Annotated in this window: 47 protein-coding genes and 1 tRNA gene (1 of these 48 running past the window's edge); 27 read left to right on the top strand and 21 right to left on the bottom strand. The window is 62.1% G+C overall.

Features of this window, described 5'->3' with window-relative positions:
- From pheS to pbpC, 8 genes are all read left to right on the top strand, one after another.
- Window positions 1-103: the end of a phenylalanine--tRNA ligase subunit alpha gene (pheS, locus tag ACOVRJ_RS15365; RefSeq protein ID WP_422044712.1), read on the top strand. 935 nt of this gene lie to the left of the window's left edge; only the last 103 of its 1,038 coding nucleotides appear in the window; the start codon falls outside the window, past its left edge; the stop codon is at window positions 101-103.
- Between the two features lie 50 nt (window positions 104-153).
- Window positions 154-2,580 (top strand): phenylalanine--tRNA ligase subunit beta, encoded by a 2,427-nt coding sequence (gene pheT, locus ACOVRJ_RS15360; RefSeq protein ID WP_422044711.1) that lies wholly within the window; start codon window positions 154-156, stop codon window positions 2,578-2,580.
- A 25-nt stretch (window positions 2,581-2,605) separates the two neighbouring features.
- Window positions 2,606-2,983, top strand: a complete 378-nt coding sequence (locus ACOVRJ_RS15355; RefSeq protein WP_422044710.1) for an integration host factor subunit alpha — start codon at window positions 2,606-2,608, stop codon at window positions 2,981-2,983.
- Between the two features lie 34 nt (window positions 2,984-3,017).
- A complete protein-coding gene (locus ACOVRJ_RS15350) occupies window positions 3,018-3,530 on the top strand; it encodes a MerR family transcriptional regulator (protein ID WP_422044709.1) in 513 nt (170 codons plus the stop codon).
- 34 nt (window positions 3,531-3,564) lie between these two features.
- Window positions 3,565-3,641, top strand: a tRNA-Pro gene (locus ACOVRJ_RS15345).
- 622 nt (window positions 3,642-4,263) lie between these two features.
- Window positions 4,264-4,923: a hypothetical protein gene (locus tag ACOVRJ_RS15340; protein ID WP_422044708.1), complete on the top strand. Its 660-nt coding sequence runs from the start codon at window positions 4,264-4,266 to the stop codon at window positions 4,921-4,923.
- Window positions 4,924-5,058: 135 nt separating this feature from the next.
- Window positions 5,059-11,079 carry an alpha-2-macroglobulin family protein gene (locus ACOVRJ_RS15335; RefSeq protein WP_422044707.1) on the top strand — a complete coding sequence of 2,007 codons (6,021 nt, stop codon included), beginning with the start codon at window positions 5,059-5,061 and terminating at the stop codon, window positions 11,077-11,079.
- The gene (gene pbpC / locus ACOVRJ_RS15330) at window positions 11,076-13,286 is read left to right on the top strand and encodes a penicillin-binding protein 1C (protein ID WP_422044706.1); all 2,211 of its coding nucleotides are present in this window, start codon (window positions 11,076-11,078) and stop codon (window positions 13,284-13,286) included. Before ACOVRJ_RS15335 ends, pbpC begins: the two co-directional genes overlap by 4 nt.
- Here the strand turns inward: pbpC and ydiK are convergent.
- The gene (gene ydiK / locus ACOVRJ_RS15325; RefSeq protein ID WP_422044705.1) at window positions 13,263-14,396 is read right to left on the bottom strand and encodes an AI-2E family transporter YdiK; all 1,134 of its coding nucleotides are present in this window, start codon (window positions 14,394-14,396) and stop codon (window positions 13,263-13,265) included. The two genes, pbpC and ydiK, sit on opposite strands and share 24 nt — an antisense overlap.
- Before the next feature lie 164 nt (window positions 14,397-14,560).
- Window positions 14,561-15,283: a substrate-binding periplasmic protein gene (locus ACOVRJ_RS15320; protein WP_422044704.1), complete on the bottom strand. Its 723-nt coding sequence runs from the start codon at window positions 15,281-15,283 to the stop codon at window positions 14,561-14,563.
- A gap of 170 nt (window positions 15,284-15,453) precedes the next feature.
- Between ACOVRJ_RS15320 and ACOVRJ_RS15315 the strand changes: the two genes are divergently transcribed.
- The 4 genes from ACOVRJ_RS15315 to ACOVRJ_RS15300 are packed head-to-tail and all read left to right on the top strand — an operon-like array spanning window position 15,454 to window position 17,486.
- A complete protein-coding gene (locus tag ACOVRJ_RS15315) occupies window positions 15,454-15,948 on the top strand; it encodes an aminoacyl-tRNA deacylase (RefSeq protein WP_422044703.1) in 495 nt (164 codons plus the stop codon).
- A 6-nt stretch (window positions 15,949-15,954) separates the two neighbouring features.
- A complete protein-coding gene (gene plsY, locus ACOVRJ_RS15310) occupies window positions 15,955-16,698 on the top strand; it encodes a glycerol-3-phosphate 1-O-acyltransferase PlsY (RefSeq protein ID WP_422044702.1) in 744 nt (247 codons plus the stop codon).
- Between the two features lie 4 nt (window positions 16,699-16,702).
- On the top strand, window positions 16,703-17,050 hold the full coding sequence (locus ACOVRJ_RS15305) for a RidA family protein (protein ID WP_422044701.1): 348 nt from the start codon (window positions 16,703-16,705) through the stop codon (window positions 17,048-17,050).
- Between the two features lie 37 nt (window positions 17,051-17,087).
- Window positions 17,088-17,486 (top strand): glutaredoxin family protein, encoded by a 399-nt coding sequence (locus ACOVRJ_RS15300; protein WP_422044700.1) that lies wholly within the window; start codon window positions 17,088-17,090, stop codon window positions 17,484-17,486.
- Window positions 17,487-17,502: 16 nt separating this feature from the next.
- Here ACOVRJ_RS15300 and ACOVRJ_RS15295 read toward each other — a convergent pair whose 3' ends face one another.
- The 7 genes from ACOVRJ_RS15295 to ACOVRJ_RS15265 form a co-directional block, all read right to left on the bottom strand.
- Window positions 17,503-17,850 carry an energy transducer TonB gene (locus ACOVRJ_RS15295; RefSeq protein ID WP_422044699.1) on the bottom strand — a complete coding sequence of 116 codons (348 nt, stop codon included), beginning with the start codon at window positions 17,848-17,850 and terminating at the stop codon, window positions 17,503-17,505.
- 50 nt (window positions 17,851-17,900) lie between these two features.
- Entirely contained in the window at window positions 17,901-19,451 is a 1,551-nt protein-coding gene (locus tag ACOVRJ_RS15290; protein WP_422044698.1) for a methyl-accepting chemotaxis protein, read from the bottom strand.
- A gap of 119 nt (window positions 19,452-19,570) precedes the next feature.
- Complete coding sequence (locus ACOVRJ_RS15285; RefSeq protein ID WP_422044697.1) at window positions 19,571-20,203, bottom strand: L-threonylcarbamoyladenylate synthase; 633 nt, start codon at window positions 20,201-20,203, stop codon at window positions 19,571-19,573.
- Window positions 20,204-20,231: 28 nt separating this feature from the next.
- Entirely contained in the window at window positions 20,232-21,110 is an 879-nt protein-coding gene (locus ACOVRJ_RS15280) for a 3',5'-nucleoside bisphosphate phosphatase (protein WP_422044696.1), read from the bottom strand.
- A gap of 84 nt (window positions 21,111-21,194) precedes the next feature.
- Window positions 21,195-23,114 (bottom strand): methyl-accepting chemotaxis protein, encoded by a 1,920-nt coding sequence (locus ACOVRJ_RS15275; protein WP_422044695.1) that lies wholly within the window; start codon window positions 23,112-23,114, stop codon window positions 21,195-21,197.
- A gap of 570 nt (window positions 23,115-23,684) precedes the next feature.
- On the bottom strand, window positions 23,685-25,433 hold the full coding sequence (gene recJ, locus ACOVRJ_RS15270; RefSeq protein WP_422044694.1) for a single-stranded-DNA-specific exonuclease RecJ: 1,749 nt from the start codon (window positions 25,431-25,433) through the stop codon (window positions 23,685-23,687).
- Entirely contained in the window at window positions 25,430-26,362 is a 933-nt protein-coding gene (locus ACOVRJ_RS15265; protein WP_422044693.1) for a hypothetical protein, read from the bottom strand. The genes recJ and ACOVRJ_RS15265 overlap by 4 nt, the downstream gene beginning before the upstream one ends.
- A gap of 123 nt (window positions 26,363-26,485) precedes the next feature.
- Between ACOVRJ_RS15265 and ACOVRJ_RS15260 the strand changes: the two genes are divergently transcribed.
- From ACOVRJ_RS15260 to ACOVRJ_RS15250, 3 genes are read left to right on the top strand one after another with little or no spacing between them, the layout of a single operon-like run.
- Entirely contained in the window at window positions 26,486-27,421 is a 936-nt protein-coding gene (locus ACOVRJ_RS15260; protein WP_422044692.1) for a UDP-2,3-diacylglucosamine diphosphatase, read from the top strand.
- A gap of 4 nt (window positions 27,422-27,425) precedes the next feature.
- Window positions 27,426-29,477, top strand: a complete 2,052-nt coding sequence (ppk1, locus tag ACOVRJ_RS15255) for a polyphosphate kinase 1 (RefSeq protein WP_422044691.1) — start codon at window positions 27,426-27,428, stop codon at window positions 29,475-29,477.
- 22 nt (window positions 29,478-29,499) lie between these two features.
- Entirely contained in the window at window positions 29,500-29,961 is a 462-nt protein-coding gene (locus tag ACOVRJ_RS15250) for a SixA phosphatase family protein (protein WP_422044690.1), read from the top strand.
- A 60-nt stretch (window positions 29,962-30,021) separates the two neighbouring features.
- Here ACOVRJ_RS15250 and ppx read toward each other — a convergent pair whose 3' ends face one another.
- Window positions 30,022-31,572, bottom strand: a complete 1,551-nt coding sequence (gene ppx, locus ACOVRJ_RS15245; RefSeq protein WP_422044689.1) for an exopolyphosphatase — start codon at window positions 31,570-31,572, stop codon at window positions 30,022-30,024.
- Between the two features lie 293 nt (window positions 31,573-31,865).
- Between ppx and ACOVRJ_RS15240 the strand changes: the two genes are divergently transcribed.
- Window positions 31,866-32,645 (top strand): ZIP family metal transporter, encoded by a 780-nt coding sequence (locus ACOVRJ_RS15240; protein WP_422044688.1) that lies wholly within the window; start codon window positions 31,866-31,868, stop codon window positions 32,643-32,645.
- 75 nt (window positions 32,646-32,720) lie between these two features.
- Here ACOVRJ_RS15240 and ACOVRJ_RS15235 read toward each other — a convergent pair whose 3' ends face one another.
- From ACOVRJ_RS15235 to ACOVRJ_RS15220, 4 genes are all read right to left on the bottom strand, one after another.
- Window positions 32,721-33,155: a universal stress protein gene (locus ACOVRJ_RS15235; protein ID WP_422044687.1), complete on the bottom strand. Its 435-nt coding sequence runs from the start codon at window positions 33,153-33,155 to the stop codon at window positions 32,721-32,723.
- Window positions 33,156-33,272: 117 nt separating this feature from the next.
- Entirely contained in the window at window positions 33,273-34,130 is an 858-nt protein-coding gene (locus tag ACOVRJ_RS15230; protein ID WP_422044686.1) for a sulfurtransferase, read from the bottom strand.
- The gene (locus ACOVRJ_RS15225) at window positions 34,127-35,035 is read right to left on the bottom strand and encodes a DMT family transporter (protein ID WP_422044685.1); all 909 of its coding nucleotides are present in this window, start codon (window positions 35,033-35,035) and stop codon (window positions 34,127-34,129) included. Before ACOVRJ_RS15225 ends, ACOVRJ_RS15230 begins: the two co-directional genes overlap by 4 nt.
- Before the next feature lie 101 nt (window positions 35,036-35,136).
- Window positions 35,137-36,264, bottom strand: coding sequence for an aromatic ring-hydroxylating oxygenase subunit alpha (locus ACOVRJ_RS15220; RefSeq protein WP_422044684.1), 1,128 nt, complete (start codon window positions 36,262-36,264; stop codon window positions 35,137-35,139).
- Between the two features lie 303 nt (window positions 36,265-36,567).
- Between ACOVRJ_RS15220 and ACOVRJ_RS15215 the strand changes: the two genes are divergently transcribed.
- The 4 genes from ACOVRJ_RS15215 to folE2 all read left to right on the top strand — a co-directional run bounded on the left by ACOVRJ_RS15215 (window position 36,568) and on the right by folE2 (window position 40,567).
- Complete coding sequence (locus ACOVRJ_RS15215; RefSeq protein WP_422044683.1) at window positions 36,568-36,819, top strand: exodeoxyribonuclease VII small subunit; 252 nt, start codon at window positions 36,568-36,570, stop codon at window positions 36,817-36,819.
- Entirely contained in the window at window positions 36,804-37,709 is a 906-nt protein-coding gene (locus ACOVRJ_RS15210; protein WP_422044682.1) for a polyprenyl synthetase family protein, read from the top strand. The genes ACOVRJ_RS15215 and ACOVRJ_RS15210 overlap by 16 nt, the downstream gene beginning before the upstream one ends.
- Before the next feature lie 13 nt (window positions 37,710-37,722).
- Complete coding sequence (gene dxs, locus ACOVRJ_RS15205) at window positions 37,723-39,657, top strand: 1-deoxy-D-xylulose-5-phosphate synthase (protein ID WP_422044681.1); 1,935 nt, start codon at window positions 37,723-37,725, stop codon at window positions 39,655-39,657.
- A gap of 115 nt (window positions 39,658-39,772) precedes the next feature.
- On the top strand, window positions 39,773-40,567 hold the full coding sequence (gene folE2 / locus ACOVRJ_RS15200; protein ID WP_422044680.1) for a GTP cyclohydrolase FolE2: 795 nt from the start codon (window positions 39,773-39,775) through the stop codon (window positions 40,565-40,567).
- A gap of 5 nt (window positions 40,568-40,572) precedes the next feature.
- Here folE2 and ACOVRJ_RS15195 read toward each other — a convergent pair whose 3' ends face one another.
- The gene (locus ACOVRJ_RS15195) at window positions 40,573-41,499 is read right to left on the bottom strand and encodes a LysR family transcriptional regulator (RefSeq protein ID WP_422044679.1); all 927 of its coding nucleotides are present in this window, start codon (window positions 41,497-41,499) and stop codon (window positions 40,573-40,575) included.
- A gap of 135 nt (window positions 41,500-41,634) precedes the next feature.
- On the opposite strand from ACOVRJ_RS15195, the gene lysA reads away from it, so the two are divergent.
- The 3 genes from lysA (at window position 41,635) to ahpF (ending at window position 45,404) form a co-directional block, all read left to right on the top strand.
- Window positions 41,635-42,891: a diaminopimelate decarboxylase gene (gene lysA / locus ACOVRJ_RS15190; protein ID WP_422044678.1), complete on the top strand. Its 1,257-nt coding sequence runs from the start codon at window positions 41,635-41,637 to the stop codon at window positions 42,889-42,891.
- Between the two features lie 193 nt (window positions 42,892-43,084).
- Window positions 43,085-43,648: an alkyl hydroperoxide reductase subunit C gene (gene ahpC, locus ACOVRJ_RS15185; protein ID WP_263537565.1), complete on the top strand. Its 564-nt coding sequence runs from the start codon at window positions 43,085-43,087 to the stop codon at window positions 43,646-43,648.
- 190 nt (window positions 43,649-43,838) lie between these two features.
- Window positions 43,839-45,404: an alkyl hydroperoxide reductase subunit F gene (gene ahpF, locus ACOVRJ_RS15180; protein ID WP_422044677.1), complete on the top strand. Its 1,566-nt coding sequence runs from the start codon at window positions 43,839-43,841 to the stop codon at window positions 45,402-45,404.
- Window positions 45,405-45,419: 15 nt separating this feature from the next.
- Here the strand turns inward: ahpF and rarD are convergent, their stop codons facing one another.
- Together rarD and ACOVRJ_RS15170 are read right to left on the bottom strand one after the other, a co-directional pair.
- Window positions 45,420-46,304, bottom strand: a complete 885-nt coding sequence (gene rarD / locus ACOVRJ_RS15175; protein ID WP_422044715.1) for an EamA family transporter RarD — start codon at window positions 46,302-46,304, stop codon at window positions 45,420-45,422.
- A 90-nt stretch (window positions 46,305-46,394) separates the two neighbouring features.
- Window positions 46,395-47,114 carry a pseudouridine synthase gene (locus tag ACOVRJ_RS15170; protein WP_422044676.1) on the bottom strand — a complete coding sequence of 240 codons (720 nt, stop codon included), beginning with the start codon at window positions 47,112-47,114 and terminating at the stop codon, window positions 46,395-46,397.
- A 216-nt stretch (window positions 47,115-47,330) separates the two neighbouring features.
- Here ACOVRJ_RS15170 and ACOVRJ_RS15165 point away from each other — a divergent pair, with 216 nt between their 5' ends.
- Window positions 47,331-47,738, top strand: a complete 408-nt coding sequence (locus ACOVRJ_RS15165; RefSeq protein WP_422044675.1) for a hypothetical protein — start codon at window positions 47,331-47,333, stop codon at window positions 47,736-47,738.
- 15 nt (window positions 47,739-47,753) lie between these two features.
- Here ACOVRJ_RS15165 and ACOVRJ_RS15160 read toward each other — a convergent pair whose 3' ends face one another.
- Window positions 47,754-48,155, bottom strand: a complete 402-nt coding sequence (locus ACOVRJ_RS15160; protein WP_422044674.1) for a YchJ family protein — start codon at window positions 48,153-48,155, stop codon at window positions 47,754-47,756.
- 57 nt (window positions 48,156-48,212) lie between these two features.
- Here ACOVRJ_RS15160 and ACOVRJ_RS15155 point away from each other — a divergent pair, with 57 nt between their 5' ends.
- Window positions 48,213-50,627: a UvrD-helicase domain-containing protein gene (locus tag ACOVRJ_RS15155; RefSeq protein WP_422044673.1), complete on the top strand. Its 2,415-nt coding sequence runs from the start codon at window positions 48,213-48,215 to the stop codon at window positions 50,625-50,627.
- A 137-nt stretch (window positions 50,628-50,764) separates the two neighbouring features.
- A complete protein-coding gene (locus tag ACOVRJ_RS15150) occupies window positions 50,765-53,008 on the top strand; it encodes a PhoX family protein (protein ID WP_422044672.1) in 2,244 nt (747 codons plus the stop codon).
- Window positions 53,009-53,225: 217 nt separating this feature from the next.
- On the opposite strand, the gene ACOVRJ_RS15145 is transcribed toward ACOVRJ_RS15150, so the two are convergent.
- The 3 genes from ACOVRJ_RS15145 to ACOVRJ_RS15135 form a co-directional block, all read right to left on the bottom strand.
- Complete coding sequence (locus tag ACOVRJ_RS15145) at window positions 53,226-54,068, bottom strand: BPSS1780 family membrane protein (protein ID WP_422044671.1); 843 nt, start codon at window positions 54,066-54,068, stop codon at window positions 53,226-53,228.
- A gap of 47 nt (window positions 54,069-54,115) precedes the next feature.
- Entirely contained in the window at window positions 54,116-55,087 is a 972-nt protein-coding gene (locus ACOVRJ_RS15140) for a homoserine kinase (protein WP_422044670.1), read from the bottom strand.
- Window positions 55,088-55,156: 69 nt separating this feature from the next.
- On the bottom strand, window positions 55,157-55,507 hold the full coding sequence (locus tag ACOVRJ_RS15135) for a hypothetical protein (RefSeq protein WP_422044669.1): 351 nt from the start codon (window positions 55,505-55,507) through the stop codon (window positions 55,157-55,159).
- Between the two features lie 41 nt (window positions 55,508-55,548).
- Between ACOVRJ_RS15135 and polA the strand changes: the two genes are divergently transcribed.
- On the top strand, window positions 55,549-57,671 hold a 2,123-nt coding region (gene polA, locus ACOVRJ_RS15130), incomplete at its 3' end, for a DNA polymerase I (RefSeq protein WP_422044668.1).

Genomic DNA, 57,671 nt, shown 5'->3' with positions numbered 1-57,671 from the left:
CTTTGGCTCCGGCATCGACCGCCTGGCCATGCTGCGCTATGGCGTCAACGATCTGCGCCTGTTCTTTGACGGCGATCTGCGCTTCTTGAGTCAGTTCAAGTAAGCCTCGAGATCCATCCTCAAGAACACGCCTAAGAGAAGAAGAGTCACACCATGCAATTCCCTGAATCCTGGCTGCGGAGCTTTTGCAATCCCTCGCTGAATACGCAAGAGCTGGCCGAGCTGTTGACCATGTCGGGCCTGGAGGTCGAAGAACTGCGCCCGGTGGCGCCGCCTTTCCATGGCATCGTCGTCGCGGAAATCCTCGAAGCCGAGCAACACCCTAACGCCGACAAGCTGCGCATCTGCAAGGTCAATGCGGGCGCGGCTTTCAACAATGGCGAGCCGCTGCAAATCGTCTGCGGCGCGCCGAATGCGCGTGCCGGCATCAAGGTGCCGCTGGCGACCGTGGGCGCCGAATTGCCGCCCGGCGAAGACGGCAAGCCTTTCAAGATCGGCGTGGGCAAGCTGCGCGGCGTGGAGAGCTTCGGCATGCTGTGCTCGGCGCGCGAGCTCAAGCTCAGCGAAGAGCACGGCGGCCTGTTGGAACTGGCGGCAGACGCTGCCGTGGGCCAAAGCATTCGCGAACATCTGAATCTGGATGATCAGCTGTTTACCCTCAAACTGACGCCCAACCTGGCCCATTGCCTGAGCGTTTACGGCATCGCGCGTGAAGTCTCCGCACTGACCGGCGCGCCTTTGCTGGCGCCCACCATCACGCCGGTGGCACCCAAGCACGACGCCAAGCTGCCGGTGCGCATTGAAGCCGCAGACCTGTGTGGCCGCTTCTCGGGTCGCGTGGTGCGCGGCGTCAACACCCAGGCCAAGACTCCCGCTTGGATGGTCGATCGCTTGGCCCGCTGTGGTCAGCGCTCGGTGGCTCCGCTGGTCGACATTTCCAACTATGTGATGTTCGAGCTGGGTCGCCCGTCTCATATCTTCGACCTCGACAAGATCGACCGTGAATTGGTGATCCGTTGGGCGAAGAAGGGCGAAACGCTGAAGCTGCTGAACGGCAATACGGTCGAGTTGGACGAGACCGTGGGTGTGGTGGCCGATGCTTCGGCGCCTGAGTCGCTGGCCGGCATCATGGGCGGAGATTCGACCGCCGTGTCGGACGACACCAAGAACGTCTATGTTGAAGCCGCCTTCTGGTGGCCCAAGGCCGTGGCCGGCCGCTCGCGCCGCTTCAATTTCTCGACCGATGCCGGTCATCGCTTTGAGCGCGGCGTCGATGCCGTCGGCACGGTCGAACACATCGAGCGCATCACGCAGCTGATCTTGGAGGTCTGCGGTGGCGAAGCCGGCCCGATGGACGACCAGATCACTCAGTTGCCTGAGCGTAAGCCGGTGGCGCTGCGCGTGGCCCGCGCCGCCAAGATCATTGGCATGACGGTGACGCAAGAAGACTGCGCTCGCGTGTTCAGCCGCTTGGGCTTGCAATTCACTGAAGCCCCCGGCGTGCTGACGGTGACGCCGCCAAGCTGGCGCTTCGACATTCAGATCGAAGAAGACCTGATCGAAGAAATCATCCGCGTGATGGGCTACCCCAGCCTGCCCAATACGCCGCCTTTGGCGCCGGTGGTGGCCAAGGTGGCGTCCGAGTCGCGCCGCGCCATTCATGCCTTGCGTCATGCCGTGGCAGCCAGGGACTATTTCGAGACCATCAACTTCAGCTTTGTCGAAGCACGTTGGGAAGCCGAACTGGCGGGCAATACCAACCCGATCCAGTTGCTGAACCCGATTGCCGCGCCTTTGGCGGTGATGCGCTCCAGCCTGATTGGCAGCTTGATTCAAGCGCTGCGCTACAACCTCAGTCGCAAGGCCTCGCGGGTGCGCTTGTTCGAGATCGGTCGCGTCTTCTTGCGTGACGCCTCGGTGCAAGAGAGCGACAGCAGCATTGCCGGCGTGGCCCAGCCGATGCGCTTGGCTGGCTTGGCCTTTGGCCCGGCGGATCAGCAGCAATGGAGTCAGCGTGATCGCCTGGTCGATTACTTCGACGTCAAGGGTGATCTTGAGGCCTTGTTCGCACCGCGTCAGCTGAGCTTCAAGGCGGCCTCGCATCCGGCGCTGCACCCGGGCCGTAGCGCCCGCGTGGAGCTTGATGGCCAAGACATCGGTGTGATTGGCGAGTTGCACCCGAAGTGGCGCCAAGGCTATGACTTGCCCAGCGCACCGGTCTTGTTCGAACTGGATCTGCCCGCCGTGCTGGCGCGTCAGTTGCCGGTAGCCCAGTCCATTCCACGTCAACAATCGGTGCTGCGTGATTTGGCTCTGATCGTTGGCGAGCAAGTCACCCATGACGCGCTGATGCAGGCGATTGCTTCGGGGCACGATGGTCTGGTCCGCTCGGCTCGCCTCTTCGACGTCTTCAAGCCGACGCAGGCCGGTGGCGAGTTGAAAGAGGGGGAGCGCAGCATGGCGGTTCGTCTGGAGTTGCTGGACGACGAAGCCACGCTGACCGATGAGCGCATCGAGCAAACCATCGCCAAGGTGCTGGCCGCCTTGTCCGCAAGCTTGGGTGCGCGCCTGCGTGCTTGAGGCTCAGGCCACAGGAGGTGTTGTGATGAGCAACGAAGAAGAGGGCAAACGCCCGACCCCAGGTGCCGTGGTGTTGCTGCCCAGTATTGAAACGCCAACCCTGACCAAAGCCGATTTGGCTGAGCTCTTGTTTGATGAGCTTGGTTTGAACAAGCGTGAGTCCAAGGACATGGTCGAGGCGTTTTTCGACATCATTCACGACACCTTGGTGCGTGGCGATGACGTCAAACTGTCGGGTTACGGTAACTTCAATATTCGACGCAAGGCTTCGCGGCCGGGGCGCAATCCGCGCACTGGCGAGTCGATCCCGATCAAGGCCCGCGACGTGGTGACTTTTCACGCCAGCCACAAACTGAAAAGTTTGGTGCAGGGCGATGTTTGCGCCGAAGAAGACTTCGAGTAGAGTCTGACCTCCCCATCCGAACCTCTTGATTTCAATGGAAATCGCGCTGCCCGCCATCCCTGCCAAACGCTACTTCACCATCGGTGAGGTGAGTGATTTGTGCGGCGTGAAGCCCTATGTCTTGCGCTATTGGGAGCAGGAATTTACCCAGCTCAAGCCCATGAAGCGACGCGGCAATCGTCGCTATTACCAGCACCATGAGGTGCTGTTGATTCGCCGTATTCGAGGCTTGCTGTACGACCAAGGCTTCACCATCAGCGGCGCGCGCAATCAGTTGCTGGATGGAGGCATCCATGTGCCTCGTGATGAGGGCTCCGAAAGCTCTGCGCTACATGAAGAAGCGGGTCTCCAGGATGAGAACGATGCTGACGGCGCATCTGTTGCAGCAATGAAAGCAGCCGTTGAATCCAAGGGGCTTGTTGGCATTGGGCGCGAGCCTCTGACGGGCTCGGAGCCTATCAGCGTCGATCTTCTTCGTCTCGAGACGCTGACCATCGACCAAGTTCGAACCGAGTTGATGTCGATTCGAGAAGCTCTTCTTGCTTGAGTAGCAAAAACTAGGTTATACTTTCAGGCTCAGTCGGGGCGTAGCGCAGCCAGGTAGCGCACTTGCATGGGGTGCAAGGGGTCGTGAGTTCGAATCCCACCGTCCCGACCATTGAATCGAAGGCTCAGTTCAGCAATGAACTGAGCCTTTCGGCTTTCTGGTCTTGACAACAGTGTAGGGGCCGCTTGGCTTGTATGCCGGGGCGAGTCTGGGCGGGGTGCACTCCACTTCTCTTTTTCTGTGCGGCGAGCTCGCTTGAGCTGCATTGAGTTGCCGTCATCGGGCGGCGTTCAAGAGGCAGCATGGAGATTGAGGCGGCAAGAACGGCTGCTTTCAATTCTCACCCTGCAGCCTGCGTGGCTGATCTAGGGTGATGTTCATAACGGCCTAGATTTGCGGTGCTTTGTGCCTCTGAGAGTCTTTAGGGTGCCGATCCGCCCATTGACCGCTGGGTCGCCGAGTTTCTGCCCCTGTTTGCGCTCGAATCGGCGCCGGTGTCAACGCTCAGGCGCTGCCCGCGTTGTTGGCATTCATGCCTCCATTTCTCCTCGCTTGAATAGCTATGAGTACTCGCTTCAATGATGTCCTTTCGCAGTTAGCTGTTGGTGTGTTGCTGCTGCTGGCCTTGGGCGTAGGGAGCTCTGCGAAGGCGAATTCATGCAATCCAAGTCCAATCGTTAAGGGCGAAAGCTCTGCGGCCCCTGTCCTCAAGGTGGAGCGTCAGCAGGGGTGGTTGCCCAGCAGGGATCTGCGCTTCGGTGAATTCTGGACCGAGCAGTACAAAGTGGGGGTGACGCAGAACTCCACGACGCGCTCGGGGAGCAATGTTCGTGCCGAAGGGCGCTCGGCGCTGCGTTTTGAGCAGCATGGCCCCGACGGTCTCAAGGCTTCGGTGACGGCCGCCAGTGAGCTGCGCTATCAGGAGAAAAAACCCACGATTGAGTTGGGTGGTGACCTCGGCAGCGTATTGAACTGGATACGCACTGAAGTGATCGATGATGTCAATGCCTTCAATGGACAGGTCACTATCGAAGGTGGGCAAGAGCCGCGGGCTTGGAGCTTCAGCTTGACGCAGCCTGACCAGACCTCGAGAAACAAGCCTGAAGTCGGTCTTTTGAACGGGCCTGCAGGCCAGGCTTGGCATGTCCTCGCTTTACATGCCCCTTTGGATCGACCCATTGACCCTCGCATGCCGACGATGGCAATGCCTAGAGCGCACCTGGGTGTGGAGGTGAAGGATGAGCAAGGCCCTGTTGCGGCTTTGCTGAAGTGCAGACTCCGTGAGGAGGTTTGGATCCATGAGCGGGTGGATGCCGAACAGCGCTTGGTCCTGGCGAGCCTGTTCAGCGCCATGTTGGGGCGGCAGCCGCTGGGGATGCCGGGCAATTTGTGATGCGGGACTGCCCAGCATTGACGGAGAGCGCCAGCCTCAGGCCGTTTTGGTTTGTGGCGATTCCCCATGCTTGATGGCGCGACTGCGCCTTAGACTCTGCCTCGCACACGCCATACAAAGTGCCTGGGAGGGCAGATGAGCATAGAAAAGCGCAGTCGAAGTCACTACTTGCCGGGGCTCGCGCAGCTCAGCCGGTGGTTGCTGGGTATCGGGCACTGCGCGGGGCTCTTGCTCGCGATGCCGAGCGCGCAGGCGACAACCCTGGTGCTCAGCCCAAGCGGCGCGGTGGCCGAGGTGCGGCAGATTCTGCTCAAGTTTTCAGAGCCCGTTGTCCCTGCAGGCAAGGGGCAATTGCCTGCGCCGGCTGACCTGAGCTGCGAGGGTGTGCCAAGGCCTGCTGGCACGGGCTATTGGCACAACGAACGTGAATGGCGCTTCGATTTGCAGGAGCCCTTGGGGGCCGGCTTGAAATGCAAAGTACAGCTCAAGGACGACTTCCAGCCCATCGGAACGGCCATCACGGGCGCACGGCAGTTTGCCTTCTCGACCGGCGCCGCCATCGTGGTCAATGCTTCGCCATGGCCGGGCAGCGCTATCGAGGAGGATCAACACTTCTTGCTGCGGCTGAATGGCGTGGTCGATGCCGCATCGCTGGTGCGGCAGGCTTGGTGTGAGGTTGAAGGCTTGGGTGAGCGCCTGCCGGTCCAGGTGGTCAATGGCCCGATGCGCGAAGCAGTGTTGAAGTCTCAGCAGGTGCGAAAAGGGCAGGAGCGGGCCTGGTTGCTGCACTGTCAGCGTCCGCTGCCCCCGGGTGCCAAGGTTCAACTGCGGTGGTTGCCTGCGGGTGCTGCCGAGCGTGCGGCCCAAGGTTTTGAGTATCAAGTGCGCCAACCGTTTACGGCCGAGTTCAGCTGTGAACGAGAGCGGGCCAATGCCCCTTGCTTGCCCATCCGGCCCTTGCGCTTGGTGTTCAGCGAGCCGGTACCGAGGGAGGAGGCGCTGAAGATTCGCCTCAAGCCGCAGCAAGGCGCGGCTTTGGCGCCCAAGCTATCTCCAGATGACAAGCAAACTGAGTTGAATGAGGTGCGCTTTCCGGTGCCCTTGGCTGAGAACGCGCAGTTCACACTCGAGTTGCCGCAAGGCCTGAAGGACCGCAGCGCTCGTTTGCTCAGCAATGCCGCCAGCTTCCCGCTCAAGGTGAGCACCGGCGCGGCACCGCCCTTGGCTAAGTTTGCGGCTGCGCCTTTTGGGGTCATTGAGCGGGAGCGTTCAGGCCCTGCAATGCTGCCGATCACGATGCGTCATGTGCAGTCCGATTGGTCTGCGCCGCAGCAGGGTCTGGCAAAGCCCTCGCCGGGTGATATCCGCATCAAACGCTTGCAAAGTGATGCGGAAGTCTTTGCTTGGTACGTCAAGCTGCGCAAATTCCACGAGAGCCAGCTCAGCGCCCGCGAGGCGGGATTGGCGCCATCGCTGTGGGAGGAAACCGTCAAGCTCGAGAATGGGCGCGGCAAGCTGATTGAGCGGCGGCAGCCACGTTATGTTCACAGCCGTGAAGTCGGTTTGCTAAGGGCTGATGCATCCGCGCAAGTGCTGGCCTTGCCGGCCGCGCCAGAGGGCAAATTGGGCGAGGCGCGGCCTTTCGAGGTGATCGGCCTGCCCTTGGCCGAGCCCGGCTATCACGTCGTGGAACTCAGCTCTCGCCGCTTGGGCGCTTCGCTGCTGGACAAGCCGGAGCCCATGTTTGTTCGCACCGGTGTGTTGGTGACGAACCTGGGCGTTCATTTCAAATGGGGGCGCGAGAACAGCCTGATCTGGGTCACGACCTTGGACCGTGCGCAGCCGGTGGCGCAGGCCGATGTGACGGTGAATGACTGCCATGGCAAGCCGATTTGGCGCGGCCGCACCGATGCCCAGGGCTTGGCTCAGGTGAATCAGGCCTTGAGCCTGCCCAACTGGAACGACAAAAATCGTTGCGAGTTTGAGCAAGGCTTCTTCGTCACGGCTCGCAAGACCGAAGCGCAGGCGGGCGGGCAGTTGCAGCAGGACATGAGTTTTGTGTTCAGCAACTGGAATCGCGGCATCGAGAGCTGGCGTTTTGCGGTGCCGCCATCTCGCGGCGCCGAGGCCGATGCGCGCGCACACACCGTGCTGGACCGCAGCTTGCTACGTGCCGGTGAGACCGTGTCGATGAAGCATTTTTTCCGCTTCGAGAACAGCCAAGGATTGAGCCTGGCGCGACCGGATCAAATGCCCACACGTGTCAGGCTCACGCATGAGGGCAGTGGCCAGCAAATCGATTTGCCGCTGACTTGGGCCTCGCCGCGCAGCAGCACTTCGCAATGGCAGATTCCCGCCAATGCCAAGCTGGGCAGCTACCGCATCACCTTGGAGAAGGAGATCAGCAAGGGCGAACTCAATGACGGGCGCCAGGGCAGTTGGCCCAGCGGCGAGTTCAGGGTCGAGGAGTTTCGCGTACCGCTGATCGATGCGCGACTGAGCGGCCCCAAGCTCATTCCGCCGGCGCCGAGTGAACTGCGCTTGTCGGCTCAGATGAACTACCTGTCCGGCGGTGGCGTCGGGCAGGCTCCGCTGAAGCTCAGTGCGGTCCTGCGGCCGCGCTCCGTGGGCTTTGCTGGCTACGAGGCCTTTGTTTTCGAGCCCCCTCGCGCCGCGGACGCAGCGGCCTTGATGAGCAACGAAGACGCCGAGGACCGGGAAAGCGATGGTGCTACGGCCACAGGCTCCCGCCTGGTGGTGGACAAGCAAGCGGGCATGACCGACCGCAACGGCGCCGCCGAGTTATTGATCAAATCGCTGCCCAAGGTGGATCGCCCTAGCGAGCTGATGGCCGAGCTCAGCTACAGCGACCCGAATGGGGAAATCAAAACCGTGGCGCGCACGCTGCCGCTGTGGCCATCCAAGCTGGTCCTGGGTTTGCGCAGCCAGGGCTGGGCCAGCAATGTGGGCAAGGCCAGTTTCAGCGTGGTGGCCTTGGACACCGCCGGCAAGCCGCAAGCCGGCCAAAACATCGAGGTCCGCGCGCGCCTGCGTCAGACCATCAGCAGCCGCAAACGCATGGTGGGTGGCTTTTACGCCTATGACAATCGACAAGAGTTGAAAGACTTGGGATCGGCATGCAGCGGCAAGACCGACGCGCAAGGCCTCTTGGCTTGCGAGGCCAAGCTCGATGTTTCGGGGGAGGTGGAGCTGATCGCCAGCGCCAAAGATGCTGACGGCCGCATCAGCCTTGCGGCCAGCACCGTCTGGATGACTCGTCAGGGTGAACTCTGGTTCCCTCAGGACAATGATGATCGCATCGATGTGCTCGCTGAGAAAAGGCGTTATGAGCCTGGCGAAACCGCCCGCTTGCAGGTGCGCATGCCTTACCGGGAAGCCACCGCGCTGCTGACCATTGAGCGCGAAGGGGTGATCGATAGCCGCATCGTCAAGCTGCGCGGCTCGGATCCGACGATAGAACTGAAGATTGAAAAGAGCTGGGCGCCCAATGTCTATGTTTCCGTGCTGGCCTTGCGTGGGCGGATTCTTGAGGTGCCCTGGTACAGCTTTTTCCAATGGGGCTGGCGTCAGCCGGTCGGCTGGTGGCATGCCTGGCGCGATGCGGCGAAAAGCTATCAGCCGCCGACGGCGCTGATCGATCTGGCCAAGCCGTCTTACAAGCTCGGCATGGCGGAGTTGCAAGTGGGCCTGGCGGCGCATCAGCTGCAAGTGGAGGTGACGACCGACAAGGCGCAATACGGGGTGCGCCAAACCGTGCAGACCCGCATCAAGGTGACGCAGGAGGGCCGCCCCTTGGCCGATGCTGAGCTGGCCTTTGCCGCGGTGGATGAAGGCCTGCTGGCGCTGCGCAGCAATTCATCTTGGGAGATCCTGCCGGCCTTGATTCAAAAGCGCGCCTGGGGTGTTGAAACTGCGACCGCGCAAAGCGAGATCATTGGTCGGCGGCATTACGGACGCAAGGCCGTGGCAGCGGGTGGCGGGGGCGGACGTGCGCCCACGCGCGAGCTGTTCGACACCTTGCTGCTGTGGCGACCGAACGTCAAGCTCGACGCCAAGGGCGAAGCGCTGATTGAGGTGCCCTTGAATGACGCCTTGACGAGCTTTCGCTTGGTCGCGGTGGCGGATGCCGGCGCGCAGCGTTTTGGCACCGGTCAAGCGACGGTGCGGGTGACACAGGATCTGCAAGTCTTGTCAGGCCTGCCCCCGCTGGTGCGCGAGGGCGATCAGTTTCAGGCCGTGCTAACCCTGCGCAACAGCAGCAGCCGCGCCATGAAGCTGCGCGTGACGCTGCAAGGGCAAGCCCAAGACAGTCAGGGGATTGTGCCACCCTTGGCGCCGCAAGATCTGAGCCTGGCTGCTGGCGCTGCCGCGGAGGCGCGCTGGATGGTGACCGTGCCCGAAGGTATTGCGTCCTTGGCTTGGGAGGCTCAGGCTCAGGAGTTGAGTGGTGGAGCCGGGGCGGGCGGGGGCGCTGCTGGGGCCAGCGATCGCCTGCGCGTGCACCAACAAGTGCGTCCCGCGGTGGCCTTGCAGGTGCAACAGGCCAGCCTCCGCCAACTGGAGGGCAGCTTGAGCCTGGCGATGGCGCCGCCCTCCGAGGCCTTGCCCGCCCAAGGTCCCAAGCGCGGCGGCGTGAATGTGGTGCTGCAGGCCAAGCTCGGCGGTGAACTGCCGGGACCGCGGCGATTCTTTGAGACCTATCCCTACACCTGTCTGGAGCAACTGAGTTCCAAGGCCTTGGGTTTGCGTGACGCAGCCCAGTGGCAGTCGGTGATGGCGCGTCTGCCGGGCTATCTCGATGCCGATGGGCTGGCGAGCTACTTCCCACCCCAGGCCGATGCAGGCGCCCGAGGCAGTGATCGCTTGACGGCTTATCTTTTGGCGGCTGCTCATGAGGCTGGGCGCGAAGTACCCGAGGCGCAGCGGCGCTTGATGCTGGACGGTTTGCTCGCCTTTGCTGAAGGCCGCATCCAACGCAACAGCTGGTCTCCTCGCTCGGCCCAACTGGATCTGGCGGTGCGCCGGGTGGCGGCCTTGGAGGCCTTGTCGCGTTATGGCCGGGCGACGCTGGCGGGCTTGAGCGCTGTCGACACGACGGGGCAGTCCAACTGGCCCACCGCAGCCTTGATCGATTGGTTGAATGTGCATCGCCGCATGGCGCAGGCGCCTGATCGGGTTCGCCGCATGGCCGAGACTCAGGCCTTGTTGCGAAGCCGTTTGACCTACACAGGCACAAGGCTGGGCTTCAGTACCGAGCAGGAGGATGACGCCTGGTGGTGGCTGATGGACAGCGCCGACGCCAACGCCTCGCGCTTGATTCTGGCCGTGTTGGATGATCCGGCATGGGCCGCTGAAATGCCGCGCTTGGTTCAAGGCAGCTTGGCCAGGCAACGTCAGGGCGCCTGGCGCAGCACCACCGCCAATCTGTGGGGTGTGCTGGCGCTGGACAAATTCTCGGCCCGCTTTGAGTCCGGTCCCAAACTCAGTGGCAAGACCCTGGCCAGTCTGGGTGCTCAGAGCCAGAGTCTGGACTGGGCCAGCAAGCCGGAAGGGGGCGCCTTCTTGCTGCCATGGGGCGCGGCGCCGGCAACGCTGAAGCTGCAGCAGGAGGGCGGCGGGGTTTCGACACAAGCGACGGCCAAGCCCTGGGTGACCCTGCAGTCCTTGGCCGCGGTGCCCTTGAAGTCGGCAGTGAGCAGCGGCTATCGCATCACCAGGACGGTGCAGGCCGTGGAGCAGAAAGTGGCTGGCCGCTGGACTCGTGGCGACGTGATGCGGGTGCGACTCGAACTGGATGCGCAAAGCGATATGACCTGGGTGGTTTTGTCCGATCCGGTGCCGGCCGGGGCCGCCATCTTGGGATCCGGCCTGGGGGGGCAATCCAGCTTGATGGATCAAACCATGGCCGGCGAGCGCGGCGAGGACGCGCGCAGTCGCCCTAGCTATGAAGAGCGATCTTTCGAGGCGTGGCGAGGCTACTTTGAGTTCTTGCCGCGCGGCAAGCATGTTGTCGAGTACAGCTTGCGGCTGAACAACGCCGGTCGCTTCATCTTGCCCGGCAGTCGCGCGGAGGCGATGTATGCACCCGATGTGGCCGGTGAGTTGCCGCAGACCGTGTTGGAGGTGCTGCCTTGAGATGCAAGGCCCGGCAAGGCCCGGCTTGGTTGTGGCTCGTGGCTTGCACCGTGGGGCTGGCTTGGGCCGCCCCGGCGCAGGCCCAGCTGCCCAGCTTTGCCGAACTGCGGGCTTCTCACCGGGTGTCGGATTTCACCTTGCTGGACCGACGCGGCGAGCCCTTGCAAACGTTGCGACTCGATTACAGCCGCCGGGCTTTGCCCTGGCTGAGCCTGGAGCAGGTGTCCCCCAGGCTGCTGCATGCGCTGTTGCTGGGGGAGGATCGGCGTTTTTACGAGCACAGCGGTGTGGACTGGAGTGCGGCCGCCAGCAGTGCTTGGGCGAATCTCTGGAACCAGCGCACCCGTGGGGCCTCGACCATCACCATGCAGTTGGCCGGCTTGATCGATGCCGACTTGCTGAGGCCTGCCGGTGGCCGCTCCTTCGGCCAAAAGATCGGCCAGGCGGCCACGGCCCTGCGGCTGGAGCGCAGTTGGAGCAAGGCGCAGATTCTGGAGGCTTATCTGAATTTGGTGCCACTGCGTGGGGAGCTGGTTGGACTGCATGCGCTGTCGCAAACGATGTATGGCAAGCATCCCGATGCCTTGAGTGCCGAGGAGGCGGCCCTGGCCGCGGCCATGGTGAGAGCACCCAATGCACCGGCCGCGCAACTCGGCCAACGCGCCTGTGTCTTGCTGCAGCAAATGCAGGCGGCCCCATCGGCGCCCGCCTTGAGTCCGCCACGCTGTGAGGTCCTGGTGGGACAGGCGCAGGCGCTGTTGATGCAAGGCCCCGGTCGCGCCCTGGGCGAGAGTTGGGCGCCGCATTTTGCGCGCCAGTTCTTGCGTCCAGATGGCCCTGCGCGCCAGCGCAGCAGTCTGGATGCAGGTTTGCAGCGCGTTGCTGTGGGCTTGCTCAAAAGCCAACTGGCGGAGCTGTCGGGTCGAAACGTTGAAGACGGTGCGGTGCTGGTGCTGGACAACGCCACTGGCGCGGTGTTGGCCTGGGTGGGCTCCAGTGGGCCGTTTTCCGCAGCGGCCGAGGTGGACGGCGTGCTGGCGCGGCGCCAGCCGGGCTCCACGCTCAAGCCCTTCATCTACGCCCAAGCGATCGAGAAACGGCTGATCACCGCAGCCAGCCTTCTGGATGACGCGCCCACTCAGATCAGCACGCCGGCCGGCCTGTACCTGCCCCAAAACTATGACAAGGAATTCAAGGGTTATGTTTCGGCCCGCAGCGCCCTGGGCAATAGCTTGAATGTGCCGGCGGTTCGCCTGACCGCCATGTTGGGAGCCGACCAGGTCTTTGAACGCTTCAATGCCTTGGGACTGGCCTTGCCTCAGACCAGCGGCTTTTATGGCCTGTCTTTGGCCTTGGGAAGCTCGGACCTGAGTCTTTTGGCTCTGAGTAATGCTTACCGGACTCTGGCCAATGGCGGGGTCTATCGGGCGCTGGATATCAAGGCCATCTCGCCTCGACCTCCTGAGGCGGGGCGCCGTGTGCTGGACGCCCGTGCGGCCTTCATCGTTGGCGATATCTTGGCCGACAACAGCGCGCGTGCCCGCAGCTTTGGTTTGGACAGCGTCTTGGCCACTCGCGGTTTTGCGGCGGTCAAAACCGGCACCAGCAAGGACATGCGCGACAACTGGTGTATGGGCTACAGCCAACGCTATACCGTCGGTGTGTGGGTCGGCAACGCCAGTGGCGAGGCGATGCACGGCGTCAGCGGTGTCAGCGGGGCCGCGCCCATCTGGGCGGGTGTGATGCGCTATCTGCATCAGGATCGGCCCTCACTGCCGCCGCAGGCAGCACCCGGCCTGTTGGCGCAAGCGGTGGTGTTCCCTGATCAACGTGAGCCAAGCCGGCAAGAATGGTTCATTCAAGGCACGGAGCAAAGTCGCTTGATGGCCACGGCGCAGATGCGCGAGCAATCACTGCAAGGCATCAGCAGCCCACGGGATGGCAGCATTTTTGCACTCGACCCTGATATTCCGCCGCAGTCGCAGCGGATTCGTTTCGAGGGGGAGGCGGGTCGCTGGGTGCTGAACGGCAAGTCCTTGGGGCGCGGCCCGCGGCTCAACTGGGCTCCCTGGCCCGGCCGCCACCATTTGAGCTTGCTCGATGACCGGGGTCAGATCAGGCAGAGCGTCAGCTTTGAGGTGCGTGGGGCAACGCTCAAACCGGCCGCGGGGACCAAGCCCGGCTCAGCGCGCGCGGCTGCTTCCTGATTCGTCGTCGCTGCTTTGCGGCTCGGTGGGCGAGGCGGGGCTCAGCACAGGGGGCAGGGAATCGCCGATCCAGGCCATCAACAAGGTGTAGGTGACGGCCAGAATCACCGGGCCGATAAAGAGCCCCACCAGACCAAAGGCCAGCAAACCACCGATCACACCGGCAAAGATCAGCAGCAAGGGCAGATCGGCGCCTTTCTTGATCAGCCATGGCCGCAAGAAGTTGTCCATCGTGCCCACCACCAGGGTCCAGAGCAAGAGCACGGTGCCCCAGGTGTTTTCACCGCTCCAGTACAGCCACACCACGGCCGGAGCGAGCACCGGCAGGGCGCCAATCTGGGCCAGGCAGAGCATCAGCATCACCGCAGTCAGCAGGCCCGCAAAGGGCACGCCGCTGATCCATAGCCCCAGGCCGCCCAGCACCGATTGCACCAAGGCGGTGATGACGATCCCCAGGGCCACGCCGCGAATGGCTTGCCCGGCCAGTGTGATGACCTGATCCCCTTGTTCCCCCGCCAGACGGCGGCCGAAGCCTCGCACCATGCGCGCAGCAGCCTCTCCGCTGCTGTAGAGAATGGCTGACAGGGCCACGGTCAAAAGAAACTGCAAGCCCACCATGCCCAAGTTGCCGGCCTGTGCTGCGGTCCACTTCAAGGTCTCGCCCAAATAGGGCTTGATCATGCCGAGCAATGGGGTCAGGCCTTGCGTGGCGATGCGATGCCAGTTGTTGGACAAGGTTTCGCCAATCAGTGGAATGCCTGCCAGCCAGGTCGGTGGTTCGGGCAGGTGGGCGTCGGGCAAGCTTGACACCCACTGGACCACACGGTCGGCGTTGGACACGACCGTGGTCAGGGCAATCGACAAGGGGACAAACAAGACCAGCAGCAGGGCAAGGACCATCACCGCCACCGCCAGATTGCGCCGACCCCAAAGGCGCTCTTGCAGGCTCTTCATCAAAGGCCATGTGGCTACCACCACCATGGTGGCCCAGATCAAGGCGCCGATGAAGGGGCGCAAGACCCAGAGTGAGGTCAGGAGCAACAAGGCAATGCTCAGCACCGCGAGCAGGGTTCGGGTCAGTTCGGGCTTTGCGGTCAGAGGGCTGGTCATGAGCGGAGTCGTTTCTTGCAAAGGGTGCGGGCGAATTGGAACGCTTGCGTTCAGACACCGGCGGGAGGCTGAGCCAGTGCTCGGCCCAGTGATTTTGAGGCCAAAACCCGCGAGCCAAGTGGGGCTGGGCGATACGCTTTGCTGGCGTCAGTTGAGAGTCAACGTTACTCGCGCAGGTACTTGTCGTAGATGGCTTGGAAGCGGCCGTTGGCCTTCAGGTGTTTGAGCCCGAGGTTGAAGTCATCTCGGACCTGGGGGTCTCGAAAAATGGGGCGGTAGTCTTGCGGGTTCACCTCGGCGAAGCGGTGTTCCTCGATCGACTCCAGAGGGAAGCCGGAGCGTTTCAGTTGCAAGCTGAAGTACTTGAAGATGTTGCGGTCACTCAGTACCACGTCGTAGCGCTTTCGCATCAGGGTCTTGACCTGGGCCGACTGATCATTCAATTCGGCATAGCCCCCGGTCTTTTTCAAAGCTTGCAACCATTCTGGGTAGCGGTTTGCGGCCCCGCGAAAGGACACCACGGTCAAGCCCTGCAAATCAGCGGGCTTCTCAATGCGCAGCTTGCGCGATCGCAAGGTGATGAAGACGTTGTCGTAGAACACCGCGGGGTCACCGTAGTGGCCGCCAGAGGGTCGCAGATCCTCGCCCAGATCGGTCATGGCCGCATCAACCGACTTGTCCTTGAAGGCCAAGGGAATACGCGCAAAAGGGAGGTAAACAGGCTTGAGCGTGTGACCCTTGAATGCGAGCGCCTCGCCAATCACATCAAGTTCGATGCCTGAGTTGGATTCGGGGATGCAAAAGGGGGGAATCTTTTCGCCGAAGGCCATCAGCACCTCGACCGCTCGGGCTTGTGCGGGCAGCAAGAGTGCCAGCACGCTGACCATGAGAACTCCTGCAAGAGCAGGCCGCCGGTTGCCTGAAGGCCAGTTTCTGGGGACAAATTTCAGCAGCATCGGGTGAGCCTTGCTTGGTACGCGTGCACAAAGAGTCCTGCAGTTGATTGTGCATCAGCCTGTTGACGTCATTGACCTTGGCGGTGATGGAAAATCAAGCCATGGCGAAGAAAAACAACCATGTCAGCGAAACCTTGGCGACTCAGTTCCTGAGGCAGCATCGGATCGACTTTACCGAGCATGTTTACGATTATGTCGAGCATGGTGGAACCGCCGAGTCTTCCCGTCAGTTGGGCGTGCCCGAGCATGAGGTGGTCAAGACCCTGGTGATGCAAGATGAGCGGGCACAGCCGCTGATCGTCTTGATGCACGGTGACCGTCAGGTGAGTTTGAAGGAGTTGGCCCGGCAGATCCCTTGCAAGAAAGTAGAGCCTTGCAAGCCCGACGTGGCGCAGCGCCACAGCGGCTATCTCGTGGGTGGGACTTCGCCCTTTGGCACCCGTAAGGCGATGCCGGTGTTTGTGGAGGCCAGCATTCTGGAGTTACCGCGAATTTGCATCAACGGTGGACGGCGCGGTTTTCTGGTCGGCATCGACCCGCGGACACTGCCTGACTTGTTGCAGGTCCGGGCGGTGCACTGTGCCAGTGCAGAATAGCGCCCTATGCAAGCAATTCTTCAAGACAATCTCTTTCCTTTGTTGGCTGGCTTGGTCGGCTATCTGATCGGTTCGCTCTCATTTGCCGTCATCATCAGCCGGCTGATGGGGCTTTCCGATCCGCGCAGCTACGGCTCCGGCAATCCAGGCGCGACCAATGTGCTGCGCTCGGGCAATAAGGCTGCAGCCATCTTGACCCTGTTGTTCGATGCGTTGAAGGCTTATGTGCCCGTACTGCTGGTCCTGCACTGGGGTGAGCGCTACGGTCTGGGTGAGGGCAGTGCCGCGCTAGTCGGCCTGGGGGCCTTTCTGGGGCATTTGTGGCCGGTGTTCTTCCGTTTCGAGGGGGGCAAGGGAGTGGCCACAGCCGCCGGCGTGATCTTGGCGCTGAATCCCTGGTTGGGCTTGGCCGTCCTGGCGACCTGGCTGCTGGTTGCCTACACCACGCGCTACTCGTCACTGGCGGCCCTGGTTGCGGCAGGAGTCGCCCCGATTTATCAGATGATGGGCTGGGGCGCGGGGCCGGTGGCCGGCGTGCTGGTGCTGATGGGCTTGCTGCTGGTCTGGCGCCACAGCGCCAATATCAAGAAGTTACTCAATGGCACCGAGAGTCGGCTGGGTCAAAAATCCGCCGGCGCTGTGCCTCCTGCGGACAGCAGCAAAAAGCATCCGCATGGTCTTGGCCCTCATCCGCATGGGCATTCGCACAAACATCCGAAAAGCAGTTCCAAGCACAAAGAAAGCAATTGATTTCATGACGATCGAACGATTTGATGTAGGCGCCCGTATGTCCGAGATGGCGATCCACAACGATGTGGTCTATCTGGCGGGTCAGGTGCCCGAAGACGCCAGCCAGGACATCACCGGCCAGACGGCGCAGGTCTTGGCGGCTATCGACGCCTTGCTGGTGCGTGCCGGCAGCGACAAGAGCAAGATTTTGCGCGCGCAAATCTTCATCGCTGATCTGGCGGACTTCCCGGGCATGAATGCAGCCTGGGATGCCTGGGTGGTTCCGGGTCATACCCCACCACGTGCAACGGTGGAGGCCAAGTTGGCTCGCCCGGAGTGGAAGGTGGAAATTGTTGTGACCGCAGCACTCTGAGTCGGCAGAACTGCAGCAGTTTGCGCCACGCTTGATCATGGCTCCCCAAGCCCCAACAGAGACTGCTCACCCCAAGGCCAAGGCGCGTTCGACCTTTTGGCCAGTGATTTTGATCGTGTTGGTGGTCGGCGGCCTGGTTCAGGTCGCTCAACACTTTCAGGGTGAGAAGCAGGGGCGGGCCTTACGCGAGTTGGCCCGGCCCGGGGACATCGTGATGCTCTCCAGCACGACCTGCTACTTTTGCACCCAAGCGAGGAACTGGCTCGATGAGCAGCGCGTTCCCTACCGCGAATGCTTCATCGAAACCGATGCGGATTGTGCAGCCCAATACAGGGCGCAAATGGCGCCCGGGACACCGACCTTTGTGCTGCTTGGGCAGCATCGGGTGGTCGGTTTTGACAAAGACCGGATCAGCCAATTGCTGACCCGTCCCTAGACCCAAGCGAGGGACTTCAGTCCTCGCTGTTGAAGACCAGCTTCAACTCGTGGGTTTGCTTGGCGCCGGTGCCTTCAAAGCGCCATTCCATCAAGGCCTCGATCACCGCCTTGTCAAACACTTTGGCAGGCGTGGACTCCACGATGTTCACTTCAGTGACTTTGCCATCGCCGCCAATATTGATCTGAGCCTTGACTGAGCCGGTCTTGATGCCCTTCTTGACCGCGGAAACGGGGAACTCCGGCGGCACCTTCTTCAAGACTTTGGGTGAAGCATGAGCGCTGGTGGCGATCAGCAATGCGCCCAGCAGGCCCAAGCCCATACGGGACCAGCGGGACAGAAGGGAAGAGTTTGTCTTGCTCATTTTTTTCCTTGCTCTGAGAGGTGGGAATGCGCTTGGGTTGGGAATAGAAATCAACGGGTCCGGAAGAAGCCGACCGCCTGCAGCAGTCGCGCGGAACTGCCGGTCAAGGCTTCGGTTGACTTGGTCAGCGCGCTGACCAAACTGGCGTTTTGCTGAGTGCTGCGATCCAACTCGTTCATCGAGTGATTGACCACGCCCACGCCCGTGGCTTGCTCTTGGGCCGAGTTGGAGATCTCCTCGATCAACTGGCCCATGTCATTGACTTCGTTGACCACGCTGCTGATGGTCACACCCGCGTTGTTGACCAGATCGGTGCCGTTTTCCACCTTGACGGTGGACTCCTGAATCAGCACCTTGATTTCCTTGGCGGCAGAAGCGGCACGCGAGGCCAGGGCCCGCACTTCTGAGGCCACCACGGCGAAGCCGCGGCCATGTTCCCCGGCGCGGGCGGCTTCAACGGCTGCGTTCAGGGCCAGGATATTTGTTTGGAACGCGATGCCGTCGATGACGCCGATGATGTCGCCAATCTTGCGCGAGCTGGCACTGATTTCCTGCATGGTGGCCACCACTTGCGAAACCACTTTGCCGCCGGCCGAGGCCGAGTTGCGAGCCTTGCTGGCGATGCCTGCCGCCTTGCGGGTCAATTCGCTGGCGCCACTCAGGTTGGCTGCAATCTCTTCAACCGATGCGGCCGTGGTTTGCAGACTGGAGGCAGAGCGGGCTGTACGGTCCGATAGGTCGACATTGCCGCCGACGATTTGGTTGGTGCTCTCGGCCACATCGTTGGCGGCTGCGCCCACACTGCTGACCACGCCGGACAGCGCCTCTTGCATGGCACGCATGGTTTCTAGCATCTGACCCAGTTCGTCGCCGCCGGCGCTCGGAATATCGTGTGTCAAGTCGCCGTTGCGAATCGCTTCGGCTGCGGTTTGCGCCTGTTTGACCGGGTTGATGATGGAACGCACGATGGCCAAACCACCCACGCTGCCGATCAGCACCGCCGCGATGAGCAAAACGACGGTGACCAGCACCGAGTTGCGGGCCAGTTCGCCGCCGGCAACGGCCAAGTCGTGGGCACTCTCAAACTGCAAGTCGACCAGGCCCTTGAGGCCGTCCTGATAGGCCTGCTGAGCCGGGCGCACATCGGTGATCAGGCTTTCTCGGGCTTCGTCCGGGCTGCCGTCGACTTGAATCTTTCGGAACTTGGCCACCGAGGCAAAGAACTTGGCTTGCGAGTCCTTCAGTTGGCTGAGCAACTCCGCCTCGCGCCCGGCGGCAGGCTTTTTGTCCAGCAGGGCAGCGAGTTGCTTCTCGCTTTCCTGCACGGCGCCGTCCAAGGCTGCCTTTTGGCGCTTGATGGAGCCCGCCGTGTCCAGCAGCAGCAGGTCGCGGGACGCTCGGGCGACCACATTCACCTGCCCTTCCAGCGAGTTGGCGGCGGCAATCTTGACCAGGCTCTGATTGGCCGTCTGATCCAGGTCAGTGGCCAGTCGGCTGGCACTGTAGGCGCCGTAACTGCCAATGATGATGAGGAGGACGATCAACAGTCCATAGCTCAGCGCCAGACGCTGGCTGATCCGCAACTTGCTGAGGAAGCTCATAAGGGTGATTCCATCCAATCAAAGACAAACGTTCCAATCAAAGACATTGCCGAGCCTCTATGAGGTGACCGTCATCCTCCGTTTCGGCAACTCCTGCCTTAACTTGAGGGCCTGAATCTTCAATCCATGGATAGACCCAAATCAACGGGGTTGCCGCGGCCTTTTCTCACGATTTGGGCCTCGTCCTGGCTCAAATCAATCACGGTGGTCGGTTCTCGGCTGCATGCGCCTGCATCGACGATGACTTGCAATTGACGATCAAAACGCGCCTCAATCTCGCGGGCGTCGTTCAGAGGTTCACTCTCACCGGGCGGAATCAAGGTGGTGGCGAGCAAGGGTTGGCCCAGCAAGTCCAGCAACTCTTGGGTGACCTTGTGCTCTGGGACCCGCAAGCCGATGGTGCGACGCGAGGGGTGTGACAGTCGGCGCGGCACCTCTTTGGTTGCCTCCAGAATGAAGGTGAAGGGGCCGGGTGTTGCCAGCTTGAGCAGGCGGTATTGGCGGTTGTCGACCCGGGCGTAGCTGGCCAGCTCGCTGAGGTCGCGGCACAGCAGGGTCAGGTGATGCTTGTCATCAACACCGCGGATGCGCCGGAGCGCCTCTGCGGCGGCCTTGTCATCCAAATGGCAAACCAGGGCGTAGCTGGAGTCGGTTGGAATGGCCGCGATACCGCCGCCATGGATGATCTGGGCCGCCTGCTTCAGGAAGCGTTGCTGTGGGTTCTCGGGGTGGACTTCGAAGTATTGAGCCATAGGCCCATTGTGTACCGCTTGCGGCGGATCAATGCAAGCAACTGGGCCAGATGATGCGGTCTTCTAAGGCCATCCAGATTGGCTGCAAGCGGCCAGAGAGGTCGGCTAGCCGGCCCAGATCGGTGCGGCTTTCTTCCGGTGAATGGAAATCCGAGCCGCGCGAGGCGAGCAGGTCAAATTCGATCGCCGTTTCGGTGTACTTGGCCGCCTCGGTGTCACTGTGGCTGCCCGTCACCACCTCAATGCCGCGGCCGCCGTGGCCCATGAATTCGGTGATCAGGGCGTACTCTTCGGTGGGGTTGAAGCCATACCGGGCCGGATGAGCGATCACGGCCAAACCGCCGGCCCCGTGAATCCAACGCAAGGCGTCACTCAGGCGAGCCCATTTGTGCTCGACATAGCCGGGCTTGCCCTCGGTCAGAAAACGTCGAAACACTTCGGGAACATCCTGGCAGTGTCCTGCTTCGACAAGAAAGCGGGCGAAATGGGTGCGAGAGATCAGCTCTGGATTGCCGACAAACTTCAGCGCCCCTTCGTAGGCTCCTTTGATGCCGACCTGGGCCAGGCCGTCCGCCATTTCTCGGGCGCGCTGCTCTCGCCCGCCGCGAGTGGCTCGCAGTCCTTCCACCAAGGCGGTGTTGTGGTGATCAAAACCCAGGCCCACGATATGCACCACACGCCCCGCAAAACTGACCGAGACTTCCACGCCGGTGAGGTAGGGCAATTCCAAGGCACGCGCGGCGTGAATGGCGCGCTGCTGGCCGCCGACTTCGTCGTGATCGGTCAAAGCCCAGAGTTGCACGCCATTGGTCTTGGCGCGCGTCGCGAGCGCCTCGGGTGTCAAAGTGCCATCCGAAACTCGGGAGTGGCAGTGCAGATCAGCGTTGGTCAGTATGGAGGTGTTCACGCGGCAAGTTTAGCGGGCGGCGCCTTCCATCGTGCGGGTGATGACCAAAGCCAGGGCCTTCACCCCGCGGAATCACGAGTCGGCTTAGAGCTTGAAGCTCTGCACCGCGAGCTCCATGCTGTTGGCTCTTCCGCGCAGCGATTCGGTCGCGGCTGTGGACTGCTCGACCAGGGCGGCATTGTGCTGTGTCATCTCGTCAATGCTGCGTACGGCTTGCCCCAACTGAGTCGCTTGGCCCGCTTGCACGAGCGTTTGCTGATTCATGTTTTGCATCATCTCGCTGAGTTCCTGCACGCGCCCCAGAATTTGTTGCATGGCCGAACCCGCATTGCTGGCCAAGGCGCTGCCGTTTTCGACGCGTTCGACCGAGCTTTGAATCAGCCCTTTGATTTCACGCGCCGCTTCCGCACTGCGGCCCGCCAGCGAACGCACCTCGCTGGCGACCACCGCAAATCCGCGCCCTTGCTCACCCGCACGAGCGGCCTCCACGGCTGCGTTCAGCGCCAAGATATTGGTTTGGAAGGCAATGCCGTCAATCAAGCTGGTGATGTCTGCAATGCGACGCGAGGATTCATGGATCGTGCCCATGGTCTGCACCACTTGCGCGACGACCGCGCTGCCTTCGCTGGCCACTTGGCTGGTGTTGCGGGCCAAGTCATTGGCACGTTTCGCGGCGGAGCTGCTGTGCTGCACCGTTTCTTCAAGTGAATCAACGCTGGATGAGGTCTGTTGCAACTGGGCCGCAGCGGTTTCGGTGCGCGTGGCCAGATCATGGTTGCCATCGGCGATTTCCTGGGCTGCCAAGCGGATATGACTTGCGCTCTCGTGAATCTGCTCGATCAACTGTCGCAAACGCAATTGCATATGGGCCATGGCTCGCAGCAGCCGCCCCATTTCATCCTCCTGTGCGTCCGGGATCTCTTGACTCAGGTCGCCGGCGGCAATGCGTTCCGTGATGGCAATCATCTGATTGACCGGGGTCAGCAGTTGTTGAACCGAGCGCATCAGCATCCAGCCCAGCCAAGCCAAAACAAGTGGCAAGGCCAGTAGCAACAGGTTGCGCTTCAGGGTGGCTTGGCTGCTCCGTTCGCTCAACTCGGCCTTCAGCGTGAGCAAGGTCTGCTTGGATAAATCAGCTTGCAACTTGGCCGCGCCGGCGAAGCCGGCCGCCAGTTGCTCCAGCGGGTAGTTCACGTCGCGAGCGGCCGCTTGCATGGTGTCTTCAACCAGTTTGCGCTGGGACAGGGCCTGCGGCAGCAAAGCGCCCAGGGCCTGCCCGACAGCGCCGCCCGCACGCTGCGCCGCCTGCATCTCTGCTTGCATGGCGTTCGCATGCTCGCGATAGCGTGTCAAGGCTGCGGAGACGCTGGCCAGATCATCGACGGCTGCGGCCTTGGCGATGGCCTGAAGCTCCGAGAGAGCATCTTCAACTTGAGGCGCCGCCTTCAAACCGGCCAAGATGGCGTGGTGGCTGGCGGGGTCGGGGTCAAGCAGCAGGCCCGTTTCAGCATTGAAGTCCGAACTGGCGGCAAACACCTGGCTGGCCAATGACTGCTGGGCCGACATCAATTTGGGCAAATCCAGGCGATTCCCGGCCATCTCGCCGACCATGGCCTCAAACTGCTTGTGCAAGGCCGACACGGCTTCCCGATGGCGAGCGTCTTGCGCGTTCGTTGTTTGTGCCGCTTCTTCGAGCGCGCCAAGCAGGCCCTGCACGGCAGTACTCACCGTCTGGCGGGTGGCCGCGAGTTCAGCGGCGGCTTCGGGGCGGGTTGAAAGCGATTCGGCACCTTGTTGCCGGTGCAGCTGTAAAGCCCGAGAGACCTCGCGCCAGGCTTCATTGACCGGCAGCCCACTGGCTTCGCGCTCAATGCGGGTCAATTCCCCCCCATAACCTTGCAGCAAAACCGTGCTGGGCACCACGCCCAGCAGCATTGCGATCAAGCCGATGCCGCCCAGTCGTGCCTTCAGGCTCAAGGGGCGAGAGAAAGAAAAAATGTTCATGGAAGAAGGGGAGGCAGAAGACGCCACGCCAGCGCCAGGCTTAGAGCGAAACCCAGGAACAGAATTGGCAACTTCGCAGGCAGGAGGCCAAAGCTGGCTGCCAGGGGCGCCCGCATACGGACCCGTGAGAGGGTTGTTGTGCGGTGAGTCCCACTCGCTCTATCTTGTCGTTTCGACCGAGCTTTAGCAAGGATCTCGAATGCACAAGCGGTTTGCCTGAAGCAGGCTGATGTGTATTGAATTGAAATAGCCGTGATTGAAGGGGATGGCGATGACAGCCCTGTGACTGAGACAGCCTCACGACGACAGTTCGATGGCGAATGCAGCAATAGCTGCGTATTTCTGCACGAAACTGGCTTGATATGCGGGATGGGCACTTTTGCCCAGAGCCGGGTATTCGGCGGGCTGTGATCCTAATGGCTCAAGGGTTTTTGAGGTACTCAAGCCACGCGATGGGAGTATTCCCGCTTGCCGCCATGAGATCGGCGGCGCTCTCCGCTGGATGATGACTTTGGTGCGCCCCTGCGCGTCTTGCTTTCGCAACTGCTCAATCGGGGCTTGGGGCCTATATCAAGCGGGGCTGCAGGCCTCAACAATCATCTGGATGCGTTCTTGGCCTTGATAGGCGTCCAGGCTCAGGCGGTAGGCCAGTCGGACAGGGGAGGGTAAGGCATCGATGTGGCCAAACCAGATGGCGTCGCGCAAGAGCCCGCCGGGGCCGCCTTGGCGGACCCGCAGCTTCAGGTGCTTTTCGCCGACCAGGCGCTGCGAAATGATCTCCACCGTGTCGCAAAACAAGGGCGCTTCGAAGGCTTGTCCCCAGACCTGGGATTCCAGCTCTCGCACCGTGCTGGGTGTGAAATGCTCGGCGGCCAGCGGTCCGTCGGTCCGCAGGGTGCGGGTCAAGGCGGCTGCATCCAGCCATTCACGTGCTACGGCTTGCAGCGCTAGATCAAAGGTCTCGAAGCCATCGTCCGCCAGCGTGCAGCCGGCCGCCATGGCGTGGCCGCCGAACTTCTTCAAGACCTGGGGGTGGCGTTTGCTGATCAAGTCGAGCGCATCACGCAGATGAAAACCCGGGATCGAACGGCCCGAGCCCTTGAGTTGCCCATCAGCGCCGCGCGCGAACACAAAGCTTGGGCGGTGAACGCGGTCTTTCAGCCGTGAGGCGATGATGCCGACCACGCCTTCGTGAAATTCGGGTTCAAAGAGTGCCAAGGCGGGCGGCGGCTCGCCCTGCAAGCGCGGGTCTTGCATCAGGGCGTCGAGCTTTTGCTCGGCCTGCTCGCGCATCTCGGATTCGATTTCTCGGCGCTCTCGATTGATCGCATCGAGTTGTCGCGCCAATTCGAGTGCGCGCCCGGGGTCTTCGCAGCGTAAGCATTCGATTCCCATGGTCATGTCCGATAAGCGGCCGGCCGCGTTGATTCGCGGTCCCAATGCGAAGCCCAGATCAAAGGCGTTGGCGCGGCTCATGTCCCGTCCGGCGGCGGTGAACAGGGCCGCAATGCCCGGCTGCGCCCGGCCTGCCCGCATGCGCTTCAGACCCTGGGCGACCAAGCGCCGGTTGTTGGCGTCGAGCTTGACCACATCGGCGACCGTGCCCAGCGCGACCAGATCGAGCAGCCCGTCCAACTTGGGTTGGCTGGCCGCGTCGAATCGGCCGCGACGGCGCAATTCGCTGCGCAGCGCCAACAGCACATAAAAGGCCACGCCCACGCCTGCCAGATTCTTGCTTTCAAAGCCGCAGCCCGGCTGGCTGGGGTTGACCAAGGCATCGGCCTCGGGCAGCTGAATCTGCTCATCGATCAACGCCGGCAGGTGATGGTCGGTGACCAGCACTTGCAGTCCGAGGCTGCGGGCATGGGCCACACCCGTCAGGCTGGCGATGCCGTTGTCCACCGTCATCAGAACTTGCGGGCGCAGCGGCAAGGCCAAGTCCACAATGGCTGGCGTCAATCCATAGCCGTGGATGGCGCGGTCGGGCACCACGTAGCAGAGTTGCTCGGCCTGAAAGCCGAGCAGGGCCAAGCCTCGCAGCGCGACCGCGCAGGCGGTGGCGCCGTCGCAGTCATAGTCGGCGACGATGCAGACCCGCGCTTGACTCGCGAGGCTGTCGGCCAGCAAGTGGGCGGCCGCGTCGATGCCCAACAGACCTTCGGGCGGCAGCAGTCGTGCCAAACCGTCGTCCAATTCCTCGGCGCTGCGCACGCCACGCGCGGCAAAGAGTTGGGCCAGCAAAGGTGAAACACCGGCCTGCTGCAGCGCCCAAGCCGCCCGCGGCGGGACTTCGCGGGTCAAGAGGGTGGGCGTGTTCATAGTGCCCCCAGCAAGGCGGCGGTGTTGGCGCGGGGCGTCAGCCAGCGTTGCCACAGGCGCTGCCAACCGGTGTTGGGGTGGGCGTGCCAACGTTGCGCCAGGCGCTCGCCGCACAGGGTCAGGCCGTGTGGTGCGGCGGGTTCGCTCTTCACTTGGGCCAGCATTTGCGCCACCGGGCCGGCGTCCAGGTCGACCCAAGCGCGACTCCAGCTTTCCCAGTCTCCGGCCAGCAAGGGTTCGCGCAGTCGCTCATCGATCTGCAACTCATGGGGCAAGGCCTTCGCACTGGTGTCGATCCCGCAGCCGCTGATCCAGACCGAATTCAAAGCCAATGCGCCACGCGCTTCGCGCTCGTTGTTGAGCGGATGGCTGTGTAACAGCATTTGGATTTCGTTCTGCAAGCTGCGCAGGCGACGCGACGTGGGCATCCAACTGTCCACATGCCGGTGCACCACGCGGTCCAGACTGGCGCTGGAAAGGCCTGCCATGCTGGGGTGAGCGATCAGCCAGGCATCGGCCGCCAGCCAGCGTGATTGCCAGCCTTCGTCGCTCGGCCAGAGTTCGGCCAGGCTGGCGAAGAACTCCTGCGACTCGGCCTCGGTCAAGGACAGGTTTTCCGGCGGCAGGGCCGTGATCTGGTCACTGCCCACCGCCAGATGGATGGGGCTCAGCCGTGCCCAGGCCAAGCCCCCATGGTTCTTCAAGGCCCAGGCCGCTGTTGGGAGGCAGCCCTCATCGGCGCGGCAGGCGCGCAGATCGGCCAAGGCCCACTCCATCGGGGTATTGAAGCTGAACTCATCGCTGCCGAGCGGTGCGCCTTCGGGCTTGAGTCGGGCCAGCAACTCGGCGAGATGCGGCAGGTTCAGCTCCGCCAGGGTGTGAGTGGCGGCGTCGCCGGTGGCGCTGGCATAGGGAATCATCAGGTGCATAGGGGGGATTATCGAGTCCCGCCCTAGTCCCGTCCGAATCCCGCCCGAGTGGAGGCGTCGACGTCACATAAGCTTCACAAAGCTGCCACGCCGCCGACACGGCCTGCGATCACAGTGAGCGCCATGCAGCACGACCACGCCCTGGCGCGAGCCGCCGCCGCCCTTGCCGAAGAAACCCACCCGCCCGAAGCGCTGGCTTCCGAGCCTGCGGAGGGGGGGAGTCAACGCTTCCGTACGGTTTGGATCTCCGATGTCCACCTGGGTACCCCGGGCTGTCAGGCCGAAGCCTTGCTGGAGTTCTTGCGCGAAGTGGAATGCGAGCAACTCTTCCTGGTGGGCGACATCATCGACGGCTGGCAATTGCGCCGAAACTGGTACTGGCCGCAGGCCCACAACGATGTGGTGCAAAAGCTCTTGCGCAAGGCGCGCAAGGGTTGCCGGGTGATCTTCATTCCCGGCAACCACGACGAATTTGCGCGCAAGTACTTGCATAACAACTTTGGCGGCATTGAGGTCGCGCAAGAGTGGATCCACGAAACCGCGGATGGCCGAAAACTATGGATCACCCATGGGGATTTGTTCGATGGCGTCATCCAGTGCGCCAAATGGCTGGCCCATGTGGGCGACACGGCTTATGAGCTAACCCTTAAGCTCAACAGCTACTTGAACCGCCTGCGCGCGCGCATGGGCCTGCCTTACTGGAGCTTGTCCAAGTATTTGAAGCTGAAGGTCAAGCGTGCGGTCAGCTTTATCTCCGACTTCGAGGTGGCGGTAGCCAAAGAGGCTCGCAAGCGCGGGGTGGACGGCGTGGTGTGCGGCCACATCCACCATGCCGAACTGCGCGATATCGACGGGATTCTCTATGCCAACGACGGCGACTGGGTGGAAAGCCTGACCGCCTTGGTGGAACACGCCGATGGCCGCTTGGAAATTCTTGATTGGAGTGCGCGGGATCGCCGTCTTGGCGCTGCCGATGGTGCTGCGCTTGATCTGATGCCATTGCCCGTTAGTGACGTGGGGTCGAGTGCTGCAATCGGGGCGGCCGCTAGCCTAAAATAGGGAAATGACCCTAGAAAGCACCCCTGTCACCTTGCTCAATCGCGAGCAAGCCATTCTTGAATTCAATCGACGGGTGTTGGCGCAAGCGCAGCGCCTCGATGTGCCACTGCTGGAGAGGCTGCGCTACATCTGCATCGTTTCGTCTAATTTGGATGAGTTTTTTGAGGTGCGTTTTGCCGACATGCTGGACGCGGCCCGCGACCCCGACAGTGCGGTCAACAGCCGCGACGTTGAGCGGGTCGGGCGTTTGGCCCATGCCTTGATCGACGAGCAGTACGCGATCTTCAATGAGCAGCTGGCGCCCAAGATGCGGGCCGAACGGATCGTCATCCTCAATCATGCCGACCGCAACGAGGCGCAGCGCGCCTGGGTTGCCAAGTTCTTCGAGCGTGAGGTGCGGCCCTTGTTGGTGCCCGTGGGGCTGGATCCGGCTCACCCTTTCCCTCAGGTGGCCAACAAATCCCTGCACTTCATTGCGCGCTTGTCGGGCAAAGATGCGTTTGGGCGCGACAACCGAATTGCCATCGTCAAGGTGCCACGGGTCTTGCCGCGGGTCATCAAGTTGCCGGCGGCCATCAGCGAAGGGCAACAGGCCTTTGTGCTCTTGACCAGCGTGGTTCGGGCGCATTTGGAGGACATGTTCTCCGGCCGCAAGGTGGAGGCCTTCTCGCAGTTCCGGGTCACGCGCGATTCCGATCTGGAAGTGGATGAGGAAGAAATCGCCAATCTGCGTCACGCGCTGCGCTCCGGTCTCACCACGCGCCATTTTGGTGTGGCGGTTCGGCTGGAGGTGGTGAACAGCTGCCCGGCCGAGTTGTCCAACTTCTTGCTGGAACAGTTCGGTTTGCCTGCGGCTGCCCTGTACCGGGTCAATGGCCCGGTCAATCTGGTGCGTTTGAATGAGCTGATTGATCAGACCGATGCGCCGGCGCTGCGGTTTGAGCCTCACGAGCCGTCGTGGCCGCAGCGACGCTTGCCGCGCCAGAAGTCCATCTTTGATCGGCTGCGCAAGGGCGATGTGCTTTTGCATCATCCCTTTGAGAGCTTTGATCCGGTCGTGCAGTTTTTGCGCGAGGCGGTCGAAGATCCCGAGGTGATGGCGATCAAGCAAACCATCTACCGCACCGGCAGCAAGTCGGTGCTGATGGACCTGCTGATTGAAGCGGCGCGACGTGGCAAAGAAGTGATGGCCGTTGTCGAGCTGAAGGCGCGTTTTGACGAAGAAGCCAATATCAACTGGGCCGAGCGCTTGGAGGCGGTGGGCGCGCAGGTGGTGTACGGCATCGTTGGCTTCAAGACCCATGCCAAGCTCTTGCTGGTGACACGCCGCGAGGGCAGCCGGTTCCGGCGTTATGCCCACCTTTCAACCGGCAACTACAACCCCAGGACGGCCCGTTTCTATACCGATCTGGGTTATCTGACGGCCGATCCGGAGTTGACCTCGGACGCCGATTCGGTGTTCCGTCAACTGGCTTCGCTGGGCAAGATCAAGATGCCGCGTCAGCTGTTGCTGGCGCCGTTCAATCTGCACAGTCGCATGATGGAGCATCTGGCGCAGGTCGCAGAGGCGGCGCAGGCGGGGCGTCCGGCGCGGGTGGTGGTCAAGATCAATGCCCTGACTGATGCCGAATTGATCGAGGGTTTGCTGAAGGCAGGGCAGGCGGGGGTCAAGATCGATTTGATCGTGCGCGGTGCCTGCATGTTGCCGCCGGGCCTGCCCGGCATTAGCGACAACATCTTGGTTCGCTCGGTGGTGGGTCGCTTCTTGGAGCACACCCGCATCTGCTACTTCCGCTGGGGGCCGGGGGAGGACGATGAGGCGCTGTACCTGTCCAGCGCGGACTGGATGAGCCGCAATATGTTCCGCCGCATCGAGGTCGCTTGGCCGGTGCGCGATGCCAAGCTGCGTCAGCGCGTCATTGACGAGGGCTTGCAGCCCTATCTGTACGACAGCCTGGATGCTTGGCAGCTCGGCCCGGATGGGCACTCGGTGCGAGTCTCAGACAAGGGCTTGAGCGCGCAGCAGGCGCTGATGCGTCGCTACGCTTCCGATTGAGCCAAGACGGGACGAGATGACGATGGATCTGATCTTGTGGCGCCATGCCGAAGCCGAGTTGCTGAAAGAGGGCTCGACCGATTTGCAGCGCGCGCTGACCCCCAAAGGTGAGCGTCAGGCGCTGCGCATGGCGGACTGGTTGAACCATCGCCTGGCGGCGTCGACCCGCGTGCTGGTGAGCCCGGCCTTGCGCACCCGCAGTACGGCCGAGGCCTTGGGTCGGGAGGTGCGCATCGTGCCTTCAATCGCGCCGGATGCCAGCGTCGACGATTTGCTGGCTGCGGCCCGTTGGCCTCATGCATCCGAACCGGTCTTGCTGATCGGGCACCAGCCCACGCTGGGCCTGTTGGCGGCACGCTTGATGACCGGCCAAGACTTGCCCTGGTCGGTCAAGAAAGCAGCCGTGTGGTGGCTGCGTTCGCGGGTGCGCGACGGGCATTCCGAGGTGGTCTTGCAGGCCATGCAGTCGGCCGATTTCTTGTAAGCCACGGGGCGGAGCGGAGCGCTGCGCCGCCCTTTTCGCCCTTGCCGCCCTTGCCGGCGTTCAGGCCAGAATCAGTTCCAGCACGCCGCTGCGCGACCAGGCCTCGGCTTCCTCTTGAAGCAAGAAATGGGTGCGCGGTCGGTTGGCCGGCCATTGCTTGGGCAAGCTCAAGCGTACGCGGTGGCCTTGGCGACTGAGTTGCAGGGCATTCACGTCGACGGCGTCGCGGCCATGACACTTGATCAAGGCCAGGCGCAGGCTGAACAATTGCCACAGCAGGCTCTCATCGCCCAGCAAGCCCTCCAGCTTGCGTAAACCACCTCGTTGCCCCAGCGCCAGATTGCCCAGACGCTTGAGTTGATCTTGCGAGAAGCCTGCGGCATCCACATGGGCGAGCAGATAGGCGCTGTGACGATGGTGGTCGTGATGGGACACCATCATGCCGATCTCGTGCAGGGCCGCGGCCCAGGCCAGTTCGCGCTGGCGCTCGCGGGTCGCTCGCGGCTGTAACTGGGCATACACGTTCTGCGCCACGGCGCCGACCCGTTGCGCTTGCGGGAGGTCGACGGAGAAGCGCCGCTGCAGCGCCGCAACGGAGGCATCGCGCATATCGGCGGCGGCCAGACCCAATGCGGCTGCGTTCTCGGCTTCCAGGCGCTCCACCAGATCAAAGATAACGCCTTGTCGCAGCGCACCCTTGGCGGGCATCAATTCCTCAATGCCGAACTGGGTCAGCAAGGTGTACAAGATGCACAAACCACCGCCAACAACGGCGCGCCGGTCTTCCTTCAAGCCTGCCAGCTTGAGCTTGTCCATGCTGCCTGCGGCCAGGGCCTGCTCGATACACCAGCGCAAGGCGTCCGGCGTGATGCGGCCATCGGTCACGCCGCTGGCCGCCAAAATCTGCGCCACAGCGCCGACCGTGCCGGATGAGCCCAGGGCCTCAAGCCACATCGAGGGCTTGAACAGGGTCAATGCTTCTTCCAACTCGGCGCCTGCAGCGACTTGTGCCGCGCGAAAGGCTTCGGCGGTGAATTTGCCGTCGGGGAAAAAGCGCAATGAAAGGCTGACGCTGCCAACTTGGAAGGACTCGGCCGTCAAGGGCCTGCGGCCTTTGCCCAGAATCATCTCGGTGGATCGGCCGCCAATATCGATCACCAAGCGCGGCTTGTTGGAGGCTTGCAGCCTCGCCACGCCGGCGAAGATCAGGCGTGCTTCTTCTCGACCTGAAATGACTTCGATCGGATAGCCCAGCGCTTCTTTGGCGCGCTCCAAGAAGGCATCGCGGTTCTTCGCTTCGCGCAGGGTTTGAGTCGCCACCGCTCGCACGCGGGCGGCGGGGAAGCCGACCAGATGCTGTGCAAAGCGACGCAGACAGTCCAGGCCGCGCTGCATGGCTGCTTCCGTCAGCATGCCTTCGCTGTCGAGTCCTGCACCCAGTCGGACGGTCTCTTTCAGATACTCCAGTCGCTTGTACTGCCCACGCGGCATGTGCGCGATTTCCAGGCGGAAGCTGTTGGAGCCCATATCAATGGAGGCGAGCGGCGCGGCGGCGGCTTGAACCAGCGGCTCAGCGATGGCGAGGCTCGTGGGAGTGGCAGACAAATTCATGCGCGCGATTGTCGACGCAAATTTGGTCAATTTCGGGTCAGGCGCGGGCTTTCGCGCACCAGCATTCTTTGGACGTTGTTTGAAACCCGATGGGCCTTGCTTCGAGTTGCCTCCAAGCGTGGCACCGACCGGACTTTGCCCGGCCGGCAGCCCTCACCTAGGCCCGTTCGGTGCTATTGACACGATTGTTAAGATACAAGTTTCGCCAAGCCACTTGGAAAACAGGTTTGAGCTGATCCAACCGCGCCGCCAGGGCGCGGTCTTTGTTTTGGCGCGCGGTTTACTGGAACAACATGACTCTTCTTTACATCGTGCTGGCCACATTGGCGGGCGGGCTTTTGTCGGTGCTGATCGCCGCGAGCCTGACGGTCAGTCTCTTGGGCCGGGTGGTCAAGCATTTGGTCAGCCTCTCGACCGGCATTCTGCTGGGGACGGCGCTCTTGCATGTGTTGCCCGAGGCGTTTGAGAGCAAGGCCAGTCCACATTCTCTATTCATGGTTTTGCTGGGCGGCTTGGTGTTTTTCTTCCTGCTTGAAAAGGCGGAGCTGTACCGCCACACCCACCACCATGAAGGAGATGGACACCAGCACCATCATCACTTTGATGCGGAGCAAGCCGGGCGTGGCGGGATGAGCGTGCTGGTGGGCGATAGCATTCACAACTTCTGCGACGGCATCATCATTGCGGCGGCTTTCTTGGCCGATCCGCACCTGGGCGTGGTGACGGCCTTGGCCATCGTCGCGCATGAGATTCCGCAGGAGGTGGGGGACTACATCGTTTTGCTGAATGCCGGCTTCTCGCGCGGTAAGGCATTGATGTTCAATGCGCTGTCTGGACTTGCCGCGGTCGCCGGTGGCGTGCTTGGCTACTTTGTCGTGGGGCCATGGGAAGCCCTGTTCCCATATCTGCTGGTCGCGGCGAGTTCCAGCTTCATCTACGTGGCTGTGGCCGACTTGATCCCTCAGCTACAGCGCCGTCTGCCTTGGCGGCAGACGGCACTTCAATTGCTTTGGTTGGCTGTTGGCCTGGGCCTGGTGATTGCGGTGGTGGCTGCGTCGAGCCATCAGCACTGAGGTCCATCAAAAAACCTGAGCAGCCAGGATGCACAGCAGCGCCGCGTGATGCGGCGCGATAGCTGAGGGCAGGACTTAGCGCACCACCAAGACCGGGATGGTGCAATGGGTCAGGACCTTTTGGGTTTCGCTGCCCAGCAAGAGGGCTTGAACCCCGCGTCGGCCATGCGAGGCCATGATGACCAGATCGCATTGCTTGTCACTTGCGTGTTCGATGATCGCCTCCCAGGCGTGCAGCGCTTCAATGGTGTGACCTTCGCAGGGGACGCCTGCGGCTTCAGCGGCTGCCAACACGGTCTTGATGCGAGCCGAGGCAATGCGCTCTTGCGCATCAAAAAACTCTTGCGGTGGGGTCGGTTGCATTTCCGACACGGCGCTGTAGGGGAAGGGTTCCTTGACGCTCAGCGCGTACAGGGTGGAGCCGTGAATGCGGGCCATGCCAATGGCCGACTCAAGAGCCTTGGTGCTGATCTCGGAGCCATCGGTGGGGACCAGAATTCGCTTGAACATGAGAAACCTCCTGTTGGAATGGACTTTTGCGTGGGCAGGAGCCTAACGCGCAGGCTCAGTGTCGCGTCGTTTGGCGCTCGCGATCTTGCGCTAAGTCAAGTCCAAAGACCAGGGGTTTTATGCGGTGGCGACCGGCCGAGCCGGGTCGGCCGACCACTCGCTCCAGGAACCGGGGTACAGCAAAGCTCCGGCCAGGCCCGCGTGCTGCATGGCCAGTAAGTTGTGACAAGCGGTCACGCCAGAGCCACACTGGTGCACCACCTCGGTGACCGAGAAGGGCGCCATCAAGGCCATGAACTCAGCGCGCAAGAGCTCGGCGGATTTGAAGCGGCCATCATCTTGCAGGTTGTTTTTGAACAGGCGATTGCTGGCGCCGGGGATGTGACCCGCCTTGCTGTCCAAGGGTTCGACCTCGCCTCGGAAGCGTTCAGGGGCGCGGGCGTCAATCAGGCGGACCGTACCGAGTCGCGCTTGCAACTGATCTGCAGTGAGTGAGGCCATCACGCTGTCTGCCAGGATGAAGTTGCCGGCTTGCGGTTCCGGACGCTCCTTGCTCATCGGCGCCCCCGCGCTCTGCCACGCTTGCAGGCCGCCGTCCAAGACCGCCACCTGGCTGTGCCCGATCCAGCGCAACATCCACCACAGCCGGGCAGCGTACATGCCGCCTTGCGCGTCATAAACGACCACTTGCATGCCTGAGTTCAGACCGAGTTGGCGCATGCCTTCGGCAAAGCGTTCGCGTTCGGGCAAGGGGTGGCGGCCCTTGAAGCGGCCTTCAGCGTCGGTCTTGCTGCCGCTGAGATCCTTGTCCAGATGCAGGTAGTGCGCGCTAGGCAGGTGGGCTTGTTCGTAGGCGAGGCGCCCCGCTTCGGTGTCGCTCAGGTCAAAGCGGGTGTCGATCACCAAGGCCGAGGTGCCCATAGATTGCAGTTCCGCAACGGAAATCAGGGTTTGAAAGCTGCCGGCTGGTTTCATGATTCATTGACGCTGTGTTGACTATCGGGTGGGGTGCTGGTGCTGCGCAGCAAAGTGGCGGCCACGCCGGCGAGCACGATCAAGAGCATGCCGCAAATCGCCCAGGGCGTGAGCGGATCTTCAAACAAGAGGGCGCCATACAGAAACGCGAACACGATGCCGAGGTATTGCAGGCAGGCAATGGTGAGCGTCCGGCCTTGCGCATAGGCGCGTGTCATCAGCATTTGCGCGGCAGTGGCCAGCACGCCGACGGCCAGCAGCAGGGCGATGCCCTTCAGGTCATGGTTGTGTACCCGGGCTTGTTCGCTCCAAGTCAGGGCCCAGGTGCTGAGCGCACCGGCCAAGGTGCCGCCGACCGAGAAGTAAAACACGATGCGGTACTCGGGCTCACCGGCTCGCCCAAGGGCGGTGACCTGCAAATAGGCCAAGGCCGCCAACATGCCGGAGAGCAGCCCGGCCAAACCGTGCCAAAGCTGCTGTTGATCAAGGGTCGGTCGCAGCACCAGGGCGACGCCGACGAAGCCCAGCAAGACGGCCGCGACCAGGCGCCCGTCGACGCGTGCGCTTCCCATCATGACCGCGCCGCCGATCAAGAACAGGGCCATCCAGACCGAAGACATGTAGTTCAAGGTCATGGCGGTTGCGAGCGGCAATTTGCCAATCGCGTAAAACCAGAGGGACAGGGCGATCACCCCAGACAGGCTGCGCCAAAAATGCATGGTAGGCACCTTGGTTCGAAGGCTTTGCCCACGCAGTTGGGTCAGTATCAACAGCAGCACGGCGCCGACTGCGCCTCGGTACATGACGATTTCGCCAGCTGCATAGAACTCGGATGCCAGCTTCACACAGACCCCCATGCTGGCAAACAAGAAGCTGGCGCAAATCATCATCAGGGGTGCAGACATGCCCGCATTATGGCCAGCTCGTTCGGCGAGAGCCCAATGTAAAACGCCCCGGCAGTGAACTGCGCGGGGCGTTGATCCTGTTGAAATCAGGCCACTGGGCTTCAGCCCGCGAACTTCATTTCGCGCCGATACCACTGATGGAAGTGCTGCATGCCGTCTTCCATCGGGCTTTGATAAGGGCCGACCTCGTTGTCGCCGCGTTCCATCAGGGCGCGACGTCCAGCGTCCATGCGCACAGCGATTTCATCGTCTTCCACGCAGGTTTCCATATAGGCGGCCTGGTGGGCGTCGACGAAGTCGCGCTCAAAAGCGGCGATTTCTTCGGGGTAGTAGAACTCGACGATGTTGTCGGTCTGCTGCGGGCCCTTGGGGAAGAGGGTGGAGACCACCAGCACATGCGGATACCACTCGACCATGATGTGCGGGTAGTAGGTCAGCCAAATCGCACCGGCGTCGGGCGTAGCGCCGCCACGGAACTTTAGCAACTGGTCGTGCCAGCGTTGGTAGACCGGTGATCCGGGCTTGGCCAAGTCTTTGTGAATCCCAACCTTTTGCACTGAGTGGTGGCGACCCATTTCCCAACTGAGGTCGTCACAGGTGACAAACTGCCCCAGACCCGGGTGGAAGGGACCGACGTGATAGTCCTCCAGATAGACCTCGATAAAGGTCTTCCAGTTGTAGTCACACCGGTGGACATGCACCTTGTCCAGCACATAGCCGGAGAAATCCAACTCGGCGGCGACGCTGAGGTTTTTCAACTCGGCGGCCACGTCGTGACCGTTGTCTTCGAACAGCAGGCCATTCCACTCGCGCAGCTTGTAGCGGTTCAGGTTCAGGCAGGGGTCATGGTCGAAGTGCGGTGCACCGATCAATTCACCCTTGAGGTCGTAAGTCCACCGGTGCAGCGGGCACACAATATTGCTGCGCGTATTGCCGCGGCCGCGCAGCATCACTGCTTGGCGATGTCGGCAGACATTGGAGATCAGCTCTAGCCCTTGGGGGGTTCGCACAAGTGCCCGGCCTTCACCCTCTTGGGGCAGGGCGTAATAGTCGCCCACCTCGGGCACCGCCAAGGCGTGGCCCAGATAGCGCGGGCCGTGCTGGAAAATTAGTTCTTGTTCTCTACGGAACAAGTCTTCGTCGAAATAGGACGTGACAGGAAGCTGCGTCTTGGCGTCAGACTGGGTGCTGCGCTCAATCGCTGAGAGGGAAATACTCAGTTCGGACATGATCCAATTGGGTCTCCAAGAATCCTCGCCTTTGGCGCTCACAGCAGTCGCCTTAAGCGGCGGCTGTCGTGAACCCGGATGCGAGCCGGGGGGGATTCCAGTGCCGGCGTTTGAATTCAGATGCCGGGGTCGCGAATGAAAAACTGTCTGTGGACCAGGGGCGGGTCAGCACAGAAAGGGCGCGATTGTACCCATCTGCGACGTTTTGGCCCAATTACCCCTGAAAGCCGACGGCAGGCGTGGCGGCAGGATGACATTTGTCATGAGTCCGTCTGACTACAATCAAAGTTTTCGCCAAATGAAATGACTCGATCCAGCAGCACCGCCAAAACTGCGTCAAAAGACGCTGTCGCCGCCAGCTATGAGCATGCACTTGCTGAGTTGGAGCGATTGGTGGCCGAGATGGAGGCCGGACAATTGCCGCTGGATCAGTTACTTGAGAGTTACCGACGTGGGGCAGAACTGCTGGGATTCTGCCGCTCGCGTCTTCAGGCCGTAGAACAACAAGTCAAGGTTCTGGAGGGCGAGGGATTGAAACAATGGGGAGAGTCCTGAGCGTGGATGCCGGTGTGTTTGAACAATGGATGCAGCGATCACTCGCTGCGTGTGAGGTGGCGCTCGATGGGTTTGTGCCCCTCGATGCTCCTGCTGGCCTGGGTGAGGCCATGCGTTATGCGGTCTTGGATGGCGGCAAGCGTTTGCGGCCGCTCTTGGTGCTGGCCACTTGCGAAGCTGTGGGAGGGTCTGCCGATGCCGCCATGCGCGCCGCCTGTGCGGTGGAGTTGATTCATGCCTACTCCTTGGTGCATGACGATATGCCCTGCATGGACGACGATGTCTTGCGCCGCGGCAAGCCGACGGTGCATGTGAAGTACGGCGAAGCCCAGGCCATGCTGGCGGGTGACGCCATGCAAGCCCTGGCCTTTGATGTTTTGACGCCGGACAGCGGCGTAGAGCCTGCTTTGCAGGCCCGGCTTTGTGCCTTGCTGGCTCGTTCCGCGGGTCATGCGGGCATGGCGGGCGGGCAGGCTATTGATTTGGCCAGCGTCGGCAAGCAGTTGGATGAGTGCGCCTTGCGCGATATGCATCGCCGCAAGACCGGCGTGCTTTTGCAAGCCAGCGTGATGATGGGTGCCGCTTGTGGCCCAAGCAGCGAGAAGGCGACGACCGCCTTGTCTGAATACGGTGCCGCCCTCGGCCTGGCTTTCCAGGTGGTCGACGACATCTTGGACGTCACACAAGACTCCAGCGTGCTAGGCAAGACCGCGGGCAAGGATCAAGAAGCCAACAAGCCAACCTACGTCAGCATTTTGGGCTTGCAGCCGGCGCGCGACTTGGCTCAGCAATTGCGGACTCAAGCGCAGCAGGCTTTGGCCGACAGTGGATTGACCAACACGGCTTGGTTGAGCCTGTTGGCCGATATGGTCGTTGAGCGCGACAGCTGAGAGGCAGACTTTCATGAGCTATCCCTTGCTGAAAACCATTGACAGTCCAGCCGACCTGCGGCGCATGCCGCGCAGCGAATTGCCCAAGCTGGCCGGTGAGCTGCGTGCTTATGTGCTGGACGCTTTGTCCAACTCGCGCATCGGCGGACATCTGGGCTCTAACCTCGGCACCGTCGAGTTGACCGTGGCTCTGCACTATGTGTTCAACACGCCGCATGACCGCTTGGTCTGGGACGTGGGTCATCAAACCTATCCGCACAAGGTCTTGACCGGTCGCCGCGAGGCATTGAAGACGATTCGTCACGCAGGCGGCATCAGCGGTTTTCCGCGTCGCGATGAGAGCGAGTACGACACCTTTGGTACCGGTCATTCCAGCACCTCCATCTCGGCCGCTCACGGCATGGCCATGGCGGCCAAGATCAAGGGCGAGGACCGCAAGGCGGTGGCCATCATCGGCGACGGCGCGATGACGGCCGGCATGGCGTTTGAAGCCTTGAACAATGCCGGCGTTGCCCATGGCGGCGTTATGGGCGATGTGCTGGTGATCCTGAACGACAACGACATGTCGATCAGTCCACCCGTCGGCGCGCTGAACAAATATCTAGCTCGCTTGATGAGCGGCAGTTTCTACGCCACGGCGCGCGAAGGCGCGAAGTCGGTACTGAAGAACACGCCGCTGTACGAATTCGCCAAGCGCTTCGAAGAGCACACCAAGGGCATGGTCGTGCCCGGCACTATCTTTGAGGAATTCGGCTTCAACTACGTCGGTCCTATCGACGGCCATGATCTCGATGCCCTGATCCCGACCTTGGAGAACCTGCGCAGCAAAAAGGGTCCGCAGTTCCTCCATGTGGTGACCAAGAAGGGCCAGGGCTACAAGCTGGCCGAGGCGGATCCGGTCAAGTACCACGCAGCCCCCGGGGTCTTTGACCCTTCGGTCGGTTTCGTCAAATCCGCCACGCCGGCCAAGACCAGCTTTACCCAAGTGTTTGGGGATTGGCTCTGCGATATGGCCGAGGCCGACAGCCGCCTGATCGGCATCACGCCGGCCATGCGCGAAGGCTCGGGCATGGTGGAGTTCCACAAGCGCTTCCCGACCCGTTATCACGATGTCGGCATCGCCGAGCAGCATGCGGTGACGGTGGCCGGCGGTATGGCCTGCGAAGGCATGAAGCCGGTGGTGGCGATTTACTCCACTTTCTTGCAGCGCGCCTACGATCAATTGATCCACGATGTGGCCTTGCAGAATCTGCCGGTGCTGTTCGCCTTGGATCGCGCCGGTCTGGTGGGTGCCGATGGTGCCACCCATGCGGGCAATTACGACATCGCCTTCACCCGTTGCATCCCGAATATGGCGGTGCTGACGCCGGCGGATGAGAACGAATGTCGCCAGGCGCTCTATACCGGCTTCCAGCACAGCGGTCCGGTCACGGTGCGCTACCCGCGTGGCGCGGGCGTGGGTAAGGAAGTTCAGAAGACGATGAGCCTCTTGCCCTGGGGCAAGGGTGAGCTGCGTCGTGAGTCGAGCAAGCCTCAGCTCAATGGCGCCGCGGGTGCGCCGCGCATTGCCATCCTCGCTTTCGGCACCTTGCTCTACCCGGCATTGGAAGCGGCGGAGCAGTTGGATGCGACGGTCGCCAATATGCGTTTTGTGAAGCCACTCGATGTTGAGCTGGTCACCGAGTTGGCACGCAGCCACGATGCCATCGTCACCGTGGAAGACGGCTGCCTGATGGGCGGCGCCGGTTCGGCCGTGATGGAAGCCTTGCAGGTGGCCGGTCTCAATCCGCCCATCTTGGTGCTGGGCCTGCCTGACGAATTCGTCGAGCACGGCGAAGTGCCCAAGTTGATGGCCGCTTGCGGCCTGGACGCCAGCGGCATAGAACAAGCCATCCTCAAGCGCTTCGGCGCCCGACCCAGTCTGCTGCGACAAGCCGCCAATCAGTGATGCCGAAAAGCCAAGACCTTGCTCTAGCAAGGTTGGCGGCTTGCTGGCAAGCTGTAGGTCCAGGGTTAACCCGTAATTCCAGCGGCTCGCTCCAGCGAGCCACGCACCCGATTGCATGAACCAAGTCACCAGCGCTCTTCATATTCCCGACACCCAGAGCGAGCGCGATGAGCGTCATCTCGTCATCCAGCGCGTCGGCGTCAAGGATGTGCGCTACCCGCTGCAGATCCAGGTCGGCGCGCAGGTCCAGCCTACTGTCGGCACCTGGACTCTGGATGTGAGTCTGCCCGCCGAGAAGAAGGGCACGCATATGTCCCGATTCGTGGCCTGGCTGGATGCCTTGCGGGCACCGCTGGATGCGGCTTCACTGCGGGAACTGCATGGTCAGATGCTGGCCAAGCTAGAGGCCGTCGAGGGCCGCATCGAGGTGGCTTTCAGCTTCTTCATTCGCAAACGTGCGCCGGTGTCGGGCATCGAGAGCCTGCTGGACTACCAAGGCCGCCTGATTTCAGAAACGCGCGCCGGCCAGACCACGGTTTGGGCCGAGGTGGCCGTGCCGGTGAAGAGCTTGTGCCCTTGCTCCAAGGAGATTTCCGACTACGGGGCCCATAACCAGCGCTCCTTGGTGACCGTGTGCGCCGAAATCGGTGCCCAGCCGGTCAGCTGGCAGGAGTTGGTGCGCTTCGCCGAAGATAGCGCATCCAGCGAAATCTGGCCTTTGCTGAAGCGCAGCGACGAGAAGTGGATCACCGAGCACGCCTACGAGAACCCCAAGTTCGTTGAGGATTTGGTGCGCGATGTGGCTCTGCGCCTGAACGCCGATCCGCGCATCGGCCGCTACACGGTGGACGTCGAGAACTTCGAGTCCATTCACAACCATTCGGCCTACGCGCGCATCGAGCGGCTCTGATTGGTTCAGCGGAGCGCTTGTTCCAAGGCCCGGCTCATGCGTTCCGCCTGAGCCCGCAGTGCATGTAAAAAGCTCTGCGCCAGCGGCTGTGCCGGCCGGTACAGCGGCAGCAGGGCGGAGACCTGGAAGGGCACGGACACGCTGAAGCGCCGCAGTTGCAACTCCGGGCCGGCCAAGGCCAGCGCCGTCAAGGGATTGACGATGGCCAGCCCGAGGCCTTGTTGCACCAGCGCGCAGACGGCCACGGCGCTGTGGGTCTCCACCCGAAGGCGCCGTTGAACGCTGGCTTCGGCGAACAAGGCGTCGAGTTGCAGTCGATAGGGGTCATCGGGTGAGAGGCTGATGAAGTCCTCGTCCTGAAAATCTTCGGGTGTTAAGACACTGCGTTCCAACAAGCGGTGGCCCGCCGGCAGCACACACACCTCATCTAGCGTCAACACCGGCACTCGCTGCGTGCCTTCGGCAATCTGCGTTTGTTGCTCGCTCAGGCCCAGGTCGAAACGCTGGGCAGCCATCCACTCCTCCAGCAGCGGGGACTCCTGCGGTGTGATCGACAGCTGCGCTGCCGGGTGCGCCGCCAGAAAGTCCGCGCAGGCGGCCGGCAGCAAGGCGTGGCTGAGCGCCGGCAGGCAGAGCACGGCCAGCTGCACCTGCTCGTCCCGTCCCAGCTGCGCGGCGCGGCTGCGGATGCGGTCCAGGCCCTGGTAGCTGCGCTGCACTTCCTCGAACAAAGCCAGGCCCCGCGCCGTGGCGCGCAAACGGCCTCGCTGGCGCTCGAATAAGGCGTAGCCCAGCAACTGCTCCAGCCGCGCCAATTCACGGCTCAGCGTCGGCTGCGAACTGCGCAGCAAGAGCGCGGCTTCGGTGACGCTGCCGGTGGTCATGACGGCGCGGAAGACTTCGATATGACGAAGGCTGATTTCTGGGCTCATGCGTGAAGCATATCGAAATTGAATGAGTGGTGAATAAACAGATATTTGAATGAATGGCTTTCGGCTGGCATCCTGCCCAGGTTGGTGCGAAAACTCGCGCCCTTGCAGCCCGTCGACTTCGAGAAAAGAACTCCCATGCCCGCCGCCACCTTGACGCCCAGCCGTATTCAATCGCTTGCCGCTCAGTTCGGAACCCCTTTGTGGGTCTATGACGCGGGCACCATTCGTGAGCGCATCGCCGCCTTGCGGGCGTTTGACACGATCCGCTTCGCGCAAAAGGCCTGTTCCAACACCCATTTGCTGCGCCTGATGCGAGAGCAGGGCGTCAAAGTGGACTCGGTCTCACGCGGCGAAGTGCTGCGCGCGCTTGCTGCGGGCTATAGCGCTGGCGAGTCGCAAGATGCTGTGCACAGCGACATCGTCTTCACCGCTGACTTGTTTGATCACGCCACGCTGGACACCGTGGTCGAGCATCACATCCCGGTGAACGCCGGCTCCATCGACATGCTGCACCAACTGGGCGAGCGCTCGCCCGGCCATGCGGTCTGGTTGCGCATCAATCCGGGCTTTGGCCATGGCCATAGCAACAAGACCAATACCGGCGGCGAGCACAGCAAGCATGGCATCTGGCACAGCGATTTATTGGTGGCGCTGCAAGCGGTTCGCCAGCATCGCTTGAAGCTGATCGGTCTGCATATGCATATTGGCTCGGGCGTTGATTACGCGCATCTGTCCGAGGTCTGCGGGGCCATGGTGGATTTGGTGCGCCAGACGCAAGCAGCGGGCCATGACCTGCTGGCGATCTCGGCGGGCGGGGGCTTGTCCATTCCTTACCGTGCCGGTGAGCCTTTGATCGACACCGCACATTACTTTGGCCTGTGGGATGCCGCTCGCAAGCACGCGGAAGCCATGCTCGGCCATCCCTTGTTCTTGGAGATCGAGCCGGGCCGCTATTTGGTGGCTGAGTCCGGTGTGCTGATCACCGAAGTGCGCGCGACCAAGGACGCGGGGAACAATCATTTCGTCATGGTCGATGCGGGATTTAGCGAGTTGATGCGGCCCGCCATGTACGGCAGTCACCATGAGATGAGCGTTATCGCTGCCGACGGAGTAGGCCGGCCCCAGCGCGCCAGCGTGGTGGCCGGCCCCTTGTGCGAATCGGGCGATGTGTTCACCCAAGGCGATGGTGGCGTGGTGCTGCCGCGTGAACTGCCAGAGGCGCAGGTGGGTGACCTGCTGCTGATCCATGACACCGGCGCTTATGGCGCGTCCATGTCCAGCAACTACAACAGCCGACCCTTGATCGCCGAGGTCTTGGTGGATGGCGCGAGCGAGCGATTGATTCGCCGTCGTCAAACGGTGGAAGAACTGTTGGCCCTGGAGTCTGTGTGACGTTTGCGTGACCGCCGGGCTGGCATTCATGGGTCAAGCGGCCTCACTTTGGGGCCAAAAAACTGGCGCTCATAGGCTCAGGCAATGAGGGTGATTTGATTAATCAAAACTAAGAGCTTCTTCTTGCTCATATGATTCACCCATAGCAAGTTTTGATTGTTTTTCTTTTCACCACCAACGCAAAGGGATAGCCATGTCGCTGATCAATACCCAAGTCCAGCCTTTCAAGACCCAAGCCTTTCACAACGGCAAGTTCATTGAAGTCTCCGACGCCAGCCTGAAGGGCAAGTGGTCGGTGCTGATCTTCATGCCGGCTGCTTTCACCTTCAACTGCCCGACCGAAGTGGAAGACGCGGCTGAGCACTACGCCGAGTTCCAAAAGGCCGACGCCGAGGTCTACATCGTCACCACCGACACGCATTTCTCGCACAAGGTGTGGCACGAAACTTCGCCAGCCGTGGGCAAGGCCAAGTTCCCGCTGGTGGGTGACCCCACTCACGCCCTGACACGCGCTTTCGGCGTGCACATCGAAGAAGAAGGCCTGGCCCTGCGCGGCACCTTCGTGATCAACCCAGACGGCGTGATCAAGACCGCTGAAGTGCACTCCAACGAAATCGCTCGCGACGTCAAGGAAACCCTGCGCAAGCTGAAGGCCGCTCGCTACACCGCCGCCAACCCCGGCCAAGTGTGCCCCGCCAAGTGGAACGATGGCGCCAAGACGCTGACGCCTTCGCTGGACCTGGTCGGCAAGATCTAATGATCGCCCCCCGGAGCGCCTGTGGCGCTCCTCCCCGCCTAGGGAAGAGCCCGCTGGACCGGCAAAGCCGGTGCCACGGGCTCCGCTCGGAATACTCCTCCGAGCCACGCTGAAACTGTCCGGACCTTCTCGGGCAGTTTCAGAGTGGCTTGAAGCGCCACGCCTGAATAAACCCACGAAAGGATCCGCCATGTTGGACAGTCATCTGAAGTCACAGCTGCACGCTTACCTCGAGCGCGTCACGCAGCCCTTCGAGATCATCGCCAGCTTGGATGACCGGCCCGAATCGGCCGAGTTGCTGAGCTTGCTGCAAGACATCAGCGCGATGTCTGACAAGATCACCCTGAAGTCTGACGGCCAAGACGAGCGCCGCCCATCCTTCAGCCTGAACCGCGTCGGTTCGGACATGAAGCTGCGCTTCGCCGCCATTCCCTTGGGCCATGAGTTCACCTCGCTGGTGCTGGCCCTGCTGTGGGTGGGTGGTCATCCGCCCAAGGTGTCGGACGAAACGATTGAGCAGATCAAGAGCTTGGACGGTGAGTTCAGCTTCGAGGTCTATATGTCTCTGACCTGCCACAACTGCCCGGACGTGGTGCAAGCTCTCAGCCTGATGGCCGTGCTTAACCCCAAGGTCAAGACCGTGGTGGTGGACGGGGGCCTGTTCCAGGACGAGGTCAATGCCCGCGAAATCATGGCCGTGCCCAGCATCTATCTGAACGGCCAGGTCTTTGGCGCTGGCAAGATGAGCGTGGAAGAAATCGTGGCCAAGCTCGACACCGGTGCGGCAGCGCGTGAAGCGGCCAAGCTCAGCGAGAAGGCACCGTTCGACATGTTGATCGTCGGCGGTGGCCCCGCCGGTGCCGCTGCGGCCGTGTACGCCGCGCGCAAAGGCATTCGCACCGGCATTGCTGCCGAGCGTTTTGGCGGTCAGGTGAATGACACCATGTCGATCGAGAATTATGTGTCGGTGCTGGAGACCGATGGACCGAAGTTCGCGGCTGCCCTGGAAGCGCACGTCAAGGAATATGACGTTGAGATCATGAATTTGCAGCGTGCAGAACAGCTGATTCCCGCAGCCGAGCCCGGCGGCTTGGTCGAGGTGAAGCTGGCCAATGGCGGCTCACTGAAAGCTCGTTCGGTCATCCTGTCCACCGGCGCGCGCTGGAGGCAGGTCAATGTGCCTGGCGAGCAGGAGTACAAGAACAAGGGTGTGGCCTATTGCCCGCATTGCGACGGCCCGCTGTTCAAGGGCAAGCGCGTGGCGGTGATTGGCGGCGGCAATTCCGGAGTCGAAGCGGCCATCGATCTGGCCGGCATCGTGGCCCATGTGTCCTTGATCGAGTTCGGCGAGGCCTTGCGCGCCGATGCGGTCTTGGTCAACAAGCTCAAAAGCCTGCCCAATGTCAGCATCCACACCTCGGCGCAAACCACCGAGTTCACCGGCGAGGGCGGCAAGCTCAATGGCCTGAACTACACCGACCGCAGCAATGGCGAGGCCAAGCGCATCGAGTTGGAAGGCGTGTTTGTGCAGATTGGCTTGGTGCCCAATACCGAGTGGTTGAAGGGCGTGGTCGAGCTCAGCAAGCACGGCGAAATCGTCGTCGATGCCAAGGGACAGACTTCCTTGCCCGGCGTGTTCGCGGCGGGCGACGCCACCACCGTGCCCTTCAAGCAGATCATCATCGCGACAGGCGATGGCGCCAAGGCCGCCTTGGGTGCGTTTGACTACATGATGCGCCAGCCGGCTGTGGCCTGAAGCGGATGGCTCGTCTTAGCTCACGGCGGGGCTGCTCTGTCGTGAGCGCAGCCAGCTTTCACCGCTGTAGACCAGCAGCGCTGTCCAGATCAGCGCAAAGCCGATCAAGCGGGCGGGCTGCATGGCCTCGTGATAGAGCCAAACGCCCAGCATGAATTGAATGCTGGGCGAGATGTACTGCAGTAGGCCCAGCGTCGTCATCGGAATGCGGCGCGCACCTGCGGCGAACAGCAGCAAGGGCAGGGCGGTCAGCGGGCCGGCCAGCAAGAGCCAGAGCAGGGTGGACGACTCGCCTTGCACAAAGGCACTTTGGCCTTGCAGCGTCCACCAGATCATGGCCGCGGCGGCCAGTGGCGTGAGCAGCAGGGTCTCCAGCGCCAAACCCTCCAGCGCCCCCAGGCTGGCCACTTTACGCAGCAGACCGTAGACCCCAAAACTGGCGGCCAACAGCAGGGCAACCCAGGGCAGCTTGCCGGTCAGCACCGTCAGCCACAGCACACCGGCCGCAGCCAAGCCCACCGCCACCCATTGCCAAAAGCGGGGCCGCTCATGCAGCACCACATAACCCAGTGCCACATTGACCAGCGGGTTGATGAAGTAGCCCAGGCTGGCGTCCAGCACATGGTCGTTTTGCACCGCCCAGACATAGGTCAGCCAATTGACCGAGAGCAGCAAGGCCGAGGCCGCAAAGGCCGCCAGCACCTTGGGTTGGCGCAGCACCTGGCCCAGCCACGCCCAGCGCCGCAGCACGGTTAGCAAGCCCAGCATGAAGACCATGCACCAGAGCGTGCGATGGGCCACCACCTCCAGCGCAGGCACTTGCGCTAGCAATTTGAAATAGATCGGGAACAGGCCCCAGACGAAATAGGCCAAAGCGGCGTAGGCAATGCCGGGCTGAATGTTCAACGGCGATCCTTTGAATTCATGTTCTGTGCGCAAGCCCTGAGACGACACAGGATTGTGCATGGAGGCGCTGAGTTCGTCGCGAACTCAAGCCTGCGATGTGTCATGCTGCCAATTGCCCTGCTGGCGCAAATCCGTCCACTCGGGTCCTAGCGGTGCTTGCAGCTGCATGAGCGTTTGCTCGACAGGGTGGGGGATCTGCAGGCTCAGCCCATGCAGCCACATGCGCTGCAGGCCCAGGTGAGCGGCCACCGCTCGGTTGTGGGCGCCCTTGCCGTGGGTGGCGTCACCAATGATGGGATGGGCGATGTGGCGCAAATGACGTCGGATCTGATGGCGGCGACCAGTGAGCGGGCGCGCCTCCACCATAGCGTAACGGCTGCTTGGGAAACGCCCGTCCACGCTGAAGGGCCACTCCACCCGTGCCAGTCGTTGCCAGTCGGTGCGAGATTCCAGCATCGTTTGGCCGCCCGAAGGCAATTCAGGGTCGCGCGCCAATGGGTGCTCGATCACGCCGGCTTCTTCGGGCCAGCCTCGCACCAAGGCGATGTATCGCTTGCGCGCCAAGCCGTGCTCAAAAGCCTGCCCCAAGCTGGACGCGGCCTCGGCATTCAAGGCGAACAGCAGCAGACCTGATGTGCCGCGATCCAGGCGGTGCACCGGCCAGACATGGCAGCCCAACTGGTCACGCAAGAGCTGCACCGCAAAGACCGATTCCTGCGCGGCGATGCTGCTGCGGTGCACCAGCAGGCCGGCGGGTTTGTTGATGGCGACGAGGTGCTCGTCCCTGTAGATGATTTGCAACATATGGCATTGTGAAGTCTTACCCCGGTGAGGCCTGCTTCCATGCTTGGACGAGCAATAGCTCACAGCAAGGCCGATTCGATACGGATAACCCCATTCGGGGGGGATGGTGTGGCGCGTTGCGCATCGAAAGAATGCTGTCACAAGGCCCGCGCATCATGCCAAGGGTCAGCAGCACACCACGACATTAGCACCCGCCCAAGCCGCAAGGAGCCCATCATGCCCATCACCTTCCGCGTTGGATATCGTTCCCCTCTGGTCAGCGCCGTCGCTTGGCTGCTGATGGCCGCGGGTCTCTCAGGCCTGTGCTTGCTGGGCTATTGGATGGGGCATTTGAATGAGTTCGCGGCCGCCGGCCACCTGCGCTGGAGCATCGCAGGGCTGGTCGCATTGCTGCTGGTGTCTGGCACCGCCCTGACCGCCGGCCAAGGCTTGCTGCGTCGCCTGGAATGGGCGCGTCGTTTGTCGCTGGGCTTGCTGGCCTTGTTCCTGGTGTCGCTGCCGGCGCTCCCTTGGTTGGCCGGTTCGCCGCTGGTCTTGGGCATCAGCTGCTTGGTGTTGAGTGCCGGGCTGCTGTGGGCCTTGCGCGCGCTGAACTCGATGTTGGTGCGCCAGGAATTCGCCTGAGCCGACTTAAGCGTTTCAGCTCACATCGCCGTCAAGATAAAGCCAGGCGCCGTCCACACGTTCAAAGCGACTGAGTTCATGGAGCCGGTAAGCCCGGCCGCCCAGCTTGCTGCGAGCGACGAACTCCACCCAAGCATGTTCAGCATCCTGCTGCACATGCTTTTTTACTTCCAGGCCCAACCATTTGAGCCCCGCCTCGTTGGGCTCCAGCGTTGTTGGCCGGGTGCTGGGGTGCCAGCTGGCCAGCAGATAGTCCAGCAGGTTCAAAACATAGGCGCTGTAACGCGAGCGCATCAGCGCCTCCGCCGTCGGCGCGCTCAAAGCATTGGCGGCGGCAAAGTGCTGGTGATAAACGCCGCAGCATGAGCCGTAGCTCTGCTTTTGACCGCAGGGGCAAGGGGAATTGAGGTCCATCATCGTGCCGCGCATCATGCCTGAACCGAAGCAAGGCCCGAGGCTCTCTAAAATGCGGCGATGAACCTGCCCCCGCAAGACGATTTGTTCGCCGCCCCTCCCGTGGCTGTTGAAGGCACAGGCCTTCTGAAGAACCTCAACCCCGAGCAATATGCGGCCGTCACCGCGCCCGCCGAGCCTTGCCTGATATTGGCCGGCGCCGGCTCGGGCAAGACGCGGGTGCTGACCACCCGCATCGCCTGGCTGATGCAAACCGGCCAGGTCATGCCCGGTGGTGTGATGGCGGTGACCTTTACCAACAAGGCCGCCAAGGAAATGGTGACCCGGCTTTCGGCCATGCTGCCGGTGAATGTGCGCGGCATGTGGATTGGCACCTTCCACGGGCTGTGCAACCGCTTTTTGCGCGCCCATTGGAAGCTGGCGGGCCTGCCGCAGGGTTTTCAGATTCTGGACTCCTCTGACTCGGTCTCGGCCATCAAGCGTGTCATCAAGGCGATGAAGCTGGACGAAGAGCGTTTTGTGCCCAAGCAGGTGGGCTGGTTCATTGCAGGTGCCAAGGAAGAAGCGCAGCGCCCCGTCGATATCGAGCCGCGTGACGAGCAGACCAAGACGCTGATCGAGATCTACAAGAACTATGAAGACCAATGCCAGCGCGAGGGCGTGGTCGACTTTGCCGAGTTGATGCTGCGCTCTTACGAATTGCTGCGCGACAACCCGGCGGTGCGCGACCATTACCAGCGTCGCTTCCAGCATCTTTTGGTCGATGAGTTCCAAGACACCAACAAGCTGCAATACGCTTGGTTGAAGATGTTCGCCCCTCCCGGCAAGGGGCAAGGCGTTGTGGCGGTGGGCGATGATGACCAGAGCATCTACGCCTTCCGTGGCGCGCGCGTTGGCAATATGGCCGACTTCGAGCGTGAGTACCGCGTCAAGAAGGTCATCAAGCTGGAGCAGAACTACCGCAGCTTCGGCAACATCCTCGACTCCGCGAATGAGTTGATCAGCCGCAACAGCCGTCGCCTGGGCAAGACCCTGCGCACCGAGGCCGGCCCCGGCGAGCCGGTGCGGGTGTATGAGGCGGCCAGCGACTTTGCCGAAGCCCAGTGGCTGATTGAGGAGGCGCAAGCCCTGCATCGCCAGGGCATGGACCGCAAAGAAATTGCGGTGCTCTACCGCAGCAATGCCCAGTCGCGTGTGATCGAGTCGGCGCTCTTCAATGCCGGCATTCCGTACCGGGTGTATGGCGGCCTGCGCTTCTTCGAGCGCGCCGAAGTGAAGCATGCGCTGTCCTATCTGCGCTTGCTGGAGAACCCCAACGACGACACCAGCTTCTTGCGGGTGGTGAACTTCCCAACCCGCGGCATCGGCGCGCGCGCCATCGAGTTGCTGCAAGACGCGGCCCGCATGTCTGGCCGCAGTCTGTACCAAAGCGTCGGCGCGGTGGCCGGCAAGGCGGGCAGCAATCTGCAGGGCTTTACCAACCTGATCGACTCGACTCGTAACCTTACAACCGGACTGACGCTGCGCGAGATCATCGAGCAGATCCTGGAAGTCTCCGGCCTGAACGAGCATTATCGCAACGACAAAGACGGCGCTGAGCGCTTGGAAAACTTGGGCGAATTGATCAACGCCGCCGAAGCCTTTGTGACCCAAGAGGGCTTTGGCAAGGATGCGGTGGCGCTGCCTGTCGACGAGCTGTCGCCGGGTGCGATTTCGGAAGGCTTCCCGGCGGCGGTTGCGCCGGCCAACTTCACGCCCGATGCCGAAACCGGCGAGATCATGTCGCCGCTGGCGGCCTTCTTGACGCACGCCTCGCTGGAGGCGGGCGACAACCAGGCGCAGGCCGGCCAGGATGCGGTGCAGTTGATGACGGTGCACTCCAGCAAGGGCTTGGAGTTCGACGCGGTCTTCATCACCGGCCTGGAAGAAGGCCTCTTCCCGCATGAGAACTCCATGTCCGACAGCGACGGTCTGGAGGAAGAGCGCCGCCTGATGTATGTGGCCATCACGCGGGCGCGTCAGCGCCTGTACCTGGCCTTCAGCCAGACCCGCATGCTGCACGGCCAGACCCGTTACAACGTCAAGAGCCGTTTCTTTGATGAACTACCTGAGGCTGCCTTGAAGTGGCTGACGCCGCGCAACCAGGGCTTTGGCTCTGGCTTCGCCAAGGAATATCAAAGCGCCTGGGAGCGGGGTTCGGGCCTGAAGTCCATGGTCGGCGCCGGCCGGGTTGAGAAACCCGTCTACGACACCACCCCGGTGCCCAAGAGCATGAAGCAGGCGGCCGCGCAAAAAGTGGCCGATGAACATGGCGGACTCAAGGTCGGCAAGGGCGTCTTCCACACCAAGTTTGGCGAAGGTGTGCTGCTAACGCTGGAGGGCAGCGGTGCCGATGCGCGGGCGCAGGTGAACTTCGGCCGCCACGGGATGAAGTGGCTGGCGCTGTCGGTGGCCAAGCTGACGCCGATCGACTGAGGGATTCTTCTTCTACTGGTTTGTGCGTAGTCCGTACGAGTCACTGGACTGTCACGGTTCATTCACGCTCGTTTCACGGCGGCTACATAAGCTCTGGCGCGTTCCTTAACCTGAGCTGATGCCAGCTGTAGTACGCCATGACCAAATCCCACGATGTCTCCGTTCAAGACTTCAATGACGAAGACTCCAATGTTTCCAGCAACCCGACCTTTGAGTCGGTGCTGAATGCCCGCCTGAGCCGCCGCAACATCCTGCGCGGCTCGATCGGCAGCATGGCCACCGCCGTGCTGGGCACGAGCGTATTGAGCGCTTGCGGCGGCGGCAACGACGAACCCGCTCCCGGCCCTGTGCCTCAGTTCACGCCGATCGAGAAGCTGAGCTTTGCCGCCGTGGCCAAGAGCCTGGAAGACAAGGTGACCGTGCCTGTCGGCTATACCGCCAGCGTCATCTATGCATTGGGCGATCCGCTGCGCGCTGCCACGGCTGACTACAAGAACGATGGCACCGACGCTGACTTCGAAAACCGTGCCGGTGACCACCACGACGGCATGGAGTGGTTCGGCCTGGGTGCTGACGGCAAGGCTTCGTTGACGTCCGTTGATCGCGGCCTGCTGGCCATGAACCATGAAGCGACGACCGATGAAAAGCTGTCTTCCTTCTTCTTGCACGCCGATGGCGGCAAGAGCACGCTGCCGCGTCCTGCTGCGGAAGTCGACAAGGAAGTCAACATCCACGGCATCTCGGTGGTCGAGGTCAAGAAGGCCGCCGACGGCAAGTGGTCCTACACCAAGGATTCCGCCTTCAACTTCCGCCTGACCCCTTGGAGCGATGTCGAACTGAGCGGCCCGCTGCGCGGCCACGCTCTGGCCAAGACCAAGTATTCGCCCACCGCCGTCAAGACCCGCGGCACCATCAACAACTGTGGCACCGGCAAGTCGCCCTGGGGCAGCTTCCTGACCGGTGAAGAAAACTGGGTCGGCTACTTCGCGCGTGGCGCCGCTGACGATGCGGCCCGCGGCGATAAGTCGGTTGTGGCGCTGAAGCGTTACAGCAGCGTGCAAGGCGGCGCCTCGCGTCACGGCTGGGAAACCGCCGGTACCGAAGACAAGTACCAGCGCTTCAACAACAGCAAGACCGGTGCCTCGGCCGATGGCTCGGACGACTATCGCAATGAGCTGAACACCTTCGGCTACATCGTCGAGATCGACGCCTACGACAAGACCAAGGCTGCCAAGAAGCGCAGCGCTCTGGGCCGTTTTGCGCACGAGAGCGCCGTGTTCGGCAAGGCCGAAGCCGGCAAACCGTTGGCCGTGTACATGGGTGACGACTCGCGCGGCGAGTACATCTACAAATTCGTCAGCGAAGCCGTCTGGGACGCCGCCGATGCCAGTCCCGCCAGCCGCATCGCCGCCGGCGACAAGTATCTGGACAAGGGCAAGCTGTATGTGGCCAAGTTCAATGCCGATGGCAAGGGCCAGTGGATCGAGCTGGCCATGAGCAATACCGCCATCGCCGCCTACGCCGCCTACAAGTTTGCCGATCAGGCCGACATCTGCGTCAACACCCGTCTGGCTGCCGATGCCGTGGGCGCGACCAAGATGGATCGTCCGGAATGGTGCTCGGTCAATCCGAAGAATGGCGAGGTCTACTACGCGCTGACCAACAACAGCGCCCGTCGTGTGGACGCCACCGGCTCGCAGGTCACTGTGGACAGCGCCAACCCGCGCGCCTACAGCGATGTTCATAAGGCGAAGTCCAGTCCGCAGTTGGGCAACTCGCACGGCCACATCCTGCGCCTCAAGGAAGACGCCGCCGGCGCTGCCGCGACCGGCTTCAGCTGGGACGTGTATCTGTTCGGCGCCGAAGCTGATGCTTCGACCTCGAACATCAATCTGTCCAACCTGACCGGCGACCAGGACTTCTCCAGCCCGGACGGCCTGGCTTTCAGTCCCTCCACCGGCATCTGCTGGATCCAGACCGATGATGGCGCCTACACCGACGTCACCAACTGCATGATGCTGGCCGGCCTGCCGGGCGCCGTGGGCGACGGTGCCAAGAAGACCCTGAGCTACACCAAGGCCGATGGCAGCAAGCTGGACGTTGACACCTACGTCGGCAAGGCGCCCGCGGCCGACACGCTCAAGCGTTTCCTGGTCGGCTCCATTGCCTGCGAAATCACCGGCCTGGCCGAGACGCCGGACGGCAAGGCGCTGTTCGTCAACATCCAGCACCCGGGCGAGACCACGGCCATGGCCAATATCGCTAACCCGAGCAAGTACACCAGTCAGTGGCCCAGCAATGCGGGCTATGGCGCTGGCAAGCGTCCGCGCTCGGCCACCATCGTGATTACCAAGAACGACGGCGGCCGTATCGGCAGCTGATGGACTGAGTTTGTTCAGGCGCGGCGCGAGCCGTGGCTGTGATGAGGCCGCACTGCAGAGTGCGGCCTTTTTTTCTGATCAATAGAAATAGAGTCAGGTGGTGGCCGCGCATGGGCCTGCTGACTTTCAGCGGCGTGAACTCATCGGCCTGCGCCGATCCGTCAGGCCGGTGATGGATCGGCAGACCGTTGGAGCGGCATACCGATCGGCACTCGCCTCAATCCTGCGGTTTGTCCAAGACCTCAGGCTTCGGCTCCTCGGGCAGCTCCTTTGGGGCACCGAACATAAAGCAGTCGATGAAGGTGAAGTAGAGCGAGGCGTAGAACACCGTTGTCATCAACAGGCCCATGGGCATCAAGACCAGGACCAAGCTCTGGCCCATGCCCAGCAGCATCAGCAAGAGGCTCAACGCCATGCCCATGCCCATCACCAGGGCGAACCACAGCAGGGCGTTGTAGGCGTAGGCACCGCGATTGCGCCACAAGCCCAAGGAGCTGGAGAACAGTGCTTGCATCACGCCCTGGCCGCCCCAGTGGACCAGCGCGGGAGCATGCCAGAACGGCACGGCCAGCAGCGCAGCCAGCCCCAAGCGCGTCACCGCACCCCAGAACAAGCGGGGGTCTGCGGCGGCTTCGGAGATCTTCTCGGCCGGCGCGTTCTGCACCATCAACTGCTGCAGGGTTTCAAAGCTGCCGCCGTCAACCGCCTCGGACAAGGCCGCAATGCCCACCGTGGCCAAGGCGTAGCAAGCTCCCAGCAGCAATTGGCTGTTGCGCCGTTCCGGCGTCAATTTCAAGGGGGCGATGAAGACGCCGGCCGTGGGGGTTTGGCCTTGCAGCACCAGATGAGTGGCCAGCATGAAGCCCAGCGACAGCAAGGGCATGGCCATCAACACCAGCATGAAACCCATGCGCGGCAAGAGCATGGTAGCAAAGGCGGCAAACAAAAAAATCGACAGCAGCCCCGACATCACCAGAGGCTTGCGCTGAAAAATCTTCAGCCCATGGCGAATCCAGAGCAGGCCGTTGCGGGCGGGCACGGTTTGCAGATGAAGCATCATGGCTGGGCGGGCTTCTGTGGTGGCGGTTTTCAAATGGGAGCTCTGGATTATTCAGGCATGGCATGCCAGGGGCGCGCAATGCGCTCGCGCAACACGCGCTCGAAATGGCTGGGGTCGTGCGGCTTGAGCATGCTGGCTTCACGCGGCAGGTACACGTCCCACAGGCGTGAAAGCCAAAAGCGCAGCGCGGCTGCACGCAGCATCGCCGGCAAGAGGCGGTGCTCGGCGCCGCTCAAGGGCCGCACGCCTTCATAGGCGCGCACAAAGGCGGCGGCACGCTGCTCGTCGAGTCGGCCGCTGGCGTGGTCAATGCACCAGTCGTTCAGGCATACCGCCAGATCAAACAGCCAGGCGTCGACACCGGCGAAGTAAAAGTCGAAGAAGCCGCTCAGCCGTTCGCGCCCGGGCAGGCCTTCAAACATCACGTTGTCTCGGAACAGGTCGGCATGGATCGGCCCACGCGGCAGTTCGGCATAGGTGGCGGAGGCGCCGAGTTGCAGCTGAAAGCTCAACTCGCTGCTGATCAACGCCGCTTGCTCCGGCGTCAGATAAGGCAGCACCACCGGCACCGTCTCGCTCCACCAGGCCAGGCCGCGCAAATTGCCTTGATGGAGTGGGAAGTCCTGCGCCGCCAGATGCATGCGCGCCAACTCGGCGCCCACCTGCTCGCAGTGGAAGAGGTCGGGGGCAAGTTGGTGGCCACCGCGCAGTTTATTGACCACCGCAGCGGGCTTGCCTTGCAGCTCAAACAGGATCTGGCCCGCGCTATCGGCCTGCGGATCGGGTACGGCCAAGCCTCGGCTGGCCAAGTGCTTCATTAATTGCAGATAAAAGGGCAATTGATCGAAGCTCAGTCGCTCAAACACCGTGAGCACGTAGTCGCCGGCTTTGGTGGTGAGGAAGTAATTGGTGTTTTCAATGCCGGCGTTGATGCCGCGCAGGGCTTGCACCGCGCCCAGATTCAATCGGGCGGCAAGCGCTTGGGCTTCAGGGAGGGTGACTTCGGTGAATACGGCCATGGCTACAGCGAGAGGGGGTTCGGGCCGGGTCAGTGAGGTGCTGCCGCTCAGGGCATGCCTGTCCGGCCATCAGAAATTCAGCAGGCTCCACACGCGCCGGCCGGCGGCGCCTCGGGTGGTGCCGGCGCCGGGCGAGAGGTCGCGACTGCCGTCGCCCATGATGATCTCGTAGCTGGGTAGTTTGCTGTTCTTCGGTTGGACCGTGACCTTTTGGGTCTGCCCACGCACGCGCAATTCTTCAATGCGGGTGCTGTCATCCTCGATCACGATGTCTGTCACCTGTGCGTCGGGCACGCCCGCCGCGACCACCGCACTGCTGGCCGGCTTGTCGCTGGCTTTTTCTGCGGCCAGCGTGTTGGCGCTGAACAAGCAAGCCAACAGCAGGGCGGCAAGGCCAGAAATGGATGAGTGAAGGTGCATGGGTGACATGCGCTCATTCTAAGCCGCCGGCCTGCACGACAATGCGCGCCATGAGCAAACCCATCATGTTGCTGGTCGACGGTTCCAGCTATCTCTACCGTGCCTATCATGCGATGCCCGACTTGCGCGGCCCCGGCGGTGTGCCGACCGGTGCCGTGCATGGCATGGTGGCGATGATGAAGCGCTTGCGCGATCAAATCGGCGCCGAGCATGCGGTCTGCGTGTTCGACGCCAAGGGCAAGACCTTCCGTGACGACTGGTACCCCGAATACAAGGCGCAGCGTGCGCCCATGCCCGATGCCTTGCGCGAGCAGATCGCGCCGATTCACGAAGTGGTGGCCTTGCTGGGCTGGCCGATTCTGGAGGTGCCCGGCATCGAGGCGGACGACGCCATCGGTACCTTGGCCCGTGTAGCGGCCAATGCCGGCCATGCGGTGGTGGTGTCTACCGGCGACAAGGACTTGGCGCAATTGGTCACGCATGAGGTGACGCTCATCAACACCATGAGCAATGAGACCCTGGACGTGGCTGGCGTGGTCGCCAAGTTCGGCGTGCCGCCGGATCGCATCATTGACTACCTGACCCTGATGGGCGACACAGTGGACAACGTGCCTGGCGTCGAGAAGGTCGGCCCCAAGACCGCCGCCAAGTGGATCGCCGAGTACGGCTCGCTGGACGGCGTGATCGCTCATGCCGACAAGATCAAGGGCGTGGCCGGTGAAAACCTGCGCAAGGCGCTGGACTGGCTGCCCATGGGCCGCAAGCTGGTGACCGTGGTGTGTGACTGTGATCTGAACGGCCATGTGCCGCAGTGGCCGTCGCTGGACGCCTTGGCTTTGAGGCCGGTGGACGAGGAAGGTTTGCGCGACTTCTATGCTCGCAATGGCTTCAAGACTTGGCTGAAGGAGCTCGGCGGTGCGCCGGCCGCTGTGGCCCCAGCCTTGGGTGAGAGTGGTGATTTGTTTGCCGACGCGCCAAGCGCTGAGCCTGGCATTGCGCCGATCGCGCCTTTGTCGCGCGACTATGAAACCATTCTGGATTGGGATCGCTTCGATGCCTGGCTCGCTCGCTTGCAAGCGGCGCCACTGGCCGCGCTCGATACCGAGACCGATTCGCTGGAGCCGATGAAGGCCCGCATCGTTGGCATCTCCTTCAGTGTTCAGGCAGGCGAGGCGGCCTACATCCCCTTGCGCCACGACGGCCCGGATGCACCGCAACAGCTGCCGCTGGACGAGGTCTTGGCCAAGCTCAAGCCCTGGTTGGAAGATGCCGATGCGCCCAAGCTCGGCCAGAACTTGAAGTACGACACCCATGTCTTCGCCAACCACGGCATCGCCCTGCGCGGCATCCTGCATGACACCATGTTGCAGAGTTATGTGCTGGAAGCGCACAAGAGCCACGGCCTCGGCGCGCTGGGCGAGCGATTCCTCGGCCGCAGCGGCTTGAGCTATGAAGACCTGTGCGGCAAGGGCGTGAATCAGATTCCCTTTGCGCAGGTGGACGTGGCGCGTGCGGCCGAGTATTCCAGCGAAGACTCGGATATGTGCTTGCAAGTCCATCAGCGCCTGTGGCCGCAATTGGAAGATGAAGCTGGCCTGCGCTTTGTCTACGAAAAAATTGAGTTGCCGACCAGTGCCTTGCTGGCGCGCATTGAGAGCACCGGCGTCTTGATCGATGCCGCCGTGCTGCAGGCGCAAAGCCATGAGCTGGGCCAGCGCCTGCTGGCGCTGGAGCAAGAGGCCTACGACATTGCCGGTCAGCCTTTCAATCTGGGCAGCCCCAAGCAGATTGGCGAGATCTTGTTCACCAAGCTGGGCCTGCCGGTCGTGAAGAAAACCGCTACCGGCGCCCCAAGCACCGATGAAGAGGTGCTGGAAAAGCTCTCGGCCGACTATCCGCTGCCGGCCAAGATTTTGGAGTTCCGCGGCCTGGCCAAGCTCAAGAGCACCTACACCGATAAGCTGCCCTTGATGATCAATCCCGCCACCGGCCGGGTGCACACCAACTATGCGCAGGCGGTGGCGGTGACCGGGCGTTTGTCCAGCAACGACCCGAATCTGCAGAACATCCCAATCCGTACCGCCGAAGGCCGCCGCGTGCGTGAGGCCTTTATCGCGCCGCCGGGGCATCTGATCGTCAGCGCCGACTATTCGCAGATCGAGCT

Origin of the sequence: Roseateles sp. (assembly GCF_049240545.1) — a bacterium.
Lineage (GTDB): Bacteria > Pseudomonadota > Gammaproteobacteria > Burkholderiales > Burkholderiaceae_C > Paucibacter_A.
The sequence above is the reverse complement of the archived record's forward strand: the minus strand, read 5'-3'. Positions and strand labels throughout refer to the sequence as shown.

Coding starts and splice junctions, on each gene's coding strand:
- ACOVRJ_RS15210 (WP_422044682.1), top strand. CDS start 36,804: ATGGGGAGAGTCCTGAGCGTGGATGCCGGTGTGTTTGAACAATGGATG.
- ACOVRJ_RS15290 (WP_422044698.1), bottom strand. CDS start 19,451: ATGAGCTTCCTCAGCAAGTTGCGGATCAGCCAGCGTCTGGCGCTGAGC.
- ACOVRJ_RS15225 (WP_422044685.1), bottom strand. CDS start 35,035: ATGTCTGCACCCCTGATGATGATTTGCGCCAGCTTCTTGTTTGCCAGC.
- ACOVRJ_RS15235 (WP_422044687.1), bottom strand. CDS start 33,155: ATGTTCAAGCGAATTCTGGTCCCCACCGATGGCTCCGAGATCAGCACC.
- lysA (WP_422044678.1), top strand. CDS start 41,635: ATGCCCGCCGCCACCTTGACGCCCAGCCGTATTCAATCGCTTGCCGCT.
- pheT (WP_422044711.1), top strand. CDS start 154: ATGCAATTCCCTGAATCCTGGCTGCGGAGCTTTTGCAATCCCTCGCTG.
- ACOVRJ_RS15140 (WP_422044670.1), bottom strand. CDS start 55,087: ATGGCCGTATTCACCGAAGTCACCCTCCCTGAAGCCCAAGCGCTTGCC.
- ACOVRJ_RS15230 (WP_422044686.1), bottom strand. CDS start 34,130: ATGAAACCAGCCGGCAGCTTTCAAACCCTGATTTCCGTTGCGGAACTG.
- ppk1 (WP_422044691.1), top strand. CDS start 27,426: ATGACCCTAGAAAGCACCCCTGTCACCTTGCTCAATCGCGAGCAAGCC.
- ACOVRJ_RS15215 (WP_422044683.1), top strand. CDS start 36,568: ATGACTCGATCCAGCAGCACCGCCAAAACTGCGTCAAAAGACGCTGTC.
- ydiK (WP_422044705.1), bottom strand. CDS start 14,396: ATGACCAGCCCTCTGACCGCAAAGCCCGAACTGACCCGAACCCTGCTC.
- ACOVRJ_RS15195 (WP_422044679.1), bottom strand. CDS start 41,499: ATGAGCCCAGAAATCAGCCTTCGTCATATCGAAGTCTTCCGCGCCGTC.
- ppx (WP_422044689.1), bottom strand. CDS start 31,572: ATGAATTTGTCTGCCACTCCCACGAGCCTCGCCATCGCTGAGCCGCTG.
- ACOVRJ_RS15335 (WP_422044707.1), top strand. CDS start 5,059: ATGAGCATAGAAAAGCGCAGTCGAAGTCACTACTTGCCGGGGCTCGCG.
- dxs (WP_422044681.1), top strand. CDS start 37,723: ATGAGCTATCCCTTGCTGAAAACCATTGACAGTCCAGCCGACCTGCGG.
- ACOVRJ_RS15350 (WP_422044709.1), top strand. CDS start 3,018: ATGGAAATCGCGCTGCCCGCCATCCCTGCCAAACGCTACTTCACCATC.
- ACOVRJ_RS15240 (WP_422044688.1), top strand. CDS start 31,866: ATGACTCTTCTTTACATCGTGCTGGCCACATTGGCGGGCGGGCTTTTG.
- recJ (WP_422044694.1), bottom strand. CDS start 25,433: ATGAACACGCCCACCCTCTTGACCCGCGAAGTCCCGCCGCGGGCGGCT.
- ACOVRJ_RS15355 (WP_422044710.1), top strand. CDS start 2,606: ATGAGCAACGAAGAAGAGGGCAAACGCCCGACCCCAGGTGCCGTGGTG.
- ACOVRJ_RS15315 (WP_422044703.1), top strand. CDS start 15,454: ATGGCGAAGAAAAACAACCATGTCAGCGAAACCTTGGCGACTCAGTTC.
- ACOVRJ_RS15135 (WP_422044669.1), bottom strand. CDS start 55,507: ATGCACCTTCACTCATCCATTTCTGGCCTTGCCGCCCTGCTGTTGGCT.
- ACOVRJ_RS15170 (WP_422044676.1), bottom strand. CDS start 47,114: ATGTTGCAAATCATCTACAGGGACGAGCACCTCGTCGCCATCAACAAA.
- ACOVRJ_RS15305 (WP_422044701.1), top strand. CDS start 16,703: ATGACGATCGAACGATTTGATGTAGGCGCCCGTATGTCCGAGATGGCG.
- ACOVRJ_RS15160 (WP_422044674.1), bottom strand. CDS start 48,155: ATGATGGACCTCAATTCCCCTTGCCCCTGCGGTCAAAAGCAGAGCTAC.
- ahpC (WP_263537565.1), top strand. CDS start 43,085: ATGTCGCTGATCAATACCCAAGTCCAGCCTTTCAAGACCCAAGCCTTT.
- ACOVRJ_RS15320 (WP_422044704.1), bottom strand. CDS start 15,283: ATGGTCAGCGTGCTGGCACTCTTGCTGCCCGCACAAGCCCGAGCGGTC.
- ACOVRJ_RS15155 (WP_422044673.1), top strand. CDS start 48,213: ATGAACCTGCCCCCGCAAGACGATTTGTTCGCCGCCCCTCCCGTGGCT.
- ACOVRJ_RS15285 (WP_422044697.1), bottom strand. CDS start 20,203: ATGGCTCAATACTTCGAAGTCCACCCCGAGAACCCACAGCAACGCTTC.
- plsY (WP_422044702.1), top strand. CDS start 15,955: ATGCAAGCAATTCTTCAAGACAATCTCTTTCCTTTGTTGGCTGGCTTG.
- ACOVRJ_RS15145 (WP_422044671.1), bottom strand. CDS start 54,068: ATGATGCTTCATCTGCAAACCGTGCCCGCCCGCAACGGCCTGCTCTGG.
- ACOVRJ_RS15165 (WP_422044675.1), top strand. CDS start 47,331: ATGCCCATCACCTTCCGCGTTGGATATCGTTCCCCTCTGGTCAGCGCC.
- folE2 (WP_422044680.1), top strand. CDS start 39,773: ATGAACCAAGTCACCAGCGCTCTTCATATTCCCGACACCCAGAGCGAG.
- ACOVRJ_RS15150 (WP_422044672.1), top strand. CDS start 50,765: ATGACCAAATCCCACGATGTCTCCGTTCAAGACTTCAATGACGAAGAC.
- ACOVRJ_RS15300 (WP_422044700.1), top strand. CDS start 17,088: ATGGCTCCCCAAGCCCCAACAGAGACTGCTCACCCCAAGGCCAAGGCG.
- ahpF (WP_422044677.1), top strand. CDS start 43,839: ATGTTGGACAGTCATCTGAAGTCACAGCTGCACGCTTACCTCGAGCGC.
- ACOVRJ_RS15260 (WP_422044692.1), top strand. CDS start 26,486: ATGCAGCACGACCACGCCCTGGCGCGAGCCGCCGCCGCCCTTGCCGAA.
- ACOVRJ_RS15250 (WP_422044690.1), top strand. CDS start 29,500: ATGGATCTGATCTTGTGGCGCCATGCCGAAGCCGAGTTGCTGAAAGAG.
- ACOVRJ_RS15265 (WP_422044693.1), bottom strand. CDS start 26,362: ATGCACCTGATGATTCCCTATGCCAGCGCCACCGGCGACGCCGCCACT.
- ACOVRJ_RS15220 (WP_422044684.1), bottom strand. CDS start 36,264: ATGTCCGAACTGAGTATTTCCCTCTCAGCGATTGAGCGCAGCACCCAG.
- ACOVRJ_RS15275 (WP_422044695.1), bottom strand. CDS start 23,114: ATGAACATTTTTTCTTTCTCTCGCCCCTTGAGCCTGAAGGCACGACTG.
- ACOVRJ_RS15295 (WP_422044699.1), bottom strand. CDS start 17,850: ATGAGCAAGACAAACTCTTCCCTTCTGTCCCGCTGGTCCCGTATGGGC.